Here is a 55584-nt window from a genome sequence, read left to right on the forward strand (position 1 = left end):
GGGGGCGACGGGGGCGGGCGGGGCGGCTATGGTAGGCGCCGAGACGGAGGGGAGGAACCAGATGCGACCGCAGGCGACGCCGGTAACCCATATCGAGGATGACCGCTTCCGCGTGACCGAATGGCGGTTCGAGCCGGGCGCCGAGACCGGCTGGCACCGCCATGGCCACGACTACGTCATCGTGCCGCTGACCGACGGCGAGCTGCTGCTGGAGGAGCCGGGGGGCGCCGCCCGGCGGGCGCCGCTCGCGCGGCACGCGCCCTATTCCCGCCGCGAGGGCGTCGAGCACAACGTGGTGAACGGGGGCGCCGGGCCGCTCGCCTTCCTCGAGGTGGAGGTGGTGGACGACGCGCTCGCCGCCGCCCGCCATGCGACGCTGGAGCGCTTCATCGACGCCTGGAACGCGCGGGACGTCGACGGGCTGATGGCCTGCATGGCCGCGGACTGCGCCTTCCAGGCCTTCGCCGGACCGGACGCCGAGGGCCGCCGCCATGAGGGGCGCGACGCCGTGCGCGCCGCCTACGCGGCGGTGTTCGAGGCCTGGCCCGAGGCGGCCTGGCGGGACGGAACCCATCACGTGGACGGGGACGCCGGCGTCTCGGCCTGGCGCTTCACCGGGGTGGATCGCGAGGGGCGGCGCGCCGACGTGCGCGGCTGCGACCTCTTCGCCTTCGAGGGCGAGCTGATCGCGCTCAAGGACAGCTACCGCAAGGTGCGCTCCGGCTGAGCGCGGCCCGGGTATCCGTTCGCGTCCTGCGGCGGCGGGGGAGGGGGCGCCGGGCGCCCCGCGGCGCGGGCGGGGGCCGATTTGCGGGCTCGCTTCCCGGGCCCCGGCCGGCGCCGCTTTACAACGGCGGGGCCGCCGTTGCAGGGTTGGGCGCAACCGGGGCGACAGAGCCCGGGCGAGCGCGCTCGGCGGGGAGGGGCGGCATGGCGACGATCAACTGCGACATGGGCGAGGGCTTCGGCCTCTACCAGATCGGCGACGACGCCGGGCTTATGCCGCTCATCTCCGTCGCGAACTGCGCCTGCGGCTTCCACGGCTCCGACTTCAACCACATGCAGAAGACCGTCCGCCTCGCCAAGGCGAACGGCGTCAAGGTCGGCGCCCACCCCTCGCTCCCCGATCTGCAGGGCTTCGGGCGGCGCGAGATGAAGATCGGCCGCGAGGAGCTGGCGGCCTGCCTGATCTACCAGATCGGCGCGCTGACCGGCTTCCTGAAGGCCGAGGGCATGGCGCTCAACCACATCAAGCCGCATGGCGCGCTCTACGGCATGGCGGCGCGCGACGCCGAGGTGGCGAACGCCTGCGCCGACGCGGCCGACGTCTTCGGCGTGCCGCTGATGGGGCTGGCCGGCACGCTGCACGAGACGGTGTGGAAGGACGAGCGCGGGCACGGGTTCCTCGCCGAGTTCTTCGCCGATCTCGACTATTCCGACGAGGGCAAGCTGATCATCACCCGCGAGCACGACGCGAAGGACCCGGCGAAATGCGCCGAGGCGGCGCGGCTGGCGGTGGTCGAGGGCAAGCTCGTCACCGTCGGCGGCAAGACGCTGCCGGTGAGCGCCACCACGGTCTGCGTGCATTCCGACACGCCGAACGCCGTGGCGATCGCCGAGGCGGTGCGCGCGGCGCTCCGCCCGCATCTCGACGCCTGACGCCGGCGCCCGACGCCGCCCCCAGAACACGCCAAGAGGAGGGACCCATGGCCACCGAGATCCTCTCGCCGCTCCCCGGCACGTTCTACCGCCGCTCCTCGCCCGAGGCGGCCGCCTACAAGTCCGAGGGCGACGCCGTCGCGGTCGGCGACGTCATCGGGCTGATCGAGGTGATGAAGAGCTTCCACGAGGTGAAGTCGACCGCCGCCGGCACGCTGAAGCGCTTCCTCGTCGACAACGAGGACGCGGTGATGGCGGGCGACGCCATCGCCGAGCTCGAGTAGCATGGCCGCCCGCGGCAAGCTCCTCGTCGCCAATCGCGGCGAGATCGCCGTCCGGGTGATCCGCGCCGCCCAGGAGCTCGGGCTCGCCACCGTGGCGGTCCATTCCAAGGCCGACGCCGACAGCCTCGCCGTCCGCCTCGCCGACGAGGCGGTGGAGATCGGCCCGGCGATGGCCTCGAAGTCCTACCTCAAGGTCGACGCGATCCTCGACGCCGCGAAGGCGACCGGGGCTACGGCGGTCCACCCCGGCTACGGCTTCCTCGCCGAGAACGCGGGCTTCGCCGACGCGGTAGAGGCGGCCGGCCTCGCCTGGATCGGCCCTTCCGGCGCGGTGATCCGCAAGATGGGCGACAAGGTCGCCGCCCGCGAGGCCGCGGCGCAGGCCGGCGTCCCCACCGTTCCGGGCTCCGAGGGCCTGATCTCCGGCTTGCGCGAGGCGAGGAGCGTCGTCGCCCATACCGGCTTTCCGGTGATGATCAAGGCGGCGGCCGGCGGGGGCGGCCGGGGCATCCGCATCGCCCGCTCCGAAGAGGAGTTCGAGCGGCTGATCCCGCAGGCCTCGGCCGAGGCCCAGGCCGCCTTCGGCGACGGCGGGCTCTATGTCGAGAAGCTGGTCGAGAGGGCGCGCCATGTCGAGGTGCAGATCCTCGGCGACGGCGCGCGCGTCGTCCACCTCTGGGAGCGCGAGTGCTCGCTGCAGCGCCGCCGCCAGAAGGTCTGGGAGGAGGCCCCGTCGCCCTCGCTCGACCAGGAGACCCGCGAGCGGCTCTGCGCCTCGGCGGTCGACCTCGCCGAGGCGGTCGGCTACCGCGGCGCCGGCACGCTCGAATACCTCTACGACGACGCCAGCCACGCCTTCTACTTCATCGAGATGAACACCCGCATCCAGGTCGAGCACCCGGTGACCGAGATGATCACCGGGCTCGACCTCGTGCGCGAGCAGATCCGCGTCTGCCTCGGCGCGCCGCTGCGCTGGCGCCAGGAGGACATCCCGCTCCGCGGCTGCGCCATCGAGGTCCGGCTCAACGCCGAGGACCCGGCCCAGGACTTCCGCCCGCATCCGGGCGCGGTCGAGTCGCTGCGCGTCCCCGGCGGCCCGGGGGTGCGCTTCGACACCATGCTCTATCCGGGCTACGTGGTGCCGCCGTTCTACGACTCGCTCCTCGGCAAGCTGATCGTCCACGACGAGGACCGCCCCGCCGCCATCGCCCGCCTCGCCCGCGCGCTCCGCGAGCTGGAGATCGGCGGGCTGCCGACGACGCGGCCGCTGCACCTCGCGCTCGCCGCCGACCCGGACGTCGCGGCGGGCCGCTTCGACACCACCTGGCTCGAGCGCTGGCTCGAGGCCAACGCCGGCACACTGACCTGAAGGGAGGGGGGATGCGCTATTCCTTTGGCGGCGACGAGCATGTCTTCGTCGAGGTCGACGAGAGCATGTCGCTCGAGGCCTTCTTCAAGGCGCTCTACATCACCAACGCGGTGCGCGAGGCCAACATCGCCGGCGTGACCGAGATCTGCCCGGCCAACGCCTCGTTCCAGGTGAAGTTCGACCCCGACGTGATCGCGCCCGACGCGATGATGGCGGAGCTGAAGCAGCTCGAGGACAAGGCGGCGCATGCGCCCTCGGAGATCGAGACGCGGATCATCGAGCTGCCGGCGTTCTACAACGATCCCTGGACGCACGAGACGCTGATGCGGTTCCGCGACCGGCATCAGGATCCGTCCGGGACCGACCTCGACTACGCGGCGCGGGTCAACGGCAAGGGCTCGGTCGAGGAGTTCGTCGCCGCCCATGCCGGGGCGCCGTGGTTCGTCTCGATGGTCGGCTTCGTCGCCGGCCTGCCGTTCCTCTACCAGATGGTCGAGCGGTCGCGGCAGCTCGAGGCGCCGAAATACGTGCGCCCGCGCACCGACACGCCGGCGCTGACCATCGGCCATGGCGGCTGCTTCACGGCGATCTACTCGGTCCGCGGCGCCGGCGGCTACCAGATGTTCGGGATCATCCCGACGCCGATCTACGACCCCAGGAGCGAGCACAAGTACATCCCGGCGGATACGATGTGCCTGTTCAGGCCGGGCGACATCGTCAAGTTCCGCCCGATCGACCGCCCCGAGTACGAGGCGATCCAGGCCCAGGTCGCGGCAGGCAGGTATGCGCCGAAGATGGTCGACGTGACCTTCTCGCTCGACGCCTTCCACAAGAACCCGGACGAGTACAACGCGAAGCTGATGGGGGCGCTCAATGGCTGACATCGAAGGCGCCATCGAGGTCAAGGCTCCCGGCCTCGCCACCACCGTCCAGGACCTCGGCCGTCCGGGCTACTACCATCTCGGCATCCCGCTCTCGGGGGCGATGGACCAGCTGGCGCTGGTCGCGGCCAACCTGCTCGTCGGCAATCCCGAGGGCGCGGCGGGGCTCGAGGCGGTGTTCCTGGGGCCGGAGCTGGTGTTCCACCGCGACGCGGTGGTGGCGATCTGCGGCGCGGAGATGCCGCCGAAGCTCGACGGGACGCCGGCGCCGCTCTGGGAGAGCTTCGCGGTCAAGGCGGGGCAGACCTTGTCCTTCGACTTCCTCAAGGCGGGGGCGCGGGCCTATATCGCGGTCGCGGGCGGGATCGACGTGCCGGTGGTCCTCGGCAGCCGCTCGACCTATCCGCTCGGCGCGCTGGGCGGGCATGAGGGCCGGGCGCTGAAGGCGGGCGACCGGCTGGCGGTCGGCGCGGGCGGGGGCCGGGCCGGGCGCTCGGTGCCGGCGGAGCTGCGGCGCGGGCCGACGGGGGCGCCGGTGGAGCTCCGGATGCTGCCGGGCCTCTACTGGCACCGGGTGACCGAGCCGTCGCATGCGGCTTTCTTCGAGGACGTCTGGAAGGTGGCCCCGGAGGCCGACCGCATCGGCTACCGCTTCCGCGGCGGAAGGCCGCTCGACTACGTGCCGCGCGAGCCGCCGTTCGGCGCGGGCTCGAATCCGTCGAACATCGTCGACGCCTGCTATCCCTACGGCTCGATCCAGGTGCCGGGGGGCGCCGAGCCGATCATCCTGCACCGCGACGCGGTTTCGGGCGGCGGCTACATGATGGTGGGAACGGTGATCTCGGCGGACATGGACCTGATCGGCCAGCTCCAGCCCAACGTGAAATGCCGCTTCGTCGAGGTGGACATGGAAGGCGCCCTCGCCGCCCGCCACGCCCGCGCCCGGGTCCTCGACGCGATCCGCGCCGCCCTCGCCTGAGCCCCTCCGCCGGTCGCCGGCGGCCTTGCGGCCGCCGCCGCCCGCCGGACCCGCGGCGCCGCGTCGGCGTCGCGAGGGCTCCGCCGTCCCGCCCGCGGCGCGCTGCGGCGGGGCGCGGGTTTCGCCGTCTCCCTGACCCGAGGTCCCACGCGGCGGGGAGCGGGCCGCGGGAGGGTCACAGGCCTGCGCCTTACGTCGCCCCGAGGGCCTGCGCCGCCCGTCGCGATGCTCGGGCGCGCACGATGTCCGGGAAGGGGCCTGGCGAGCCGCCGCAGGCGCGCGGTCCCGGGTCGGGAGGCGGCCTCGTCAGGCCTCCTCGTCCAGATGCCCGCGCAGCAGGCTCGCCTCGCCCGGGCCGAGGCGGTCGGCGATGGCGCGGGCCTGATGCCAGTGGGGGTAGAGGAGGCGCGGCAGGCTCACCTTGTCGAGCCGCGCCCGCTCCTCGGCCGTCAGCCGCAGCTCCGCCGCCCCGAGGTTGCGCGCCAGCTGCGCCTCGGTGCGCGCCCCGAGGATCACCGAGGCGATGCTCGGCCGGCCGAGCAGCCAGGCGAGCGCCACCTCGGCCGCCGAGGCGCCGCGGCCCCCGGCGATCTCCACCAGGACCTCGATCGTGTCGTAGAGCCGGTCCTCGTCGGAGAGCGGCGGCTCGTGCCAGTCGTTGAGGTGCCGCCCGCCCTCCTCGGGCGCCTTGCCGCGGCGGTACTTGCCCGAGAGCAGCCCGCCCGCCAGCGGGCTCCAGACCAGCGTGCCGAGGCCCTGGTCGATCCCCGCCGGGATCAGCTCGTATTCCGCGTCCCGGCTCTCCAGCGAGTAGTAGATCTGCTGGCTGACCGGCGGCACGAACCCGCCGGCCGCCGCCGCGGCGGCCGTCTTGACGATCTGCCAGCCGGCGAAGTTCGACACGCCCCAGTAGCGGACCTTGCCCGAGCGCACGAGCGTGTCGAAGGCCTCCAGCGTCTCCTCGACCGGGGTCAGCCCGTCCCACTGGTGCGCCTGATAGAGGTCGATATGGTCGACGCCGAGCCGCTTCAGGCTCGCCTCGCAGCCGGCGACGATGTGGGAGCGCGACAGGCCGTGGTCGTTCGGCCCCTCGCCCATGCGGAAGCGCACCTTGGTGGCGACGAGCAGCCGCTCCCGCCGGCCCTTGATCGCCGCCCCGAGGATCTCCTCCGAGCGCCCGCGGGAATAGGCGTCGGCGGTGTCGATCAGGTTCACCCCGGCGTCGAGGCAGGCGTCGAGCAGGCGCTTCGCCTCCTCGACGTCGGTCGCCCCCCATTTGCCGAGCGCGCCGACGCCGCCGAAGGTGGCGGTGCCGAAGGCGAGCGAGGAGACCAGAAGGCCGGAGCGGCCGAGCTGGCGGTATTCCATGGACATCCTCCCGAAGCGGTCCTTGCCGGCGATCCTTCCGCCGATCCGCGCGCCGGCGCAACCCGGGGCCGGGCGCTGGCACGCCGGGGTCGACGGGGCGCGCCCCGTCGGACGCCGGTCATCCGGCCGTCCGTCCGCCATCCCTTTGCCGCCCTTTGCCGCCCGTCGTCGGTCGCAGTCAGTCGTCAGGCGCAAGGCGCCACGGGCCGGTCGGCGCCGGTCGCCCCGGTCCCCGGTCGACCGCCGTCGGCGGTCCGCCGCGAACCCGCCGTCAGCGGCGCCCTCAGCCCCCCGTGCGCGCAATCAGCGCCAGCGCCGCGGCGGGGTTCGCCGCCTTGTGCCCGCTGATCACGTAGAGGTAGACGTCCCGCCCCGCCGCCGCCCAGCCCTTCGCCCGCGCCGCCCAGCCGTCGAGCGCCGCCTCGGAATAGCCGGCCTCATGCCCCTCCGTGGTGCCCATGATCCGGGCGTAGACGAAGTCCTCCGTCCCGCCCTCGATCACCGGATACTCGCTGTCCCCGGCCAGCACCACCGCGACGCCGCGCTCGCGCGCCTGCTCGCCGAAGCCGTCGGCGAAGCTCGGATGCCGCGCCTCGACGGCATGGCGCAGCTTGCGCTCGCCCGCCTTCTCCGGCAGCAGGTCGAGGAAGGCCGCCATCTCGTCGCGGTCATATTTCTTGGTGGTCGCCAGCTGCCAGTTGATCGGGCCGAGCCGGTCGCCGAGCTCCGCGATCCCGCTGTCGATGAACCAGCCGACGCTCTCGCCCGCCTCGCCGAGGGCGCTGCGATTGGTGGCGTAGCGCGGCCCCTTCAGCGCGAAGACGAAGCCCTCGGGCGTCTCCGCGCGCCACTTCGCGAAGGTCGCGGGCTTCTGGGTGCGGTAGAACGTGCCGTTGATCTCGATCGACGAGAGCTTGCCGGCCATGTATTCGAGCTCGCGCTTCTGCGGCAGCTTCTCCGGAAAGAACGTCTTCCGCCACGGCTCGAAGGTCCATCCCCCGACTCCGATCCTGATCCTGCCCGCCATGACGTTCTCCCCGGCCGACTCGCGGCCTCGCGGGGGCACTGAACCATCAACCGCGGCCCGGCGAAACCGCCGCGGCTTGCTCTCGAACCTCGGGGGCCGGCGCCGCGCGCCCTGGGCGACGTCGGCGGCGGTTTCCTGCGAGCGGGCGTCGGAACGCCGCGGCGCAATGGCACGCTGCACGACGGCGGCAAGGGTCGACGAGCGGCGCCGTCCTGCCTCGCGACGGCTCCCGCAGGTTGACATGCGCATGTCAACCTGCTCGACGCGGAGCGGTTCGGGCGGGGAGGGCGCCAGTTTCAAGTGAGTCGAGCGGCGCCGCGAAATGCGTCGCTGCCAATGATGCAATGATTTTCACCATTTATATTCAAAATATTTCGAAATATATTTGCGCACAAATTCAGGAATACCTTGACCCGGCGCCGTGATGTTGCTGTGCGCGGTCCGCGGCCCGGCCTCGTCAACGTCAAGACGGTCGGACCTGTCGATCCCGCCAATCAAACGGAGCAGATCAAGCGAGTCCGGTATGACCCCTTCGCGCGCGTGCGAGGTCGGGTCCTCGGTCGCGCCCCACGGGCCGGCCCCCGGCTGGCGTGACGGATCCCCCGAGGGCCGGGGAAACGCCCCCGCCCGGATCGGATCCGGGCGGGGCAGGGGCCTCAGGCCTTGTTCATACGGTTGTCGATCAACTCCTCGACCACCGTGGGATCGGCGAGGGTCGAGGTGTCGCCGAGGGCGCCGTAGTCGTTCTCGGCGATCTTGCGCAGGATGCGGCGCATGATCTTGCCGGAGCGGGTCTTCGGCAGGCCCGGCGCCCACTGGATCAGGTCGGGCGAGGCGATCGGGCCGATCTCCTTTCGCACCCACTGCACCAGCTCCTTGCGCAACTCCTCGGTGTATTCCTCGCCGGCGTTGAGCGTCACATAGGCGTAGATGCCCTGGCCCTTGATCGGGTGCGGATAGCCCACCACGGCCGCCTCGGCGACCTTGGCGTGGGCGACCAGCGCCGATTCGACCTCCGCCGTGCCCATGCGGTGGCCCGAGACGTTGATGACGTCGTCGACCCGCCCGGTGATCCAGTAGTACCCGTCGGCGTCCCGCCGGCAGCCGTCGCCGGAGAAGTAGTAGCCCTTGTACTGGCTGAAATAGGCGTCGACGAAGCGCTCGTGGTCGCCGAAGAGCGTGCGCATCTGCCCGGGCCAGCTGTCGGCCAGCGCCAGCACGCCCTCGCAGGCGGTCTCGCGGATCTCCTCGCCCGAGGTCGCCTCCAGCACCGCCGGCCGCACCCCGAAGAACGGCTTCGTCGCCGAGCCGGGCTTGGTCGGGATCGCGCCGGGCAGCGGCGAGATCAGGATGCCGCCGGTCTCGGTCTGCCACCAGGTGTCGACGATCGGGCACCTGCCCTTGCCCACCACCTCGTCGTACCAGTTCCACGCCTCGGGGTTGATCGGCTCGCCGACCGAGCCGAGGGTGCGCAGGCTCGAGAGGTCGTATTTCTCGACGAACTGCCGGCCCTGGCCCATCAGCGCCCGGATGGCGGTCGGCGCGGTGTAGAAGATGTTGACCTTGTGCTTCTCGCAAACCGCCCAGAACCGGCCGGCGTCGGGGTAGGTCGGCACGCCCTCGAACATCACCGTCGTCGCGCCGTTCGCCAGCGGTCCGTAGACGATGTAGCTGTGGCCCGTCACCCAGCCCACGTCCGCGGTGCACCAGTAGACGTCGCCCTCGTGGTAGTCGAAGACGTACTGGTGCGTCATCGCCGCGTAGACGAGATAGCCGCCGGTGGTGTGCAGCACGCCCTTCGGCTTGCCGGTCGAGCCGGAGGTGTAGAGGATGAAGAGCGGGTCCTCCGCCCCCATCGCCTCGGGCGGGCAGTCGGGATCGACCCGCTCCATCTCCTCGTGCAGCCAGAAATCGCGGCCGGCGAGCCAGGGCACGTCGCCGCCGGTGCGCCGCACCACGAGCTGCCGCACGCCGTCGAGCCCGGCGATCGCCCGGTCGGAATTGGCCTTGAGCGGCGTGTTGCGGCCGCCGCGCGGCGCCTCGTCGGCGGTGACGACGAGCTTCGCGCCGGAATCCTCGACGCGCGAGCGCAGCGCGTCGGCCGAGAACCCGGCGAAGACGATCGAGTGGATCGCCCCGATCCGCGCGCAGGCGAGCATGGCGTAGGCCGCCTGGGGAATCATCGGCAGGTAGAGCACCACCCGGTCGCCGCGCGAGACCCCGAGGGTCTTCAGCACGTTGGCGAAGCGGCAGACCTCGGCATGGAGCTGGCGATAGGTGATGCGCTCGCTGACGTTCGGGTCGTCGCTCTCCCAGATGATCGCGACCTGGTCGCCGCGCTTCGCGAGATGGCGGTCGACGCAATTGGCCGAGACGTTGAGCTCGCCGTCCTCGAACCACTTGATCGACACGTTGTGGAAGTCGAACGAGGTGTTCTTCACCTTCGAATAGGGCTTCGTCCAGTCGAGACGCTTGCCGTGCTCGCCCCAGAACCTGGCCGGATCGTCCATCGACGCCGCATACATGCCGGCGTAGCCGGCCGCGTCGACCCAGGCCCGCTTGACGGCCTCTGCCGGCGGCTGGTGCATCTCCTCGCTCATGGGCAGCTCCTTCCCGATTGTCTCCGACGCGGCGCTGCGGCCGCTTTCGCGCAGGTTTATAAGGTCTCGACGTGGCCTTGTAAAACATCATGTCTGCTGCACTGCACCATGAGCTGGATCAAGGCGCCGCCCGTTCCCGTCTTGAAGAATGGCCGCCCGGGCGCCTATCCTCGCCGCCGGACCGGGGGGACGCCGATGCCGGACAGCGACCAGCAGGAGCCCGAGCGCGCCGAGGCGGCGCTGGCGCGGGCGGCCCGGCTGCGCCGCCGGCGCCGCGACGCGGCGCTCGCCCTGCCGCTCCTCGCCGCGTTCCTGTTCCTCTCGCCCCTCATCGACGCCTTCGCCGGCGGCGGCCGCCTGCTCGGCGTGCCGCTCGGCCTCGCCTATGTCTTCGCCGCCTGGATCGGCCTGATCGTGGCGACGGCGCGGCTCGCGCGCGGGCTCGGCGACGACGACGGCGGCGCGTGATGGCCCCCGCGATGATCGGCGGCAACCTCCTCGTCGCGGTCTGCCTCGGCTACGTCGCCTGCCTCTTCGCCGTCGCCGCCTGGGCCGAGCGCCGCGCCGCGCAGGGCCGCTTCGGCTGGCTGAGGGCGCCCCTCGTCTACACGCTGTCGCTCTCGGTCTACTGCACCGCCTGGACGTTCTACGGCGCGGTCGGCGCGGCGGCGCGCGGCGGGCTCGACTACCTGCCGATCTACCTCGGGCCGACGATCGTCTTCGTCGGCTGGTTCTTCCTGCTGCGGAAGCTCGTGCGCGTCGGCCACGTCCAGCGCATCACCTCGATCGCCGACATGATCTCCTCGCGCTACGGCAAGTCGCCCGCGCTCGGCGTCGCGGTGACGATCATCGCCGTGGTCGGCTCCACCCCCTACATCGCCCTCCAGCTCAAGTCCGTCACCCTGAGCTTCGCGGCCTTCGCGGCGCACGACCCGGCCGGCGCCGCGGCGCGGCCGGCCTGGACGGGGCTCTGGGTCGCGGCCGGTCTCGCCGTCTTCACCATCCTCTTCGGCACCCGCAGCGTCGACGCCAACGAGCGCCATCACGGCGTGGTCTCCGCCATCGCCGTCGAGGCGGTGGTCAAGCTCCTCGCCCTCGTCTGCCTCGGCGTCTACGTGACCTGGGGCCTGTTCCGCGGGCCCTCCGGGGTCTTCGACGCCATGCCCCCGGCCCTGATGGCCGAGCACGTCCTCACCCCGCGCTGGGTCACCCAGGTCTTCCTCGCCGGCTGCGCGGTCGTCTGCCTGCCGCGGATGTTCCAGGTCCTCGTCGTCGAGAACGTCGACGAGCGCCAGCTCGCCACCGCCGGCTGGGCCTTCCCGCTCTACCTCGCGCTGATCTCCGCCTTCGTCGTGCCGATCGCCGTCGCCGGCCTCGCCACCGCGCCGGAGGGGGCGAACCCCGACCTCTTCGTGCTGACCGTCCCGCTCGCCGCCGGCCGCGACGACCTCGCGCTCCTCGCCTTCCTCGGCGGCTTCTCGGCGGCGACCTCGATGGTGATCGTCGCGGCGATCGCGCTCTCGACCATGGTGTCGAACCACATCGTCATCCCGCTCTGGCTGCGCTGGCGGCGGGGGCGCGAGGGCGACCTGCGCCGGGTGCTGCTGCTCGCCCGCCGGCTCTCGATCGCCGGGGTGCTGGCGCTCGGCTACGTCTATTTCCTCGTCTCCGCCCCGAGCGCGCTCGCCGCGATCGGGCTCATCTCCTTCGCCGGCGCGGCGCAGGTCGCGCCCGCGCTCGCCGGCGCGCTCTACTGGCGCGGCGCGACGCGGGCGGGCGCGCTCGCCGGCATCGCCGCGGGCTTCGCCGTCTGGGCCTACACGCTCTTCCTGCCGAGCTTCGAGGGCGCGTTCCTGATGTCGGCCGCCGCCATCGCCGACGGCCCGTTCGGGCTCGACTTCCTGCGGCCGCGCGCGCTCTTCGGGCTCGGCGGCTGGGATCCGCTGGTCCATGCGGTGTTCTGGAGCATGACCGCCAACGTCGGCGCCTTCGTCGCGGTGTCGCTCGCCACCACGCCGCGGCCGCTGGAGCAGTTCCAGGCGGCGCTCTTCGTCGACGTGTTCCGCCAGTCCGCCGCCGCCCCGGGGGTGGTGTCGCGCTCGGCCACCTCCGAGGACCTGCTCGGCCTCGCGGCGCGGCTGCTCGGGCCCGGGGCCGCGCAGGCGCTCTTCGCCGGCGAGGCGCGCGCGCAGGGCAAGGCCGAGGGGCTGCCGGCGCCGACGGATCGCTTCATCGACCGGTTGGAGCGCGAGCTCGCCGGCACCGTCGGGGCCGCCTCGGCGCACGAGCTCGTCAACCAGACCGCCGGCCGCGGCGCCGTCTCGGTCGACGGGCTGATGCGGATGGCCGACGAGACGCTCCAGCTCATCGACGCCAAGCGGCGGCTGGAGAACCAGTCGCGCGAGCTCGAGGAGGCGGCGCGCCAGCTTCGCCACGCCAACGACCAGCTGAAGCGGATGGACGCCGCCAAGGACGCCTTCCTCAGCCAGGTCAGCCACGAGCTGCGCACGCCGATGACCTCGATCCGCTCCTTCGCCGAGATCCTCGGCGACGCCGAGGGGCTCGACGAGGCGACGACGCGGCGCTTCCTCGGGATCATCCGCGACGAGAGCGTGCGGCTGACCCGGCTCCTCGACGAGATCCTCGACCTCTCCTTCCTCGAGTCGGGGCGGGTCAGCTTCCACGTCGCGCCGGTCCGCGTCGGCGAGGTGATCGACCGGGCGCTGGCGGCGACGGAGGGGCTGCGCGCCTCGTCCGGCGTCCCGGTCGAGCGCGGGGCAGGGGGGGACGACATCGTCGTCGACGCCGATTTCGACCGGTTGACGCAGGTGGTGGTCAACCTCGTCTCGAACGCCATCAAGTATGGCCGGAGCGACGCCCCGCGCGTGACCATCTCGGCCGGCGCGACGGGCGAGGACGTCTACATCGACGTCGCCGACCGCGGCCCCGGCATCCCTCCGGAGCGCCGCGACGAGGTGTTCCAGAAGTTCCAGCGCCTCGGCGAGGCGAACCTCGCCGGCTCCGCCGGGCTCGGCCTGCCGATCAGCCGCGAGATCATGCGCAACCTCGGCGGCGACCTCGTGGTCCTGCCGAACGCCCCCGGCGCGGTGTTCCGCGTGCGCCTGCCGCGACAGGCCCGCCCGGCCTCGGCGGCGGAGTAGCGGGCGGGCGCGCGAGGGGGCATGTGTCCCCGTGTCATTATCACATGGCATCCGGCTATTCTCCCGACGTCTCCGGCCCCGGGCGGCGAGGTCGGTCCCGCGACTTCGCCCGCCGGGAGACATGCGCATGTCTCCCAGCTCGACGCGGAGCGGCAGGGGCAGAGACGGCGGGACCTCGAATGAGTCGAACGGCGCCGCGAAATGCGGCGCTGATCACACTACACGACACCTGTCTCCTCTGCCGGATCCACGGGGCGCGCGCGCCGAGCGACCGAAGCGGGCTTGCCCGCGAGGCCCGGCGCGACAGGCGAAAGCCCGGCTTTCGCCGCGCCGACGGCTGGAGCGCGGTTGCGCGCGGAAGCCGTGGGGGGGCCAGATTTCCCCGTAGCGCGCCATCCGTCCGTGATCGCCCCGGCGAGCGCGGAATCGCGCTCGCCCCCCGCAGGGGCGATCGCGGACGGATTTGCCACGGATCAAATCCGTCTGGCGTCGGCGTCGCGGCCAGCCTCGGGCCGGGCTTCCTCTCCACTGTCGTGCAGTGGGGCGAGTCCGGTGTCACGCACCGGCTCGCGCCGCAGCAACCCGAGCGGAGCCGTTCGATCCATGCGAACTCCCCCAAGCCGCCGCCTCGCGTGCGTTGCCGCGACTCGGCGGCGGGCGTAACCTGCCGGGCTGCGGAGCGGGCGCAAGGCGGCCGGGCTGGTCCGGCCACCCAGCGAAGCCCGCCCGAGGGGAGGGGACATGCGTATCCTTGCAGCCGGCGCGCTCGCCTTCGCGGGCGCCGTCGGGATGGCGGCGGCCGAGACCCCGGTCGAGCGTGGCGAGTATCTGGTGCGCGGCCCGATGGGCTGCGGCAACTGCCACACGCCGCAGGGCCCGGACGGCCCGGACATGGCGAAGGAGCTCGCCGGCGGGCAGACGGTGATCGACGACCAGATGATGACGGCGGTGTCGGCCAACATCACCCCGGCCTCGGAGGTGGGCTCGTGGAGCGACGCCGAGCTCGCCCGCGCGATCCGCGAGGGCATACGGCCGGACGGCACGCTGATCGGCCCGCCGATGCCCTTCACCTTCTACCGCCAGCTCGGCGACGAGGACCTCGCCGCCATCGTGGCGTTCCTGCGCACTGTGCCGCCGGTCGAGAACACGCCGGCGAAGTCGGCCTACCACATCCCGTTGCCTCCGGCCTACGGGCCGCCCGTCGACCACGTCACGGCGCCGCCGCGCGGGCCGACGGCGGAATACGGCGCCTACATGGCCGGGCCGGTCGCGCATTGCCTCGAATGCCACACGCCGCTGGGGCCGCAGGGGCCGTTCCTCGACCGGCTCGGCCAGGGCGGCTTCGAGTTCCCCGGCCCCTGGGGCGTCTCGGTCGCGCCGAACATCACCTCGAGCAAGGACGGGCTCGCCGGCTACACCGACGACCAGATCAAGGCGATGGTCACGCAAGGCAAGCGCCCGGACGGCCGCGCCATGCTGCCGCCGATGCCCTACCCCTACCTCGCGCGCATGACGCCGGACGACCTCGAGGCGGTGGTGCGCTACCTCCGCACCCTCCCGCCGCTCCCGGACGCGGGCTGACCCGCCTTTGCCCCGCGCCGTCAACCTTCCTGAACAGAGGGTTGACGGCTCGGAGGTTATGCTGTGATTACAGTCGCTTGGTCTTCCTGTCACGCGTGTTAGCCGCGTGCAGGGGACGCGCCGTTCCATCGGCGCGGCCTGAACCCGCTCAGTTGCTCCGGCCGTCGTGGAAATGCGTCGGCAGCGCCAGGGGGTCGACGTCGTCGAGGCAGTTGACGTTGATCGCCACCATCTCCCGGCCGTCCGGCGCCGTGCCGAAGGCGAAGGGCTCGATCCCGCAGGTGGCGCAGAACTGGTGGCGGATGGCGTGCCGGTTGAAGGTGTATTCCGTCAGCGCCCCCTCGCCGCGCAGGAGCATGAACCCCTCCGGCGCGGTGAAGGCGAGCCGCGAGCCGAGCCGGCGGCAGCGCGAGCAGTTGCAGACGACGGGCCGCGACACGTCGACCTCCGCCTCGAAGGCGACGGCCCCGCACTGGCAGGATCCGGCATGGCGGGTCATCGCGGCGAGCGCCCGGCGGGACGGGGCGCGGCAGGGGCAGGCTGGGTCATCGGGTTTCTCCGGCTCAGTTCTCCAGGAACTGCTGGAGATCGACGATACGGGCCCGCGTCAGCCGCTCAAGACACGAGGCGTTGATCATCGGCGCGATCGAGCCGCCCTGGTACTGCCCCGACTCGGCCGCGCAGGCGAGGTCGCGATAGCCGATCCACGCCCGCTGGGCGTCGCGCAGGGTCTGCGCCCACGGCCGCCCCTTCGCGCTCCCCCAGACCTGCCCCCAGATCCGGTTCAGCTCCGCATCCGCCGCATCCGCCCCCGCCCCGGCGCAGTCGGTGGCGGCAAGCTGCGTGGCCGCCGCCGAGCAGTCCGTCTGCGCCGCCGCCGGCGCCGCCATCGCGGCGAGGACGAGCACCGAGGCGCCCCGGCCCAGCGCCGTCACCCGAGCGCCAGCGCCAAGCCCGCGGCGGCGGTCACCCGGCGCCGCCATCGCGGCGAGGACGAGCAGCGCGACGCCCCGGCCCATCCCCGTCACCCGAACGCCAGCGCCAGACCCGCCGCCGCCGTCGCCGCGCCGAGCGCCCGCGCGACGACCGGCAGCCGCGCGCCGGCGCCGAGCCCGACCGCGACGCCCGCGAGGTGCAGCGCCGCCGTCGCCCCGACGAAGCCGGCCCCGTAGGCCATCCCCCCGAGCGCCGGCCCCTCCAGCCCGTGCGCGTAGCCGTGCGCGACCCCGAAGAGCCCGATCACCGCGCAGGCCACCCCCAGCGGCGGCCGCAGCGCCAACGCGACGGCGACCCCCAGCACGACGACCGAGGCGAGGATGGCCGGCTCGACGAGCGGCAGCGGCACGCCCCGATAGCCGAGCGCCCCGCCGAGGATCATCGCGCCGACGAAGCTCGCCGGCCATGCCCAGACCGCGCGCGCCCCGGCGAGGCCGGCGAGGAGGCCGACCGCGACCATGGCGAGCAGGTGGTCCGCCCCGAGCAGCGGATGCAGCAGCCCCGAGACGAACGGCGCGCCATGGGCGCCGGCCCCGGCATGGGCGAAGGCCGCCGCCGGAAGCAGCGCGGAGAGCAGGAGCGCGGGCAGCAGGCGGCGCATGGCAGGTCCTTTCAGCGGGGAACGCCCTTCGATCTCCCGGCGAGTTAGGCCCAGCCGCAGCCCGCACGCAACGCCGCGGCGTCCTTCCGCCGCCGCCAGCCCGCTCCGGGCCGCTTCCGTCGGCGCCGGCGCCCATTCGTTGGGCGCCGCCCCGGCCGCGCCGCCGCCGGTGATTTTACCGTTTGATAAAAGAATCGCGCTGTGAGAGCGTCTGAGGAAGGCTCGTCACGGAGAGGTCCATGAAACCCAGCCTTGCGGGCGACGGCCCGCGCACACCCGGCATCGTGGCGGGGCGGCTGCCGCCGGCGGCGATCGCGGCGAACTTCTCCGACATCGCCCCGCGGCTCGACGACCACGAGGCGACGGTCGCGGCGGACCGCTGCTACTTCTGCCACGACGCGCCTTGCGTGACGGCCTGCCCGACCTCGATCGACATCCCGATGTTCATCCGCGAGATCGCCACCGGCGCGCCGGAGGCAGCGGCGCGGACGATCTTCAGCCAGAACATCCTCGGCGGCATGTGCGCGCGCGTCTGCCCGACCGAGACGCTCTGCGAGGAGGCCTGCGTCCGCGAGGCGGCCGAGGGCAGGCCGGTCGAGATCGGCCGATTGCAGCGCTACGCCACCGACGCGCTGATGGCCCGCGGCGGCCATCCCTTCGCCCGGGCGGCGTCGAGCGGCAAGCGGGTGGCGGTCGTCGGCGCCGGCCCCTCGGGCCTCGCCTGCGCGCACCGGCTCGCCATGCTCGGCCACGCCGTGACGCTCTACGACGCCAGGCCCAAGGCGGGCGGGCTGAACGAGTACGGCATCGCCGCCTACAAGGCCCCGGGCGGCTTCGCCCAGGCCGAGCTCGACTGGCTGCTCGGGATCGGCGGGATCGAGGTCCGCCCCGGCGCGGCGCTCGGGCGCGACGTGACGCTGGACGCGCTCCGCGAGGGCCACGACGCGGTGTTCCTCGGGATCGGCCTCGCCGGCGTCAACGCGCTCGGCGTCGAGGGCGAGGACAAGGCCGGCGTCCGCCCGGCGGTGGAGTTCATCGCCGAGCTGCGCCAGGCCTCGGATCTGGAGGCGCTGCCGGTGGGGCGCCGCGTGGTGGTGGTCGGCGGCGGCATGACGGCGATCGACGCGGCGGTGCAGGCGAAGCTCCTCGGGGCCGAGGAGGTGACCATCGTCTACCGCCGCGGCCGCGACCGCATGGGCGCGAGCCTCTACGAGCAGGATCTGGCGCTGAGCCGGGGCGTGCGCATCGTCACCGGGGCGGTCCCGATCCGCGCCATCGGCAACGGCGCGGTGGCCGAGGTCGAGTTCGCCTATGTGCGCGAAGGCGCGGCCGGGCTCGAGCCGACGGGCGAGACCTTCCGCCTCGCCGCCGACCAGCTCTTCAAGGCGATCGGCCAGCGGCTCGGCGCGGCTCCGGAGGGGCTGGCGCTCGCGGGCGGCAAGATCGCCGTCGCAGGCCCGGGCCGCACCGGCCTGCCCGGGGTCTGGGCCGGCGGCGACTGCGCCGCGGGCGGCGACGACCTGACCGTCACCGCCGTCGCCGAGGGCCGGGACGCGGCGATGGACATCCACGCCGCGCTCTCCGCGTGACGCCCGGGGCGCCATGCGCGGAAACCCTTCTCCGCCGCCGGCCTTGCGCGGCCGCCGCGCGGGGTCTAGGCGGGTGCGCGAGTGACGAGTCGGGGAGAGGGTATGCACGCGGCGCTGGAGCGGGTGCTGGACTTCGTGCGGGACAACGCGGCCTGGGCGCCCTACATCGCCTTCGCCTTCGCGCTCGCCGAGACGGTGGCCTTCATCTCGATCCTGATCCCCTCGACGGCGATCCTGGTCGGCGTCGGCGGGCTGGTCGCGACCGGCGCGCTGCAGATGTTCCCGCTCTGGCTCGGGGCCTCGCTGGGGGCGCTGACCGGCTCGACGCTCTCCTGGTGGCTCGGCCGCCGCTACGGGCCGGCCATCCTCAGCGCCGGGCCGCTGCGCAGCCAGCAGCCGACGGTCGAGCGCGGCAAGGGCCTCTTCGCCCGCTTCGGCCCGGCGGCCGTGCTGATCGGGCATTTCTTCGGCCCGCTCCGGGCGGTCGCCTTCGTCCTGGCCGGCGCCGCGGCGATGGCCTTCCTGCGCTTCCAGCTCGCCAACGTCCCGGGCTCGCTGGCCTGGGCCTACGTGATCCCGAAGTCGGGCGAGATCGGCGGCGACGTCATCGGCCATATCTGGCGCAGCCTGACCGGGGGCTGACCCCGCTCGCCCACGCCCCGACCTGCGCGCGCCCCGGCGGGGCGCGCCGTCCCGTCCTGCGTCTTGCGCCGGAGGGAGCCCCCGGTCGCGGTCTCTTCATCAATCTTGAGGAAGGGTTGATGGGAATGAAAAGCACACGCTATTTCAATAGCTTGATCTCTCTATCACGCGTGTTAGCCCCTGCAGCCGCCCGGTTTTCCCCGCGCCGGGCGACCTTGTGCGGGGATCCCTCGGAAAGGTAGAACGCCATGGCCGACCTGCGCTGCGATTTCGTCGGGATCCGCTCGCCGAACCCGTTCTGGCTCGCCTCCGCGCCGCCGACGGACAAGGAGTACAACGTCCGCCGCGCCTTCGAGGCCGGCTGGGGCGGGGTGGTCTGGAAAACGCTCGGGCTCGACCCGCACATCGTCAACGTCAACGGCCCGCGCTACGGCGCGGTCTGGGGCGCCGACCGGCGGCTCCTCGGCCTCAACAACATCGAGCTGATCACCGACCGCCCGCTCCACGTGAACCTCCGCGAGATCAAGGCGGTCAAGCGCGACTGGCCCGACCGGGCGATGGTGGTGAGCCTGATGGTGCCCTGCGACGAGGCGAGCTGGAAATCCATCCTGCCGCTCGTCGAGGAGACTGGGGCCGACGGCGTCGAGCTGAACTTCGGCTGCCCCCACGGCATGAGCGAGCGCGGCATGGGCTCGGCGGTCGGGCAGGTGCCGGAATACATCGAGATGGTGGCGCGCTGGTGCAAGGCGAACACCCGGATGCCGGTGATCGTCAAGCTCACGCCCAACATCACCGACATCCGCTATCCCGCCCGCGCCGCCTTCCGCGGCGGGGCGGACGCGGTGAGCCTGATCAACACCGTCAGCTCGATCACCTCCGTCAACCTCGACAGCTTCAGCCCCGAGCCCTCGATCGACGGCAAGGGGTCGCACGGCGGCTATTGCGGCCCGGCGGTGAAGCCGATCGCGCTCAACATGGTGGCCGAGATCGCCCGCGATCCGGAGACCAACGGCAAGCCGATCTCCGGCATCGGCGGGATCACCACCTGGCGCGACGCCGCCGAGTTCCTCGCGCTCGGCGCCGGCAGCGTGCAGGTCTGCACCGCGGCGATGACCTACGGCTTCCGCGTGGTGCAGGAGATGATCGCCGGCCTCGACCTCTGGATGGAGCAGAAGGGCCACGCCCGCCTTTCGGACGTCGTCGGCCGCGCGGTCCCGAACGTCACCGACTGGCAGAAGCTCAACCTCAACTACGTCGCCAAGGCGCGCATCGACCAGGAGCTCTGCATCAAGTGCGGCCGCTGCTTCGCCGCCTGCGAGGACACCTCGCACCAGGCGATCGCCATGCTTCCGGGCCGGGTCTTCGAGGTGAAGGACGACGAATGCGTCGCCTGCAACCTCTGCGTCAACGTCTGCCCGGTCGAGGGCTGCATCACCATGGAACGCCTCGCCCCCGGCGCGACGGACCCCCGCACCGGCCGCGTCGTCCCGGCGGAATACGCCAACTGGACGACTCATCCCAACAACCCGATGGCGCAGGCAGCGGAGTAGCCGCGGTCCCGGCACGGGGCGCCCGCACCGGGCCGGCGGGCTCTCCCGGCCGCCGCCGCCGGGACGGCGGAATAGTCCCGATACTCCGTCGGCGCGGGGCGTGCGCGCCGACGGGCGGGCTTTTTTTACCTGCGGCCGCGGCCGTCGGGGCGGCGGGGGGGATGGGCGGCGGCGGCGCGGCGCATGAGGGCGGCGACGGCGCCGGCGCAGTCGCGGGCGGCGGGGGTGCCGGCGAAGGCGGGCTGGGCGGCGCGGAGCGCGCGCGAGCGCGCCTGCACGGCGGCGACGGAGACGCCGCCCTCGAGCATTCGCGCCGCAAGCTCGACCGCCATGGCGAGCTCGAGCGGGCCGGCGGTCCGGCCGCGCAGCGCGCTCTCGAAGGGGGCGTCGAGGACGTGGTCGAGGATCAGCCGCTCGAAGGCCGCCGGCGTCGCCACCGGCCAGCCGCGCCGCCGCGCCGCCGCGGGCAGCGCCTCGCCGACCAGCGCGCCGAAGGCCCGGCGCAGGTCGCGCTCGATCTCGCATTTCCGGGACCTGTCGCCCATCCTCCGGCCGCCCGCCGACGCAGCTTCGTTCGCGCCGCCAGATAGCGCATCGCGATCGGCTGCAAAGGGCGGAACGCGCCGGCGCGGGCGCGTCAGCGCGGGAGGCTCTGGCAGCGCGCGCGGAGCTGGAAAGGGTCGGTCGCTCGCCGCCGCGGGCGCGTCAGCGCGACGCGGGCGAGAGGTTCTGGCGGCACGACCTGAACGGCAAAGGGCCGGGCGCGCGCGCCGGAACTCGCGTCAGCGCGACAGGCCCCAGAGGTTCTGGCAGCGCGAGCCGGAGCGGCAATAGGCGAAGACCGGGCCGGGCAGCGCGGCCAGCGCGGCGCGGAAGGAGGCGACGTCGGCCTCGGTGATCCGCCCGGAGACGACGGGCACATGGGCGACCGCCAGCCCGGCCGCCGCGGCGGCCTCGGCGATCTCGGCGAAGGCGACCTGGCCCGGCTCCTCGCCGTCGGGGCGGTTGCACATCACCGAGCGGAAGCCCTGCGCGGCGATCTCCGCCACGTCCCCGGGCGCGATCTGCGGCGAGGCGGCGAAGTCGGGGGAGATGCGGTTGGCTCTCATGTCTCGGGCTCCGGCGAAGGCTGCGGGCGAGCGGCCTTAGCACGCGACGCGGCGGGGGGCGAGAGCCGGGGCGCTACCGAAGCGGCAGCGCCGTGGTGTTCTTGATCTCCTCCATGGAGAGCGTCGAGGTGACGTTGAAGATCGACACCTCCTTGATTAGCGCCCGGTAGAAGGCGTCGTAGGCGCGGGCGTTCTCGACGCGGACCTTGAGGATGTAGTCGATGTCGCCGGCGAGGCGGTGGGCCTCCAGCACCTCGGGGCGCTCCTGCACCGCCTTGAGGAAGCGCGCCAGCCAGTCGGCGTCGTGCTGCGAGGTGCGGATCAGCACGAAGAAGCACGACTCGAAGCCGAGCGCCTCGGGATCGAGGATCGCGACCTCCGCCTTGATGACGCCGGCGGCCTTCATCTTGCGGATCCGGTTCCACACCGGGGTCTTCGAGGCGCCCACCCGACGGGCGATCTCGTCGAGCGGCAGGCTGCAATCCTCCTGCAGGATCGCGAGGATGTTCCGGTCGAGATCGTCCAGCGCGGCCGCCATTCCCCAACCCTCGGAAACGCGGGAACTCGTTCCCCTTCGCTGCGATCATGCCGCGATCCTTTCCTTATTTCCAGCGTCTCATTGAGAATCCGAGGGAAAATCTCCTATGTTCACGGGGAGATTCCGCTGCAGGGACGTCATGCGCCACTACCCCGTCTTCCTCGATCTGCGCGACCGCCGCGTCGTCGTCGCCGGCGCGGGCGAGGTGGCCGTGGCGAAGCTGCGCCTGCTGCTCAAGACCGAGGCGGCGATCGAGGTCTACGGGAACGCGCCGGCGCGGGAAATCCTCGACTGGGCGGCCGAGGGGCGCATCGCGCTGGTCGCGCGCGAGATCGCGGCGGGCGACGCCGACGGGGCGGCGCTGGTCTACGGCGCGGCGGGCGATGCGGCGGCGGATGCGCGGGCGGCCGGGATCGGTCGGGCGGCCGGCGCCCTCATCAACATCGTCGACGACCTCGACGGCAGCGACTTCATCACCCCCGCCATCGTCGACCGCGACCCGGTGACGGTGGCGATCGGCACCGAGGGCGCGGCCCCGGTGCTGGCCCGCAAGATCAAGGCCGAGGTCGAGGCGCTGCTGCCGGCGCGGCTCGGCGCGCTGACCCGCATCGGCCAGGCCTTCCGCTCGCGGGTCGAGACGTTGGACGGCAAGGCGCGGCGCAGCTTCTGGACGCGGTTCTACTTCGAGCGCGGGCCGCGGGCGATCGAGGCCGGCGAGGCGGCGGCGCGCGAGGCGCTGGAGCGGCTGCTCGCCGCGGGCGCCGAGGCGCGCGAGGGCTTCGTGCATTTCGTCGGCGCCGGCCCGGGCGACCCGGAGCTCCTGACGCTCAAGGCGCGCAAGCTCCTCCACGAGGCCGATGTGGTCATCCACGACCGGCTGGTGCCGCAGGCGATCCTCGAGCTCGCCCGGCGCGAGGCGACGATCCTCGGCGTCGGCAAGCAGGGCTACGGCCCCTCGTGGAAGCAGGCGGACATCAACGTGCTCATCGTCGAGCGCGCGCGGCGCGGCGAGACCGTGGTGCGGCTCAAGGGCGGCGACCCGGCGGTGTTCGGCCGGCTCGACGAGGAGATCGAGGCGGTCGAGGCGGCCGGCATCGGCTATTCCGTGGTCCCGGGCGTGACCTCGGCCAGCGCCGGCGCGGCGGCGATCGGCCAGTCGCTGACCCGGCGCGGCCGCAACTCCTCGTTCCGCGTGCTGACCGGGCACGACGTCGACGGCTTCGCCGACCAGGAGTGGCGCGAGCTCGCCCGTCCCGGCGCGACGGCCGCGATCTACATGGGCGTGCGCGCCTCCAGCTTCCTCCGCGGCCGGCTGCTGATGCACGGCGCGCGGGCCGACACGCCGGTCACCGCCGTCGAGAACGCGAGCCGCCCCGGGCAGCGCGTGATCGCGACGACGCTGGTCGAGCTTCCGAACGCGCTGGCCGCTGCGGACCCGCAAGGTCCGGTGATGCTGCTGCTTGGTCTCGAACCCCGTGCCGCCGCGGCCAGCGCGGCCGAGCTGAAGGAGGCGCTCTGACATGGCGCGCAAGTTCCACCCCCAGATGGCGACCGGCAACGACCTGCTCGAGGGGGATGTGGTCTATTTCACCTCCGAGGGCGACTGGTCGCGCGAGATCGGCGAGGCGGCGCTCGCCGTGAACCCCGAGGCGGCCGACGACCTCCTGGCCCGCGCCTCGAAGTTTCCGAACCAGGTGGTCGGCGTCTATCTGGTCGAGGCCGACATCGACGAGTGTGGACGCGCCGCGCCGGCGCATTTCCGCGAGGTGTTCCGCACCCGCGGCCCCTCCAACTATCCCCAGCATGGCCGCCAGGCGGAGCGTTCCTGATGTATCGCTACGATGATTTCGACCGGGACTACGTGAACGCTCGCGTGGCCGAGTTCCGCGAGCAGGTGGAGCGGCGCATCGCCGGCGGCCTGACCGAGGCGGAGTTCCTGCCGCTCAGGCTCCGGAACGGCCTCTATCTCCAGCTGCACGCCTACATGTACCGGATCGCCATCCCCTACGGCACGCTCAACTCGCGCAAGCTCCGCCAGCTCGCGATGATCGCCGACCGCTGGGACCGCGGCTACGGGCACATCACCACGCGGACCAACATCCAGTTCAACTGGCCGAAGCTGCGCGACGTGCCGGACATGATGCAGGCGCTGGCCGACGTCGAGATGCACTCGATCCAGACCTCGGGCAACTGCGTGCGCAACGTCACCGCCGACCACCTCGCCGGGGCGACGCCGGAGGAGATCGAGGATCCGCGCGCGACCGCCGAGCTGCTCCGGCAGTGGTCGACGGACCATCCCGAGTTCAACTGGCTGCCGCGCAAGTTCAAGATCGGCGTCACCGCCGCGCCGCACGACCGCGCCGCCACCAAGACCCACGACATCGGGCTGATCATGCGCCGCGACGAGACCGGCGCCGTCGGCTACGAGGTCAGCATCGGCGGCGGGCTCGGGCGGACCCCGCTGGTCGCCAAGGTGGTGCGCGAGTTCCTGCCCAAGGCGGACCTGCTGCCCTACATCGAGGCGATCCTCGAGGTCTATAACCTCGCCGGCCGCCGCGACAACAAGCACAAGGCCCGGCTGAAGATCCTCGTCCACGAGGTCGGGCTCGACACGCTGCGCGCGCGCATCGAGGCGGCCTTCGTCCACCGCAAGGCGGCGTTCCGCGGCGTGAGCCCGGCGCTCCTCGCCGAGATCGAGGCCGCCTTCGCGCCGCCCGCCTTCGTCGCCCTGCCGACCGACGGCTTCGAGCGCGCCTATGCGGTGGACCCGGGCTTCCGCTCCTGGGTCGACGTCAACGTCGAGGCGCACCGCCGCGACGACTACGCGATCGCGACGATCTCGCTGAAGCCGCTGGGCGGCACGCCGGGCGACATCACCTCGGACCAGATGCGGCTGGTGGCCGACCTCGCCGAGACTTTCGCCCACGACGAGCTGCGCACCACGCACGAGCAGAACCTCGTCCTGCCGCACCTGCCGAAGGCGCACCTGCCGACGGTCTACGCCGCGCTCAAGGCCGCGAAGCTCGCCACCGCGAACGCCGGGCTCGTCTCCGACATCATCGCCTGCCCGGGCATGGACTACTGCTCGCTCGCCACGGCGCGCTCGATCCCGGTGGCGCAGGGCATCGCCGAGGTCTTCGCCGACCTCGACCAGCAGCGCGACATCGGCCCGCTGAAGATCAAGATCTCCGGCTGCATCAACGCCTGCGGCCACCACCATGTCGGCCATATCGGCATCCTCGGCCTCGACCGCGCGGGGGTGGAGAACTACCAGATCACCCTCGGCGGCGACGCGACCGAGACCGCCGCCATCGGCGAGAAGATGGGGCCGGGCTTCGCCTACGACGAGATCGTGCCGGCGGTGGAGCGGCTGATCGAGGCCTATCTCGAGCTGCGGCTCGAGCCGGGCGAGACGTTCCTCGAGGCGTACCGCCGGCTCGGCGTCGAGCCGTTCAAGGCCGCCCTCTACCAGGCGGAGGCCCGCTCCGATGCGGCTTGAACGTGCAGGCGCGCTGGAAGGCGCGGCCGTCGACCGGGCGCTCGCGCTCAACCTCGCCTACGACGGCGCGCATCCCCGCGCCGTTTTCGAGGGCGCGCTCGCCGAGTTCCCCGGCGAGGTGGCGCTGGTCTCCTCCTTCGGGGCCGACTCGGTCGTGCTCCTCCACATGGCCTCGCAGATCGACCGGCACATGCCGATCCTGATGATCGACACGCTGATGCTGTTCCAGGAGACCATCGCCTACCAGGCCGAGGTCGCCGAGCGGCTCGGCCTGACCGGGGTGATCCGCCTGACCCCGGCGGCGGCGGACCTCGCCGCCGGCGATCCCGACGGCACGCTCAACCGGCGCGACCCCGACGCCTGCTGCGACCTGCGCAAGGTCCGGCCGCTGGAGCGGGTCGAGGGCCGCTGGCCGGTGACGGTGACGGGCCGCAAGCGCTTCCAGGGCGCCACCCGCGCCACGCTCGACCACTTCGAGCCGGAGGCGGGCCGGGTGAAGGTCAACCCGCTCGCCCACTGGTCCGGGACCGAGGTGCGCGCCTACATGGAGCTCCACGACCTGCCGCGGCATCCGCTGGTCGCCCGGGGCTTCCGCTCGATCGGCTGCGCCCCCTGCACCACGCCGGTCGCCGAGGGCGAGGACGAGCGCGCCGGGCGCTGGCGCGGCACCGACAAGGTCGAGTGCGGCATCCATTTCGGCCCCGACGGCCGCATCCGCCGCGCGAGCTGAGGGAGACGCCCATGCCGCTGCTCAACCGCGACGGGCCGACGCCCGAGACCTGGACCGGCGACCTGCTGCCGCCCGAGGCCCTCGCCGACGAGGCGTCTCCGCCCCCGGCCGGCCCCCTTGCCCTCGACTGGCCGAGCGACCGCGATCCCGCCGGCCTTGCGCCCTGGCTCGACCGGCTGGCGCTCGTCTGCGTGCGCTTCCCCGCGATGAGCGACGGCCGCGGCTTCTCCATCGCGCGCCGGCTGCGCGCGATGGGCTACGCCGGGCGACTGCGCGCGTCCGGCCCGCTGATCGCCGACCAGGCGGCCGCCGCCTGGGCCGTCGGCTTCGACGAGCTCGAGATCCCCGAGAGCGTCATGGCCCGCCAGCCCGAGGCGATCTGGTCGCAGGGCGCCCGGCCCTCGCGGCCGTCCTACCAGCACAAGCTCGGACTGCGCTGATCGCGCCACGCCCGCGCGCTGGCGCGCGCGCGGGGCTTTTGCAGCCGCTGGCCGCCGTGCTAGCGGCTGCCCCGTGGCCCGCGCTGCGCGGAGAAAGCCGATTCGCCTCGTTCGCCCCCTTCTGGCCGGGCTCGCCCTGGCCCTCGTCGCCTGCGGCGCGTGTGCGGCCGAGGAGGGCGGGTCGTGGTACGAGCTCTACCCCTTCACCGGGCCCTGCGCCGGCAACTGCGCGACGGCGATCTACGCCGGCTGGTACGTCGACAACTCGATGGGCCAGGTGCTGGTCACCAGTCCCGAGACGCCGTTCACCTGGGACTACGAGGGCGACTACCTCGTCGCCACCACGATCTCGCGGCGCATCGCCACCCTCTGGAAGCATGTCGACGTCGAGCCGGAGATCGGCGTCGGCCAGCGGTGGAAGAAGCAGGACGAGACCGAGGTCTGGGGCGCCTTCTTCTTCCGCTGGCGCGGCTTCCCCTGGGACGACCGCATCGTGACGACGGCGGCCGTCTCGACCGGGTTCAACTACGCGACCGACATCTCCGACAAGGAGAAGGCGCGCGCCAAGGACGGCGAGGGATCGCGGCTCATGCACTTCTTCGCGCCGGAGATCACCTTCGCGCTGCCGAGCCACCCGGAATACGAGCTCATGTTCCGCTTCCACCACCGCTCGGGCGTCTTCGGCCTCGTCAGCGACGCCTGGGGCGGCGCCCAGTACGGCACCATCGGCCTCCGCGTCCGGTTCTGAAGTCGGCCGGGCGGGCGCGCGACGTCCCCCCTCGGCTCGCGGCGGACGCCCGCTTACCCCGGAAACCGCCCGATCGTCTCCGCGAACAGCCCGCGCTCGACGTTGCCCCCAGAGGCCACCGCGACCACGTCGTCCCCCGCCAGCGCGTCGCCGTGGAACAGGGCCGCCGCCAGCGCCACCGCGCCGCCGGGCTCCAGCACGATGCGCAGATGCGCAAAGGCGAGGGCCATGGCGCGCAGCGCCTCCTCGTCGGTGACGACGAGGCCGGGGCCGGCGCGCTCGCGCAGGATCGGCAGGGTCAGCTCGCCCGGCCGCGGCGTCAGGATCGCGTCGCAGATCGAGCCGGTCAGCGCGGCGTTGCCCACCACCTCGCCCGAGGCGAGCGAGCGGGCCATGTCGTCGAAGCCCGCGGGCTCGGCGGTGCGCACCCGAAAGCCCGGCGCCTCGGCCTCCAGCGCCAGCGCGATTCCCGCGGCGAGTCCGCCGCCGCCGCAGCAGACCAGCACCTCGGCCGCGGCGATCCCCGCCTCGGCGGCGTCGGCGGCGATCTCGAGCCCGGTGGTGCCCTGGCCGGCGATCACCTCCGGGTGGTCGAAGGGCGGGATCAGCGTCAGTCCGCGCTCCGCGCGCAGCGCCTCGGCGAGCGCGGCGCGGTCCCCTTTCTGCCGGTCGTAGAGCACGACCTCGGCCCCAAGCGCGCGCGTGCCGTCGATCTTCACCGCCGGCGCGTCCGACGGCATCAGGATCACCGCCGGCGCGCCATGGGCGGCGGCGGCCCAGGCGACGCCCTGCGCGTGGTTGCCGGAGGAGAAGGCCAGCACTCCGCGGGCCCGCGTCGCCGGGTCGAGCGCCGAGACGGCGGCCCAGGCCCCGCGCGCCTTGAACGAGCCGGTCACCTGCAGGCACTCCGCCTTGACCCAGACCCGCCGCCCGGCGCGGGCGTCGAGCCCGGGCGAGGAGAGCAGCGGCGTGCGGCGCACATGCCCGCGGGCGCGGGCGGCGGCGGCGCGGATGCGGCCGATGTCGCTCACGCCCCGCCGGTCGCCCCGCCCGTCGTCCCGCCATCCTCGACCCGCGTCACCAGCGCCTCCAGCGCGGCGAGCGCCTCCGGCTCGTCGAGGAAGGGGACGTGGCCGCGGTCGGGAACCTCGGCGACGATCATGTCGGGCAGGCGGGCGCGCATCCGCGCCACCGTCTCCCGGCTGAGGAGGTCGGAGTTCGCGCCATGGACCAGCGCGACCGGCAGCCCCGCCAGCGCCTCGAAGAGCGGCCAGAGGTCGACGGGCGGATGGTCCGCCGTCGCCTCGAAGGCGTCGCGGATGCGCGGGTCATAGTTGAGCGCCAGCCCGTCCGGGGTCGCGTCGAACCAGCGGCCGGCGAGCGACAGCCACTTCTCCCGCGACAGCCCGGGGAAGCGCGCCCCCATGCGCCGCGCCAGCGCGTCGGCGCCCTCGTCGAGCGTCTTCGCCCGCGGCGCGATCCCGAGATAGGTCATGATCGCCCCGAGGCCCTCGGGGTCGAGCTCCGGCCCGATGTCGTTGAGGAGCGCCCCCGCCAGCCGCGCCTTCGCCGTCGCCGCGAGGAACATCGCGACGATCGCCCCGCGCGAGGTGCCGACGATGGTCACCTTCTCGAGGCCGAGATGGTCGAGGAAGGCGACCACGTCGGCCGCCTCGACCGGGACGGAGTAGCGCGACCAGTCGGGGTCGCGGTCCGAGGCGCCGCGGCCGCGGAAGGTCAGCCGGATCAGCCGATGCCGGCCGCCGAGCGCGGCGGCCAGCTCGTCGAAGTCCGAGCCGTTGCGGGTGAGCCCGGGCAGGCACAGGAGCGGCAGCCCCGCGCCCTCCTCCTCCCAGGCGAGCCCCAGCCCGTCCGGGGTGACGAAGCGGTTCATCCGGCCTCCGCGCAGCCGCCGGCCGTTAACCGGCGGTGAAAAAGTGGCAAGCCGGATTCCAGCCGGATTCCAGCCGCGTTCCAGCCCGGATTTTCCGGGCCGTTCCAGAGGGTTGACGCCCTTCCCACGGAAGGGGCCGAAAATCCCCTCACAGGTTCTCCGCCTGCGCCATGCCGATGGCGTGATAGCCGCCGTCGACGAAGATGATCTCCCCCGTCGTGCAGGCCCCGAGGTCGGACAACAGGTAAACCGCCGTCCCCCCCACCGCCTCGAGCGTCGCGTTCGCCCGCAGCGGCGCATTCATCTCCGCCGCCCGATACACCTTGCGCGCCCCGGCGATCGCCGCCCCGGCGAGCGTCCGCATCGGCCCCGGGCTGATCGCGTTGACCCGGATCCCCTGCGGCCCGAGGTCGTTCGCCAGATACCGCACGCTCGCCTCCAGCGCCGCCTTGGCCACGCCCATGACGTTGTAGTTCGGCGTCACCCGCTGCGAGCCGATATAGGTCAGCGTCACGATCGACCCGCCCTCGGTCATCAGGGCCGCGGCCCGCCGGGTCAGGTCGACGAGGCTGTAGCAGGAAATGTCGAGCGAGTTCAGGAAGTTCGACCTGCTCGTATCCAGGAACCGCCCGTCGAGCTCCGCCTTGTCGGAATAGGCGACGGCGTGGACCAGGAAGTCGAGCCGCCCCCATTCCTCCGCGAGCCGCCCGAAGGCCGCATCGAGGCTCTCCGGGTCGAGCACGTCCGCCGGCATGACCAGATGCGCGCCGAGGCTCTCGACCAGCGGGATCACCCGCCGCCCGAAGCCCTCGCCCTGGTAGGTGAACGCCATCTCCGCCCCCTGCGCGGCGAGCGCGCGGGCGATGCCCCAGGCGATGGAATGGTCGTTCGCGACCCCGAGCACGAGTCCCCGCTTGCCAGTCATCAGACCGGCGCTACCCATGGAAACGGCTCATGGCGAGCGTCGCGTTGGTGCCGCCGAACCCGAACGAGTTCGAGATCACCGTGTCGAGCCCGGCATTGTCGATCCGCTCCGTCACGATCTCGCCCGGCCGCAACGCCGGGTCGAGCTCGGTGATGTTGGCCGAGGCGGTCACGAAGTCGTCCCGCAGCATCAGGAGGCAATAGATCGCCTCCTGCACGCCCGTCGCCCCAAGAGAATGGCCGGTCAGGCTCTTGGTCGAGCTGATCTTCGGCATGTGCTCTTCACCGAACACCCGCCGGATCGCCTCGACCTCGGCGATGTCGCCCACCGGCGTCGAGGTGCCGTGGCTGTTGATGTAGCCGACCTTGCGGTTGCCGAGCGTCGACAGCGCCAGCCGCATCGACCGCTCGCCGCCCTCGCCGCTCGGCGCCACCATGTCGTACCCGTCCGAGGTCGCGCCGTAGCCCGTCACCTCGGCATAGATCTTCGCCCCCCGCGCCAGCGCGTGCTCGAGCTCCTCCAGCACCACCACGCCGCCGCCCCCGGCGATCACGAACCCGTCCCGCGTCGCGTCGTAGGCCCGGCTCGCCGTCTGCGGCGTGTCGTTGTACTTCGAGCTCATCGCCCCCATCGCGTCGAAGAGGCACGACAAGGTCCAGTCGAGCTCCTCGCCCCCCCCGGCGAAGACGATGTCCTGCTTGCCGAACTGGATCTGCTCCACGCCGTTGCCGATGCAATGTGCGGAAGTCGAGCAGGCCGAGGTGATCGAGTAATTCACCCCCTTGATCTTGAATGGCGTCGCCAGCGTCGCAGAGTTGGTCGAGGACATGCAGCGGGTGACCATGAACGGCCCCATCCGCTTCGGGCTGCCCTTCTCCACGGTGATCTTGTGCGCCTCGAACAGGTTCATCGTCGAGGGACCGCCGGAGCCCATGATGAGGCCCGTCCGCTCGTTCGACACGTCCGACGGCTCGAGGCCGCTGTCCGCGATCGCCTGCTCCATGGCGATGTAGTTGAACGCCGCGCCGTCGCCCATGAAGCGCATCTGGCGCTTGTCGATATGCTCGGCGGGCACCAGCTTCGGGCGCCCATGGACCTGGCTGCGGAAGCCGTGCTCGGCGTAGTCCGGCGCGAAGCTGATCCCCGAGCGGCCCGCCTTCAGCGAGGCGGCGACCTCCTCGGCGTTGTCGCCGATGGACGAGACGATGCCGAGGCCGGTGACGACGACACGGCGCATGGGCGCCTCCCTCTTATTCCTGGAACAGGCCGACCTTCATCTCGGTCGTCGTGTAGATGAGCTCGCCGTCGGCCCGCATCTCGCCGTCGGCCATGCCGAGCTTGAGCTTGCGGTCGATGACGCGCGTGAAGTTCACCCGGTACTCGACGAGCTTCACCTTCGGCGTGACCATGCCGGTGAACTTGACCTCGCCGACGCCGAGCGCCCGGCCGCGGCCCTGCATGCCGCGCCAGCCGAGGTTGAACCCGGTCAGCTGCCACAGCGCGTCGAGCCCGAGGCAGCCCGGCATCACCGGATCGCCGATGAAATGGCAGGCGAAGAACCACAGCGACGGGTCGATGTCGAACTCGGCCACCACGTGGCCCTTGCCGCTCGGCCCGCCGTCCGCGGAGATCTCGGTGACCCGGTCCATCATCAGCATCGGCGGCATCGGCAATTGCGGATTGCCCGGGCCGAACATCTCGCCCCGCGCGCAGGCGAGAAGCCCTTCGCGGTCAATGCTCGTCGGCCTATCCGTCATGCCCCGGGCCCCCCTTCGCCGGCCCTCCCGGCGTCGCTTTCGGCCGGCTCTAGCATCGCAGGCCGGCCGCGCGCAAGCATCAGCCTCCCCCGCGCCGCCCTTGCGCGCGAGGTGGATACGCGGCCCGGTTGCGGTTACCCTCCCCGGCGAGGGTGAGCAGGAGGCTCCGGCGATGTTCTCACGACAGGCGGCTTTCGCGGGGGCGCTCGTCCTCCTCTCCATCGCCCCGGGCGACGCGGCGCGCGCCGCCGTCATGCGGATGACGCTGACCGGCTCGGTCTCCGCCACGAGCGGCTTCGACGGCGCGGATTTCTTCGCCCCGGTCGCGACCGGCACGCGCACCCGGCTCTCCGTCGTCTACGACACCGACCTCGGCTACAAGTGGTCGGACTGGCAGATCGACGGCGGCCCCGGGATCAACTACGGGCACGACAAGTCCTCGCCCGGCCTCGGCGTCGATCTGCGCTTCGGCGACCGCCGGGTGGACTACGTCCCCGAATACATCGGCGCGTTCAGCAACGGCGCGGTGACGGGCGGCATGTCGATGTTCCACATCTATTCCACCCAATCCTGGAAGACCTCGGGGAAAACCTATGCGGTCGACGGCTTCAACTGGCTGACCGCGCGCACGCCCGTCGTCGACCTCGCGACCGCCTACGACACCGACGAGCTGATGGAGCGCGGGCTGAACTTCACCTTCTACCCGGACGAAGGCCCCTACGAGGAGCGGTCGCTCGACATCGACGTCGACCGCATCCGCGTCTCCCCCGTCCCGCTCCCGCCCGCATTGGCCCTTCTCGCCACGGGCCTGCTCGGGTCGGGCGGGGTGCTCGGGCTGCGCCGACGACGCGCCCGCGGCTGAGGCTCCCCGCGCCCGGCGCAACCCCGGGCGCTATGGGGCGCCATGCGGCTTGCTTGCGAAGACCGATTCGGTTACGTTGATCGTATTAGGCGTGCGCTATTGGCGCGCTGATTTTTAAGATCTCGCCGTATTCTGCGGCGGCCCCAAGTCAAAGGCGTCTGGACCATGCTTCAACGGCATGCGGATGTGCACGCGCTTCGCGTCGTGACGGGCCTCGCCCCCGACGCCGCCTTCGGGCGGGCCTGCGCGCACCTGATGACCCGCCCGGCCTTCGCCCGCGCGCCCTTCGGCCATATCGCCCGCGCGCTCGCCGGCCAGGTGAACCGCGGCCACTACGCCTTCGCGCTCCGCGGCGCTGCCACGGTCGGCTTCGCCGGCTGGGCGCTGGTCGCCGAGCCGGTGGCGGAGGCCTGGCTCGCCGGCGCCGGCGGCTTCGCCGACGCGGCGGCGGGGCAGGGCGACTGCCTCGTCCTCAACTTCTGGCAGGCAGACGCGCCCGAGGTCTCGCGCGCGCTCGTCGAGCACATGGCGGCCGCCCTGCCGGGCGTGCGCCGCCTCTACGCCAAGCGCCACTACCCGGACGGCCGCACGCGCCCGGTCCGGCTCGGCCTCGAACGACGGGAGAGAGCATAGACGGGGGACCGCCCCGCGACGACGCGACGCCTGCCGAGTGCCTGTTCGTAACCAGTGAGGCAAACGCCATGACCATCGTGAACGCGTCCGCGGCCACCGAGGCCGTCTTCATCACCCTCGCCAGCAACCAGTTCACCTTCGCCGGCCGCGACCCCGGCGGGAACAACATCGGCGCCACCGACTATTCCTACCTGACCACCGGCGGCGACGACGTGCAGGTGACCGGGACCGGGATAAACACCGCCGGCAACCCGGCGACCTCGGGCCTCGCCACGCTGATCGAGGTCGACCTCTCCAACAACAACTTCGCGGCCCCCGACGTCGTCATCTCGGGCATCACCCGGCCGAACGCCTTCGGCGCGCCCTTCGCCAACGCCCGCATGTCGGTGATCACCTCGACGGCGCAGAACTTCTTCAACGAGGTCCTCGCGCTCGACGACACCATGACCGGCAGCGCCTTCGACGACACCTTCAAGGCCGGCGGCGGCGCCGACACGCTGAACATGGGCGCGGGCGACGACACCGCCTATGGCGGCGACGGCGACGACCTCCTCAACGGCTCCTCCGGCGATGACGCGCTCTACGGCGAGGCCGGGGACGACGAGCTGAACGGCAGCTCGGGCGCCGACCGGCTGAGCGGCGGGACCGGCGCCGACGACATGGACGGCGGCACCGGCAACGACGTCTACATCGTCGACAACGCCGGCGACAGCGCGAGCGAATCCTCGATCGCGCTCTTCGGCGGCGGGATCGACCGCGTCGAGGCGAGCGTCACCCACACGCTCAGCGCCAACATGGAGAACCTGACGCTGACCGGAGCCAATCCGATCAGCGGCACCGGCAACGCCCGCGCCAACGTCATGATCGGCAACGGCGGCAACAACTCGCTCTTCGGCCTCGCCGGGGCGGACAACCTGAGCGCCGGGCTCGGCAACGACTTCCTCGACGGCGGGACCGGCGGCGACGTCATGAACGGCGGGACGGGCAACGACAGCTACGTCGTCGACGACGCCGGCGACGTGGTGATCGACGCCGGCGGCGTCGATACGGTGCGCAGCTCGATCAGCTACGGCCTCGGCGCCACGATCGAGAACCTGACGCTGACCGGCGCCGCCCCGATCAACGGCACCGGCAACGCGCTCGGCAACGTCATCACCGGCAACGGCGCCGCGAACATCCTGCTCGGCCTCGGCGGCGTGGACGTCATCCGCGGCGGCGGCGGCGCGGACACGATGAGCGGCGACGCCGGAGGGGACGTCTTCGACTTCGACCTCGTGACCGACAGCGGCCCGGCGGCGGCGGCGCGCGACGTCATCATGGGCTTCGACGGCCCGGGCGGCGCGGCCGGCGACACCATCAACCTCGCGACGATCGACGCCAACCAACTCGCCGCCGCCCCCGGCAACCAGGCCTTCGCCTTCCTCGGCTGGATCCAGGCGCCGAACCCCCCGGCGACCGCGGCCGGCTCGATCTGGCTCCGCAACGAGGGCGGCGAGACCGTGGTCTACGCCAACGTCGATGGCGACAACGCGCCCGAGATGGCGATCCGCATCGCCGACGGCGCGACGACCGCCGCGATGTACAACGTCACCGACTTCGTGCTGTAGCCTTGCGTCCCCGCGCCGGTCCGCCAGGGCCGGCGCGGCCGCCTCAGAAGCTGTAGCCGACCCGCAGCCCCAGCGCGAGGATCGTGCCGTCGCGGAACTTGGTGTCGAGCAGGTTGGTCGCGTCCCCGAGCCAGCCGTAGCTGACGCCCCCCGCGATGTTGACCTTGCCCACGTCGTAGCTCAGCCCCGCCCCGAAGGTGGTGCGCCCGTCCACCGGCCCGAGCGTCGTCATCACCTCGTCCACCTGCGGCTCGTAGGTGAACGAGAACGTGCCCGCGAGATCGTCGGTCAGCTGCCGCGCCACGCCGATGTTGTAGGTCCACCAGTCCTTCTCGTAGTCGACAAGCGCCCGCCGCTCCTGCAACGCCAGCGCGGTGATGTCGCCGTACATCTGCGGCGCGATGGCGAACTCCGACCAGTCCACCCAGCGGATCGAGCCGAAGACCAGCGTCTTCTCGTTCACCCCGGTCTGCGCCTCCAGCGTCACCGCCTGCGGCGTGTCCACGCTGGTCGTGTCGCGCTCCCGCCCGAACAAGTCCGACCGCTCCGTCGTCGAGAGATCGTAGCTGATCTTCGACGCATAGGTCAGCGCGACGCGGAGCCCGATCTCCGGCCGGGCATAGGCGGCGCCCACGAACCCGCCCCAGCCCCATTCGGCGTCGGCGTCGATGCTGTAGCCGGACAGGAACGGAATGGCGGCATTGGCCTCCAGCCGCTGCGCCCGCACGCCGCCGTAGATCTTGATCCGGTCCGTCGCGTCGAACGCGAGCCCCGTCGAGATCTGCCAGGTGTCGAGATCGGCGTCGGTGCCGCCGTAGTTGAACGTCGTGGGGAAGCTCCCCCGCGAGTAATAGGTGTTGGCGACATAGGGCTGGTCGATCAGCACGATCCACGACAGCTGCTCGTTGATGTCGCCCTTGAGCGCGCCGGAGAACTTCCAGTCGCTGCGCAGGAGGTTGCCGGTGTTGCCGGAGAGGGGGCGACCGCCAAGGCTCGGGGGCAGGACGCCGTTCTTGCCCTCCAGATCGGGGTGCGTGTAGACGGCGCCGATCTCGCCGTAGGTGCCGTCCTCGTAGAGGATTCGCACGGTGGCCGGCACGGCGCGCTCCAGCGCGGCGGCGAAGGCGGTCGCCGGAAGGGCGCAGCCGCAGGCAAGCAATACGGCGCCGTGGCGCAAGACGGGTGCGCTCATCGTTTCCTCCGATGTCTCGTCCTGGGGACTTCTTGAAATAATAGTGCGGGAATCGGTCGCGTTCCGGCAAGTCCTTACCGAACGTCAACCAGCGTGCAAGCGCGGGCTCTACAGGCCCAGCCGCCGCATGTTGTTGAAAAAGATCGAAGAACGAGTGATCGCCACAGCGCGCGGGTGGCAGATCGGCCACAGCTGCGCCGTCCCGTCCGGAGCCCCGGGAACCGACCGGGTCCCTTTCGCGTAGCCGCCGACGTTGCGGCGTTGGCGAGTCCGGGGGGGTATCTTGTCGGCGTTCATGGAACGATCCGGCTGGGACGTCGCGTCCTCCCGCCGCCGCCGTCTCTATGCGCCGAGGAAACCGTTAAGTCGGCCTCACAAATCTTGTCCTTGAGTTCTTCTGACCGTCGGTTTGTAGACTGCGACGGCGCCTAAATATAGCCCGCAGACTAGCAGAATTGCGCTGAACAGCGGGCTCTCGATAAACTTGGCCGCCACCACAAGCGCCGCGGCGATCGCGATTCTCAAAAAGACGCTGGACCACTTGCGTGGAGCCAGCACCACTTCATGTCCTGTAGCCATCGGATCCCCCGCAGCTCTACCTCGGCGCCGATACTATGAATCGGACGCCCTTCAGGGAATCTGTCAAGCAGGCTTCCTGCGGCGCCCAGGGATCTGGAAAGCGTCCGCCGCTCCTAGGTCGGGGCGGCGGTCAGGTCAGCCCTTCTTCACCGCTTCGAGCGAGGCCTCGAGGATCGAGATCGCCTCGGCCTTGTCGCCCCAGCCGATGACCTTCACCCACTTGCCCGCCTCGAGATCCTTGTAGTGCTCGAAGAAGTGCTTGATCCGCTCGCGGGTCTTCGGGGCCACGTCCTCGAGGTCCTGGATATGGGCCTGGAACGGATCGACCTTCTCGACGGGCACGGCGATCAGCTTGTCGTCCATGCCGCCGTCGTCCTCCATCTTCAGGACGCCGACCGGGCGGCAGCGGATCACCACGCCCGGCTGCAGCGGGAAGTCGCACAGCACGAGCACGTCGGTCGGGTCGCCGTCGGCGTGCAGCGTGTTCGGCACGAAGCCGTAGTTGCACGGGTAGAACATCGGCGTGTTGACGACGCGGTCGACGAAGACGGCGCCGCTCTCCTTGTCGAGCTCGTACTTCACCGGCGCGCCGCCGGCGGCCCCGCCGGTGATCTCGATCACCACGTTGACGTCATGCGGCGGGTTCTTGCCGGCAGGGATCTTGTCGATGTTCATCACGTGTCTCCTCGGTACACGACAGGCCGTTTTGCCGGCCCGCCTATCACGCGGGCCGCCGTAGCGAAAGGCCCCGCGCCCGCGAATTCCCCTGCCGACGGCAAGCTGCGCCTCCGCGACTACGGGGCGCGACGCGACGCACCACCCCTTCGCGCGTATGCGAAGTTGCGGGGTCGGGCCCGGTTCAGGCCGCCCCGCGCCGGGCGGCGCGGATGCCGACGAGGTTCCCCACGACGATGACCGCCGCCCCGACGAAGACCGAGAGCCGCAGCGGCTCGTGATAGACGATCATCCCCAGCGTCGCGACGACCGGCAGGCGCAGGAACTCCATCGGCGCGACCACGCTCGCCGGGGCGTTGGCGAGCGCCGAGGTCAGGCAGTAGTGCGCGGTCAGGCCGGTCAGCCCGACCACGGCCAGCCAGGGCGCGACCGCCGCCGAGGGAACCGGCACCCCGCCGGGCAGCGACAGCACGAGGCTCGCGAGGCCCTGCGACAGCGTCATCCAGAAGAGGACGCACAGCACCGGGTCGAAGGCCATGATCCGGCGGGTGTAGATCGTGTTGAACGCGAAGGCGAGCCCGGCCCCCAGCGCCGCCGCCTGCCCGCTCCCGAACGGTCCGGCGCCCGGCTGGGCGACGATCAGCACCCCGGCGAAGCCGAGCGCCGCGGCGACCAGCCGGGCAGGGGTCATCGTCTCGGCGAGGAAGAACGGCGCGAGCAGGACCACCCAGATCGGGTTGGTGAACTCGAGCGCCGCGAGCTGCCCGAGCGGCACCAGCGTCACCGCGTAGAACCACAGGTTCTGCCCGAGGTAGTGCGCCGCGTTGCGGCGGACGTGCAGCCAGGGGTGGCGGGTGGCGACGATCTCCCCCGGCCGCCGCGAGGCGAGCACGATCGCCGCGATCACCGCGAAGCCGATGGCCGAGCGGTAGAGCATCAGCTCGAAGGTGTTCATCTCCACCTGGATCTCGCGCCCCGCCACCGCCATCGCGGCGAAGGAGGCGATGGCCCCGAGCATCCAGGCGAAGGCCTTGAGCGGCCGCGAGGGGCGGGCCGCCGGGGCGGCCGCGGAGGGAGCGGGAGATTCGGGCATGGCCCGGCCATATCGCCCGCCGCGGCCGCCGAAGCAACGCGGGACGACGGGGGCTTGCCGGCGCCGCCGCCCCCCGTGCTAGGGTCGCGCGATGAACAGGCCGCTTCCCTCCGGCGGGATCGCCGACTGGACCGCGCGGGAGCTCTCCCGCGCCATCCACGCCCGCGAGGTCTCCTGCGCCGAGGCGATGGCGGCCTTCCTCGACCGGATCGAGCGGCTGAACCCGGTGGTGAACGCCATCGTGGCGATGAAGCCCCGCGAGGCGGCGATGGCCGAGGCGGCGGAGGCCGACGCCGAACTCGCCGCCGGCCGGTCGCGCGGCTGGCTGCACGGGCTGCCGCAGGCCCCGAAGGACCTGACGGCGACGGCCGACATCGTCACCGCGATGGGCTCGCCGATCCTCGCCGGCAAGCCGGCGCCGGCCGACTCGATCCTCGTCGAGCGGCTGCGCGGGGCCGGCGCGATCCTGATCGGCAAGACCAACGTCCCGGAGTTCGGCCTCGGCTCGCACACCTACAACCCGGTCTACGGGCCCACCCTCAACGCCTGGGACCAGACCCGCAGCGCCGGCGGCAGCAGCGGCGGCGCGGCGGTGGCGCTGGCGCTGGGGATGCTGCCGGTGGCCGACGGCAGCGACATGATGGGCTCGCTCCGGAACCCCGCCGGCTGGAACGGCGTCTACGGCTTCCGGCCGACGCCGGGGCGGATTCCGGCCGGGCCGGGGCCGGAGATCTGGCTCCAGCAGCTCTCGACCGACGGGCCGATGGGCCGCGACGTCGCCGACCTCGCGGCGCTCCTCGCGACGCTGGCGGGCTGGGACCCGCGCGCGCCGCTGTCGCTCGACGGCGACGGCGCGGCGTTCGCCGGCTCCCTCGACGCCCCGACCGCAGGACTCCGCATCGGCTGGCTCGGCGACCTCGGCGGCCGGCTGGCGATGGAGCCCGGGGTGATCGCGACCTGCGAGGCGGCGCTGCGGCTCTTCGCCGACCTCGGGGTGGAGGTCGAGCCGGTCCTGCCGGACTTCGACCTCGACGCGCTCTTCGAGGCCTGGACGACGCTGCGCTCCTTCCTCGTCGCCGGCGCGCTCGGCCCCCACTACGACGCTCCCGCGAGCCGGGCGCTCTTGAAGCCCGCGGCGGTCTGGGAGGTCGAGCGCGGCCGCGCCCTCTCCGCCCCGGCGGTGTTCCGCGCCTCGGCGACCCGCTCGGCCTGGCTCGGCGAGGCGCTGCGCCTGCACGGCCGGTTCGACTTCCTCGCCATCCCCACGGCGCAGCTCTTTCCCTTCGAGCTCGGGCAGGACTGGCCGCAGGCGATCGCCGGGCGGGAGATGGACAGCTACCTGCGCTGGATGGAGGGGATGATCGTCGCCAGCATGACCGGCGGCCCGGCGCTCGCCGTCCCCGCCGGCTTCGGCCCCGCCGGCCTGCCCATCGGCCTCCAGCTGATCGGCCCGCCCCGCGCCGACCTCGCCGTCCTCCGCCTCGGCCACGCCTACGACCGTCTCCAGCCCTTCACCGCGAGGCGCAGCCCCCTGCTGGAATGAGCCGTGTTCACGCGTGAATATTCGATAAGTCATTGATTCTACGTGGGTGGGTTCTTCTTGAGCCGTGGATGCCCACACTGCACGACACCTGCCTGCTGGATCCGCGGCGCGCGCGCCGACCGACCGAAGCGGGCTTGCCCGCGAGGCCCGGCGCGACAAGCGAAAGCATTGCTTTCGCCGCGCCGACGGCTGGAGCGCGGTTGCGCGCGGAAGCCGTGAGGGGTGAAGATTTCTCCGTAGCGCGCCATCCGTCCGTGATCGCCCCGGCGAGCGCGGAATCGCGCTCGCCCCCCGCAGGGGCGATCGCGGACGGATTTGCCACGGGTCAAATCCGTCTGTCGTCCCCGTCGCGACCTGTTTCCGGCCGGGCTTCCGCTCCACTGTCGTGCAGTGTGCGTGGATGTCCACACTGCACGACACCAAGGCCGCCGGACCGCGCGAGCCTCGATGCCTAGTCCCGGCGCATCGACGCGATGCGGACGAGGAGGCGCTCGGCGAGGGCGAGGCCGGGGGCGGGCTTGCTGGAGCGCAGCGTCAGGTCGGCGTCGGTGATGAGCGCCAGCGCCTCCTCGAGCCGCTGGCGGCCGAGGCGGCGGACCTGCGCGGCCATGCGCGAGCGGCGCGGCCCGAACACCGGCGGCCGGGCGCGGGCCAGCGCCGCCTCCGGGTCGTCGGCGGCGCAGGCGGCGGCGTGGAGCGCGCGGAAATGCCGGCCGGCGGCGATGACGAGGCCGGTCGCCGCCGAGGAGCCGCCGGCGAGGCTCGCCATGGCGCGCGCCAGCGCGTCGGCGCGGCCGTCGGCGGCGAGGTGGAGGATCTCCTCGATCTCGGCCTCGGGGGGGGCAGGGGCGACCGCCTCGAGGTCGGCGCAGGTCGGCGGGGTCGGGTCGCCGAGCTTGTAGAGCGCGAGCTTCTCCAGCGTCTGCGCGAAATCGCCGGGGTCGAGGACCTGCGCCAGCGCCTCGAGGTCGGCGAAGGCCTCGCGCTCGGGGCGGGGCAGGCCGGCGCGCGCCAGCGCCGCCTCGATCTCGGCGCGGCCGGGCGGGTCGGCGTGGATGGCGATGGCGACGGCGCGCCTCGCCGCCTCGAAGCCCTTGCGGAGCGCGTTCGCCGGCTTGAGCTCGCCGGCGGCGACGACAAGCGTCGCGTCGCCGGCGCGCCAGTCGTCGACGGCGGCGAGCAGCGCTGCGGCGGCCGTCTCGGTGGCGTCCTCGACCAGCACGGCGCGCGGGCCGGGGAAGAAGCCCGTGGCGCGCATCGCGTCCTGCACGGCGGCGGGGTCGCGACGCAGCTCGGCGGCGGGGAGGCGGGTGAGACGCATCTCGGCCGCTCCCTCCGGGCCGATCAGCGCGAGCACGAGCTCCTGCCGGCGGAGCGCGGTGCGCATGGCGTCGGGTCCGTGGAGGAGCGCCGCCGCGACGGCCGGGTCCGGGCGCGCGAGGAAGCGCGCGGCCTCCTGGGTGGAGAGCTTCACGGCGCCGGGCGGGCGGCGGCCGGGGTCGCCGCTTTCGCCGCGGCCCAGTCGTCGGCCGCCACGGCGACGCGCTGAGCCACCCGGTCGGCCAGCGTCTCGGCCAGCCGCTTCTCGGCGTCGCGCTGCGCCGACAGGATCGCGAAGGCCGAGGAGGTCTCGGAGGTGGGCGCGCTGTAGCCGGTGACGGCGGTCTCGGTCCCGGAGAGCGCCGCGCCGCCGCCGGAGAGCGAGGCCAGCTTCCACTCGGCCGTGCCGGTGACGTCGAAGCGCGAGGTGACGTCCTTCTCGGTGATGGCGACGCCGCTCTTCTCGAAGGCGAGGTCGACGTCGAGGCGGTGGGTGACGCCGGCCGGCTCGCCGAGCCGGGCGACAAGCCGCTCGCGCATGGCGAAGCCGGCGATGCCGTCGATCACCCCGACCTCGACCCGCCCCGCGGACGCGGCGGCGGGGCCGGCGGGGGCGTAGAGCGGCTCGAAGCCGCAGGCCGCCACGAGGGCGAGCGCGGCGAGAGCGGCCGCCGCGCGGGCCTGCGCACGTGCAGGAGCGCTCAAGGCGTTGAAGAGACGGCGCGGTTCAAAGCGGTTCATCTCGCGCTCACCTTCCCCGGAAGGTTCGGACCGACGTGGCCTGCGTGGGAGGCAGGTCGCTCAGACGACCACATTCACGATCCGGTCGGGGACGACGATGAGCTTGCGCGGGCTCGCGCCGGCCAGCGCCCGCTGCACGGCGGGGTCGGCGAGGACAAGCGCCTCGACCGCGGCGGCGTCGAGCCCGGCGGGGGCGCGGATCTCGGCGCGGCGCTTGCCGTTGACCTGCACCGGCAGGATCACCTCGTCGGCGACGAGCATCGCCGGGTCGGCCTCCGGCCAGGGCGCGGCGACGACGAGGCCCGCGCCGCCGAGCAGCGACCACATCTCCTCCGCGAGGTGCGGGGTCATCGGGGCCATGAGCTGGGCCAGCGTCGCCACGCCGAAGCGGCGGGCGGCGAGGAGGTCGGGGGCGTCGCCCGTCGCGCGGCCGAGGACGTTGGCGAACTCGTAGAGCTTGGCGATGGCGCGGTTGAAGGCGAAGGCCTCGATGCCCTCGGAGACGTCGCGGATGCAGCGATGCGCGGCGCGGAGCAGCGCCAGCGCCTCCGGGCCGGGGGCGGCGGGGACCGCGCGGGGGGCCTCGGCCGGCAGCGCCTCGGCGAGCCGCCAGACGCGGGCGAGGTGGCGGGCGGCCGCCTCGGCGCCGGCGGCGGTCCATTCGACGTCGCGCTCGGGCGGGCTGTCGGACATCACGAACCAGCGCGCGGCGTCGGCGCCGTATTTCGCGACGATCTCGTCGGGGTCGACGACGTTCTTCTTCGACTTCGACATCTTGGTCGAGGGGCCGATCTCGACCGGCGTGCCGTCGGCGAGGCGGGCGCCGGCGTCGTCGCGGACCACCTCCGCCGGCTCGCGCCAGACCGGGCGGCCGTCGGCGCCGGCGGTGGCGTAGGTCTCGTGGGTGACCATGCCTTGCGTGAACAGCGCGTCGAAGGGCTCGATGGCCTTCCGCGGCAGGTGGCCGGTGATCGCCATCGCGCGGGCGAAGAAGCGCGAGTAGAGCAGGTGCAGGATCGCGTGCTCGACGCCGCCGATGTACTGGTCGACGTTCATCCAGTACTCCGCCTCGGCCATCACCGTCGGCGTCGCGGCGCGGGGCGCGGTGAAGCGGGCGAAGTACCAGGACGAATCGACGAAGGTGTCCATCGTGTCCGTCTCGCGGCGGGCGGGGCCGCCGCAGGACGGGCAGGTCGTCTGCGCCCAGGTCGGGTGGCGCTCCAGCGGGTTGCCGTGGCCGTCGAAGGTCACGTCGTCGGGGAGGCGCACGGGGAGGTTCTCGCGCCTCTCGGGGACGACGCCGCAGGCGGGGCAGTGGATCACCGGGATCGGGCAGCCCCAGTAGCGCTGGCGGCTGACGCCCCAGTCGCGCAGGCGGAAGCGGGTGACGCCCTCGCCCCAGCCCCCGGCCTCGGCGCGGGCGATCACCTCGGCCTTGGCCGCCTCGACCTCCATGCCGTCGAGGAAGCGGGAGTTCACGAGGCGCCCCGCGTCGGTGAAGGCCTCGTCGCCGACGGCGAAGTCGGGGCCCGAGGGGCTGACCACGGTGGGGACGGCCAGGCCGTACTTGCGGGCGAAGTCGAGGTCGCGCTGGTCGTGGGCGGGGCAGCCGAAGATCGCGCCCGTGCCGTAGTCCATCAGGACGAAGTTCGCGACGTAGACCGGGAGCACGATCTCCGGGTCGAAGGGGTGGACGACGCCGACCGGGGTGGCGATCCCGCGCTTCTCGGCGGTCTCGATCGCCTCCTCGGAGGTGCCGGCGCGGCGGCACTCGGCGTTGAAGGCGGCGATCTCCGGCGAGCTCGCCTCCAGCGCGCGGGCGAGCGGGTGGTCGGGCGAGACGGCGGCGAAGGACGCGCCGAAGATGGTGTCGGGGCGGGTGGTGAAGACCTCGAGCGTCTCGAAGCCGGCGGGGGCGCCGAGCGTGTCGAAGCGGAATTGCAGGCCGCGGCTCCTGCCGATCCAGTTCTTCTGCATCAGCCGGACCTTCTCCGGCCAGGCGTCGAGGCCGTCGAGGGCGGCGAGGAGCTCGTCGGAGAAGTCGGAGATGCGGAAGAACCACTGGACGAGCTCGCGGCGCTCCACGGGCGCGCCGGAGCGCCAGCCGCGGCCGTCGATGACCTGCTCATTGGCGAGGACGGTCATGTCGACCGGGTCCCAGTTCACCACGGCGGCCTTGCGGGCGACGAGGTCGGCGTCGAGCATGTCGAGGAACAGCCGCTGCTGCTGGCCGTAGTATTCCGGGTCGCAGGTGGCGAACTCGCGGGACCAGTCGATCGAGAAGCCGAAGGGCTTCATCTGGGCGCGCATCTGGTCGATGTTCTGCCAGGTCCAGGCGCCGGGATGGACGCCGCGCTCGATGGCGGCGTTCTCGGCGGGCATCCCGAAGGCGTCCCAGCCCATCGGGTGCAGCACGTTGAAGCCCTGCGCGCGGCGGTGGCGGGCGACGACGTCGCCCATGGTGTAGTTGCGCACGTGGCCCATGTGGATGCGCCCCGAGGGATAGGGGAACATCTCCAGCACGTAGTATTTCGGCCGGACGGGGTCGTGCTCGGCGCGGAAGGCCTGCGCCGCGTCCCAGACGGCCTGCCACTTCGCCTCGACGGCGCGGGGGTCGTAGCGCGACATGGCCTCAGCGGCGCTCTGACGAGGCGATGCGCAGCTGGCGGGCCCGGGTGAGGATGGCGTCCTCCAGCCGGCGGTTGTCGGCGGCGGAGACGGGGACGGGCCGGCCGCCGGCCTGGCGGAAGGCGGCGACGCGCAGCGAGCGGGCGTCGAGCGCGGCCTCGGAGATCAGCACGGTCACGCGGAACGGGGTCGGGTCGCCCGCGACGCGGCCCCAGTCGGTGACGATGACGCCGGAGAACGGGTCCGCGCCGTCGAGCGGCAGGAACGACAGCACGTCGAGCGAGGCGGTCCAGAGGTACTTGTTCACCCCGATCTGCCGCGCCGGCTCGCCGCGGCCGGGGCCGAACAGGTCGAGGATGCCGCCGGTGCCGAGCGCGGGGTCGTACTGGTTGGGGCTGCGGTTGCCCATGGCGTTCTGCATGGTCTGCTCGCGCGCCCGCGCCGCGTTCGCGTCGGCCTGCGCCGCGCGCTGCTCCGGATCGCCGCCTGTGCAGGCGGCGAGCGCCGCCAGCGCGGCCGCCATCGCGAAGAACCGATCTCTAAGGGCCACGCGCGGTTCGCCGTCCCGTTTTCGCCTCGGGGTCTCGTAAAGCCTGCGCGGGGCGGCGGCAAGTCCCCAGCGGCGGCGAGGCTGGCGATCCGGTCGAAGGCCCGCGCGGCGGGCGCGCCCGCCCTCGCCCTCTTCTTCCTCCGCCCCGCCTGTCGGGCGCCCCGCGGGCGCTTGCGCGCGCAAGAAGCGACCTCGGAGCACAAGGTCGCTTCGTCCATCTCCCGGGACCAACCTCAAGCCTTCAGGCGATTGCCCTCGGGCGACGGGGGCTCGCAGGGGGCCCGGCGGGGGCAGTGTGGCGCTCCTGCATCATTCCGTGACACAAGCGTCCCGCCTTCCGCCATTCGCTTGACCCTGACCGGCCCCCTGAGTGATGACAACATCCATCTGGTCCGGGCAGCCGGATTTCGAGATGGCCTTGAACTAAAAAACCGAGGAAAGCGATGAAAAAGATTCTGTTCGCGTCGTCCGCTCTCGCCGCTCTTGCGGTCGGCGGCGCGGCGTCGGCCGAGATCGCGCTGTTCGGCAGCGCCCGGCTTGGTATCGGCTACAACATCAACAACGAGGGCGGCGTCGATCTCGAGGCTGTCGAGGGCACGAACGCCGACGGCGTCACGATCATCGACCGCTACGAGGGCACCGAGGACCTTCGCGCCGTGTCGCGTATCCGCTTCGGCGTCACCATGACCGGCGAGTCGGATTCGGGCATCACCTTCGGCGCCACGATCCGCGCCGACAACGCCTCTTCGGGCGGCACGGACGCCTCGGCGGCCACCGGCCAGACGGCGGGCGAGGTCTTCGTGTCCGGCTCCTGGGGCACGCTGACCTACGGCGACACGAACGGCGCGGACGAGCAGAACGTCGGCGACGCGATCGGCAACGTCGCGCTGACCGGCCTCGGCGACCTCAACGAGACCCCGTACTTCTCGAACGGCGGCGGCTTCGGCGACGACTCGATCCAGTTCGCCAACAACCCCGAGACTCGTCCGACGGTTCGTTACGACTACAACTTCATGGGCGTGCAGGTTTCGGCCTCGACCAACCGCTCCCTGAACGACGTGGGCGTCGGCGCGAGCTACACCTACGAGTTCGACGAGGGCTCGGTCACCGGCGGCGTCGGCTACTACGACTTCCAGGAGTTCACGACCACCGTCACGGGCATCCCGGGTCTGGTCGACGTGAAGGGCGGCGAGCAGTGGTCGGTCGGCGCGACCGGCACGTTCGGCGGCTTCTCGGGGGGCATCGTCTACACCGCCTCCAGCATGGACAGCGACAACGACCTCGTGTCGGGCGACCTCGACGTGATCATCGGCGGCCTCGGCTACACCTGGGACGCGTGGACGATCAACGCCTACTACGCCAACGTCCTGACCGGCAACGGCTCGTTCGAGTACTATGACGGCAACGACAGCTACGGCGCGTCGGTGCAGTACGACCTCGGCGGCGGCGCCTCGGTCAACATGGGCGTCGCCCAGACCTACGGCCGCGCCCAGATCGGCGATCGCGACGACCTCGCGAACTACTATGCTCCGGAAGTCGAGGACGCCACCGTCGCCGACTTCGGCATCAAGATGGCGTTCTGATCCAGTCCGGATCGAATGCAGGGAAAAGGCGGGCATTGCCCGCCTTTTTCTTTAAGGCGACAGCATCGTCCCCAGTCCGGTCGCCTCGTGCCCGCCTGGTCCGACGGGCGCGCGGGCCCCGGCACAAGCCGGAGGGCAATCAATGCGGCGTCTCGTCCTTCTCCTCTCCACGGCCGTCCTGCCGGCGGCGACCGCTTCCGCGGAGGTCACGCTCAGCGGCACCGCGCGGCTCGGCATCGGCTACGGCGTCCTCAACAACGGCGACCCGTGGCTCGAGCCCACCCGCACCGAGACGGTCGACCGGGGCGGCGCGCCCGTCGCCGTCGACACCCGCCTCGGCGCGCCCGACGACGAGCTGCGCGCCCTGAGCCGGGTGCGCTTCGTCTTCACCGGCGTCGGCGAGAGCGACAGCGGCATCACCTTCGGCGCCTCCATCCGCGCCGACAACGCTCCCTCGGGCGGGACGGGCCCCACGGCGGCCAGCGGCCAGACCGCCGGCAGCGCCTTCGTCGCCGGCGCCTGGGGCACGCTGACCTATGGCGACGTCGACGGCGCCGACTACCAGCGCGTCGGCGACCCGATCCGCAACGTCACCCTGACCGGGCTCGGCGACTTCAACGAGCTGCCCTTCCTGTCGAACGGCGGCGGCACCGACAACGACGAGCTGCAGTTCCTCGCCGACCCCGACGTCCGGCCGACGGTGCGCTACGACTACGACATCGCCGGCTTCGGCCTCTCGGTCTCCACCGACCGCGACCTCGACGCCGTCGGCGTCGGCGCCGGCTACACGCTGGAGCTGGGCGACGGCTCGGTCACCTTCGGGGCCGGCTACTACGATTTCAGCGGCTTCGAGGGCGAGATCGGCTACTACGGCGAGGTCGACGTGCCCGACGGCGAGGAGTGGTCCGCGAGCCTGCGCGGCACGTTCGGCGCGTTCCAGGCCGGGATCGGCTTTGCGGCGATCAGCGCGGGCGACCTCGGCGAGCTCGACGTCCTGACCGGCGGGGCAGGCTTTGCGCACGAGGCCTGGTCGGTCTACGCCTATTACTCCGCGGTGGTCGACGGCAACGCGCTGTTCGGCGAGGCGCTCGACGGCCGGGACAGCTACGGGATGTCGGTGCAGTACGACCTCGGCGGCGGCGCGACGGTGAACATGGGCGTGGCGCGCAGCTATGGCGCCGACGCCGTGGGCGCGCCCGAGGACGCGCAGTTCGCGCCGGAGGTCGAGGCGACGACGCTCGCCGACTTCGGCATCAGCATGGCGTTCTGAGGTGACGCTCGCCGCCATCGAGGCGCGGCTCGCGGCCGCCTGCGCCGCCGCCGGCCGGCCGCGCGCGGCGGTGACGCTCGTCGCGGTGTCGAAGGAGCAGCCGGAGGAGCGGGTGGCGGCGGCGATCGCCGAGGGCGCCCGGGTCTTCGGCGAGAACCGGGTGCAGGAGGCCGAGGGGCGCTGGGCGGCGCGGCGCGGGGCGCTGCCGGGGCTGGAGCTTCATCTGGTCGGGCCGCTCCAGACCAACAAGCTGGCGCGGGCGCTCGATCTCTTCGACGCCATCCACAGCCTCGACCGCGACGGCCTGGCGACGAAGCTCGCGCGCGCCGTGCAGGCGCGGGGAAGCTGTCCGCTCCTGTTCGCGCAGGTCAACGTCGGCGACGAGCCGCAGAAGGCCGGCGTCGCCGAGGGGGCGCTCGACGGCTTCCTCGCGCGCTGCCGCGGGATCTGGGACCTGCCGGTCTTCGGGCTGATGTGCATCCCGCCGGTCGACGACGACCCGGCCCCGCATTTCGCCCGGCTGGCGGAGATGGCGCGCCGGAACGGCCTCGCCGGGCTCTCCATGGGGATGAGCGACGACTTCGAGGTCGCCATCGCCCACGGCGCGACCCATGTCCGGGTCGGCTCCGCGATCTTCGGCGCGCGCCGGCCGGCGGGCTGAGGGAATTGCAACCCTCGACCCCCGCTGCACGACGGCGGCGGCGGCAAGGGTCCGTCCAGCGGCGACGTCTCGCCCCGCGACGGCTCCCGCAGGGTGACATGCGCATGTCAACCTGCTCGACGCGGAGCGGTCGGGGCAGGAAGGGCGCAAGCCTCAAGTGAGTCGAAGGGCGCCAGCCGGTAGTCGTTAAGTCACGCGCAAATAAACATGGTCGAGATGTGGCCCGTTCGTATCTGATCGAGCTCGCCCGACAGCCTCGCGGGCGATTGGCCGTGAGGACGCCCGGCCCCCTGTGGGACAAGGCAAGAGTCGTGTAGCGCGCCCTTGCCGTCGGCGCCTGCCTTGCCCCGCGGGCGACCGCCGGGGCAGGGCCGGGGGGCGTCCCCGCGGGCGGGCGTCCGAGGCCGCGGGGTCAGACGGCGACCGGGGTCCGCTGGCGGAGGGGCTTGCCGAGCTTCTCCGCGAGCAGGGCGGCGATCTTCGGGGGCACGAAGGTGCTCACGTCGCCGCCGAGCCGGGCGATCTCCTTGACGAGGCGCGAGGCGATGGCCTGGTGGTGGGCGTCGGCCATGAGGAACACCGTCTCGACCGTGTCGTTCATCGCGCGGTTCATGCCGACCATCTGGAACTCGTACTCGAAGTCCGAGACGGCGCGCAGGCCGCGGATGATCACCGTCGCGCCCACGTCCTCGGCGCAGTGGATCAGCAGGTTCTCGAAGGGATGCGCCACGATCTCGACCCCGCCGGCGCGGCCGAGCGGGCCGGCATGCTCCTCGACCATGGCGACCCGCTCGTCGAGGGTGAAGAGCGGCCCCTTGTCGCGGTTGATGGCGATGCCGATCACCAGCCGGTCGACCAGCTTGCAGGCCCGCCGGATGATGTCGGCATGGCCGAGCGTGACCGGGTCGAACGTGCCCGGATAGAGCCCTACGCGCATCTCGTCTCCCGCAGGCTTTGCGCCACGGGCGCGAGGCGGCGGGGGCGCGCCTCCGCTTCCGGGCAGGACATGGCGGCGCCGCCGGCCCGGGCGGTCACCAGGAGTTCGCGATCATCCCGGTCAGGGCGGTGTTCTCGCTCTCGATCTCGGCGAGCCGGGCCTTGACCACGTCGCCGATGGAGATCACCCCGATCATGCGGCCCTGCTCGACGACCGGCATGTGGCGGAAGCGGCCCTCGGTCATCCGCTCCATCACCGAATGCGCGGTGTCGTCGGGGTGGCAGGCGATGACCGTGCGGGTCATCAGGTCCTCGGCCTTCAGCGCCATGCATTCGACGCCGGTGGTGCCGAGGGCGCGGACGATGTCGCGCTCGGAGAGGATCCCGTCGACGATCGATCCGTCGCGGCTGACGACCACGGCGCCGATGCGGTGCTTCGCGAGGAGCTCCGCCGCGGCCTTCACCAGGTCGCCCGGCTTGATGGTGATCGTCTGCTGGAGCTTCTTCTGAGCGATGATCGAATTGACGTGCATCCGCGCCTTCTCCCCCGCGGCCCGGCGCCCGGGCGGCGCCGCGCAAGGAAGTGTCGCCCGCGCGGCGGCCGCGAGTCAAGCGACCCGCGGCGCCGCGAGGGGAATCGGGCGAGGTCAAGGCGGGCCGGCCTCAGTCGAGGAAGCGCTCCAGCCGGGCGCGCATCGCCGGGTCGTCGGCGAAGAGCTCGGCGACGAGGCGGGCGTAGAGCTCCGGGCGGCCGGGCTTGTGCTCGGAGCGCGGCGCGATCTCCACCGCTCCGGGCGCGTCGGCGAGCCAGGCCGGGTCGGCCGGCAGCCGGGCGAAGGCGGCGAAGCGGGCGAAGAAGTCGCCGCCGAGCTCCGCCTCGGTGAAGCTCCAGAACCGCTCCGGGTCGGCGCGCTCGCGCGCCCGGAACCAGCGCAGGCTCTCCAGCACCCGGCGGAGCGTGGCGTCGAAGGTGCGCTGGTCCTCCGGCAGCAGGTGGCGGACATGGCCGGTGGCGAGGTTCGAGCGGGCGCAGTCCATCGGGTTGCGCACCGGGAACAGGAACACCGTCTCCGGCACGGCGGCGAGGAACGCCTCGACCGATGGCCGCCCGGCCTCGAAGCGGTTCTGGAAGCGCATCGAGTCCTTCCAGAACAGCGTCGTCGCCTCCGGCTTCGCCAGCACGTCGCCGAACCGCGCCCGATAGGCCGCCTCGATCGGCCGGCCGCGGAAGGCGTGCGACAGGAGCACGTTGCCGCCGTAGCTCGACTTGCGCCCGTGGCGCAGCAGCCGCAGCGCCACCGCCTTGAACGCCCGCCACCGCTCCGGGCCTGGCGCGTCGAACGGGTCGTGGCGCGAGGCGAAGACCCGGTCGGCGGCGTGGTTCAGCACCACCGCCTGCGGGTGCAGCGCGAAGAGCGCCGCGGTCATCGTGGTGAGGTTGCGGTAGGGCCCGAGCGGCAGCACCGCCGTGGTGATGCGGTCGGCGGCGGCCAGCTCCTCCGGACGGAGCGGCCGCGCAAAATCCGCGAGGCTGCCGAAATACGTCGCCACCTTGTCGGGCGCCGAGCGCACCCAGTGCGCGAACGTGTCCTCGGCGCTGCGGGCCTCGCGCTTCATCTCAGAGCTGGGCCATGACCTCGTCGGAGATCTCGAAGTTCGCGGTGACCGACTGCACGTCGTCGTCGTCCTCCAGCGCCTCGATCAGCTTCATCAGCGACTGCGCCGCCTCGAGGTCGAGCTCGGTCGTCGTCTGCGGCTTCCAGACGAGCTTGGTCGATTCCGCCTCGCCGAGCGCCGCCTCGAGCGCGGTCGAGACGTCGTTGAGGTCCTCGACCGCGCACCAGACCACGTGCCCGTCCTCGCCGCTCTCGACGTCCTCGGCGCCGGCCTCGATCGCCGCCTCCATCACGCGGTCGGCGTCGAGCCCCGCGCCGTAGACGATCTGGCCCTTGCGGTCGAACATGAAGCTGACCGAGCCGGTCTCGCCGAGGTTGCCGCCGCGCTTGGTGAAGGTCGAGCGCACGTTCGAGGCGGTGCGGTTGCGGTTGTCGGTCATCGCCTCGACGATGATGGCGACGCCGCTCGGCCCGTAGCCCTCGTAGCGGATCTCCTCGTAGCTCTCCATGTCGCCGGCGATCGACTTCTTGATCGCCCGGTCGATGTTGTCCTTGGGCATGGAGACGGCCTTGGCCTCCTTGACCGCGAGGCGCAGGCGCGGGTTCTTGTCGGGGTCCGGGTCGCCCATCTTGGCGGCGACGGTGATCTCCTTCGAGAGCTTGGAGAACAGCTTCGCGCGCACCGCGTCCTGGCGGCCCTTGCGATGCTGGATGTTGGCCCACTTGGAATGGCCGGCCATGGGTCTCTCCCGGGTCTTTCGAGGATGGCGCGCCTTATAGGCGAGCCCCCGCGCAGGCGGCAAGCCCCCCTCTCGCGGCGCGGCGGGGCAGGGGCCTCAGGCCAGCCGCACGATGTGGTTGTCGAAGGCGAGCCCCGAGAACGCCCGCCGCCCGCCGGCCACCGCCGCGTCGAGGAACAGGCCCTCGCCGGTGGTGCAGACGAAGCGCCCCTGCGCCGCCGCCACCCCGCAGAGGTCGGGCGAGTCGAGCTCCGTCGCAGCGCCGGTCGCGAGGTCGAAGACCAGCATCATCCCCCCGCGCGGGCAGGTGATCGCCGCCTGGCGCGCGTCGTCGGAGATCGCCGCGCTGCCGGCGTAGTTGCGGGTCCGCCGCTGCGTCTCCGGCGCCGCCGAGAGAAACTCCAGCGCCGCCGCCCCCGGCCGATGCACCGCGAGGAGCGGCGGGTTCATCAGCTCGTCCCCCTCCCATTGCAGCGCCGCCGCCAGCGTGCCGTCGCGCGCGATGGCGATGTGGCGGATCGAGTTCAGCCGCAGCTCGTCCGGCGTCTCCAGCGTCTCCAGCACCCGTCCGGTGGCGACGTCGAGATAGCTGAGGTTCGCGTGCATCGTCGCGAGGTTCAGCGGCGAGCGCACGTCGGTGTCGGTCGCGATCCCGCCGTTCGCCACCGCGAGCCGGGCCCCGTCCCGGGTCAGCAGGATCTCGTGCGGCCCGATCCCCCCCGAGGAGACCTCGCCGATCCGGGCATAGCCCGATGCCGCGTCCCACACCCCGAGGAGCCCGCGTCCCTCCTCCGCCGTCTCGGTGGTGAAGAGCGTCGCCCCGTCGCGCGAGAAGGCGCCGTGGCCCTGGAAGGCGCGGCCCGCCGGCGCGCTCAGCTCGGCGACCACCCGCCCGTCGGCGCAGTCGAGCACCAGCGCGTAGCGCCCCGGCCGCCGGCCGAAGGCCACCGCCTCGGCGAGCCGCGGCCGCGCCGCCGCGGCATGGCCGCGCGCCGGCAGGTCGATGCGGAACCGCTCCGCTCCGTCCTCGCCGAGGCCGAGCAGCACGAAGCGGCCGTCCGGCAGCCCGGCGGCGGCGAGATAGGCGGGGGAGCCCACGTCCGCCCAGGTGGCCCGCGGCGCGAGCCCGACGGCGGCGAAGGCGGCGAGAAGCCCGCGGCGCGATGTCCTCATCTCAGTCTCCGTCCATGGAGTTGAAGCCCGCGGCGATGCCGAGCGACCCGCCGACCTCGACCACGAGATCCGTGCGCAGCCGCCGGATCGCCTGCTGCGCCGATTCGACCCGGATCCGGGTCCCCGGCTTGGTCACGGCGACCGCGACGTCGCCCATGCCCGCGGCCGCCTGCTCGGCCTCGACGAACGCCGCCTCCAGCCCCGCCTGCGCCTTCGCCGACAGCTCCGGCGCGAAGGCGGTCTCGTAGAGGCTGCGCGCCGCCGCCACCGACAGGATCACGTCGCGCTGCGGCCGCCCGGTCCGCCAGGCCTCGGCCCGCCGCGGCTGCGGCTTCTCGAAGGTGCCGAGCGGCCGGCCCAGCCGGTGGTCCGCCGTCACCTCGAGCCCGCCGGCGAGCGCGGTGAAGATGGCGCGCGAGCCCTCCTCCGGCGTCAGGTAGAGCGGGTTGCCCGGCGCGCCCGCCGTCGCGAGATACCCCGCGAAGGGATCCCGCCAGCGGTCGCGCGCCTTGGCCGCGGTCGCCGCGAGATCGACCGCCACGGCGGTGACCAGCCGGCATTCGTAGCTCCCCGCCGCCGGCGGCCCCTCGGCGAGCAGCGCGTCGAGCGCGAAGAGCCCGCGCGCCGCGACCGAGAGCTGCGCGAAGCGTGCGGGGTCGTCGACCACCGGGTCCTGGTCCGCCTCGAGCTTCGCCAGCGCCCGCGGCGTCGCGCTGCGCTCGTCCGGCCAGAAGGCGATGGCGAAGCCGGTGTCGCCCTCCTCCAGCGGGCCGAAGCGCAGATGCGCCACCCCCATCCAGGCGTCGAAGGCGGCATTGTAGGCCGCCATCAGGTCCTCCGGCCCGCCGGCGCAATGCCCCTGCGCCGCGGTCGCCAGCGCCGCCGTGTCCGCGGCGAGGGTGTCGAAGCGCGGCAGGATATGCCCCTCCAGCGCCCGTTTCGCGACGGCGGCATGATCGAGCGCCCCCGCCGGCCCGGCGAGCAGCCCGAGCGCTGCCGCAACCGCCGCGAACGCCCGCGCCGACCGGCCCCCACGGCCTCCGGTCGGTCCCTGCCTCCAACCGGCGCGAGCGGCGCATTGCGTCGCGCCGCTCGCCGCCCGGGAGAGGCGAGAAGCGCCGGGCGGAACCGTCGGCCGGCAATCCCCGTCGTGAATGCGGCGACGTCGCGGCGAGGACATCAGGCTCCACACTGCACGACAGTGGAGAGAAACCTCGGTCGGGAGAGTGCGGGACGGTGAAGCCAGACGGATTTGACCCGTGGCAACTCCGTCCGCGATCGCCCCTGCGGGGGGCGAGCGCGTCGCCGCGCTCGCCGGGGCGATCACGGCCGGATTGCGCGCGACGGGGAAATCTTCACCCCCCACGGCCTCCGCGCCAACGCGCTCCGGCCGTCGGCGCGGCGAAAGCCGGGCTTTCGCTTGTCGGGCCGCAGCCTCGCGGGCAGAGCCCGCTTCGGTCGGGGCGAGCGCCGCAGCCTCGGGCGGCAACCGGCTCCTGTCGCGTAGTGTAACCAGGCTCCGCACCACTCGAAATATATCAGTAATAACAACACCTTGCCCGCATATCACGCGTGATAGCACCGTCCGCATCCCCTAAAGGCTCCCCAGGAAGCGCAGCAGCGCCGCCCGCTCCTCCGGCGTCATCTCCACCACCCGGTCGCGGGCGGCCTGCGCCTCGCCGCCGTGCCAGAGCACCGCCTCGAGCAGGCTCCGCGCCCGCCCGTCGTGCAGGAAGCTCTCCTGCCCGGTCACCGTCCCGGTCAGCCCGATCCCCCAGAGCGGCGCAGTCCGCCATTCCCGCCCCTCGGCCCGGCCCTCGGGGCGGTTGTCGGCCAGCCCCTCGCCCATGTCGTGCAGCAGGAAGTCCGAATAGGGCCAGATCAGCTGGAAGCTCTGCTCCGGCCGGTCGGTCAGGCGGTGGGTCACGAACTTCGGCGCGTGGCAGGCGGCGCAGCCCGTCGCATAGAACAGCTCCTTGCCGCGCAGCACCTCCGGATCCCCCGGATCCCGCCGCGCCGGAACCGCGAGATTGCGGCTGTAGAAGGTCACGAGGTCGAGCGCGGCGTCCTCCGCCTCGGGATCGCCGCCGTGCGGCGCCGCGCGACAGGCCGCCTGCGCCGCGGTGCAGTCGCCCCAGCCGTCGGGATGCAGGCGCGTCGAGATGCCGATGTCGCCGGCGAAGGCGGCGGCGGTCTGCTCGCGGATCGTCGGCATCCCGGCCTTGTAGCCGAAGCGCCCGAGCATCGGCTGCCCG

53 protein-coding genes (1 of these 53 only partly in view) are annotated in these 55584 nt (G+C 72.5%); 25 read left to right on the forward strand and 28 right to left on the reverse strand.

Annotated features, from left to right (window positions below; translation table 11 throughout):
* The 6 genes from KBB57_RS06935 to KBB57_RS06960 form a co-directional block, all read left to right on the forward strand.
* On the forward strand, positions 1-727 hold a 727-nt coding region (locus KBB57_RS06935), incomplete at its 5' end, for a nuclear transport factor 2 family protein (protein WP_290747963.1).
* A 203-nt stretch (positions 728-930) separates the two neighbouring features.
* Entirely contained in the window at positions 931-1659 is a 729-nt protein-coding gene (locus tag KBB57_RS06940) for a LamB/YcsF family protein (protein WP_290747966.1), read from the forward strand.
* A 47-nt stretch (positions 1660-1706) separates the two neighbouring features.
* Entirely contained in the window at positions 1707-1943 is a 237-nt protein-coding gene (locus tag KBB57_RS06945) for an acetyl-CoA carboxylase (RefSeq protein WP_290747968.1), read from the forward strand.
* A 1-nt stretch (position 1944) separates the two neighbouring features.
* Positions 1945-3312 carry an acetyl-CoA carboxylase biotin carboxylase subunit gene (locus KBB57_RS06950; protein ID WP_290747970.1) on the forward strand — a complete coding sequence of 456 codons (1368 nt, stop codon included), beginning with the start codon at positions 1945-1947 and terminating at the stop codon, positions 3310-3312.
* Positions 3313-3323: 11 nt separating this feature from the next.
* On the forward strand, positions 3324-4193 hold the full coding sequence (locus tag KBB57_RS06955) for a carboxyltransferase domain-containing protein (RefSeq protein WP_290747973.1): 870 nt from the start codon (positions 3324-3326) through the stop codon (positions 4191-4193).
* Positions 4186-5172, forward strand: coding sequence for a biotin-dependent carboxyltransferase family protein (locus KBB57_RS06960; protein WP_290747975.1), 987 nt, complete (start codon positions 4186-4188; stop codon positions 5170-5172). The genes KBB57_RS06955 and KBB57_RS06960 overlap by 8 nt, the downstream gene beginning before the upstream one ends.
* 306 nt (positions 5173-5478) lie before the next feature.
* On the opposite strand, the gene KBB57_RS06965 is transcribed toward KBB57_RS06960, so the two are convergent.
* The 3 genes from KBB57_RS06965 to acs form a co-directional block, all read right to left on the reverse strand.
* On the reverse strand, positions 5479-6540 hold the full coding sequence (locus tag KBB57_RS06965; protein WP_290747977.1) for an aldo/keto reductase: 1062 nt from the start codon (positions 6538-6540) through the stop codon (positions 5479-5481).
* A gap of 283 nt (positions 6541-6823) precedes the next feature.
* The gene (locus KBB57_RS06970; RefSeq protein WP_290747979.1) at positions 6824-7567 is read right to left on the reverse strand and encodes a DUF72 domain-containing protein; all 744 of its coding nucleotides are present in this window, start codon (positions 7565-7567) and stop codon (positions 6824-6826) included.
* 656 nt (positions 7568-8223) lie between these two features.
* Positions 8224-10167 carry an acetate--CoA ligase gene (gene acs, locus KBB57_RS06975; RefSeq protein ID WP_290747982.1) on the reverse strand — a complete coding sequence of 648 codons (1944 nt, stop codon included), beginning with the start codon at positions 10165-10167 and terminating at the stop codon, positions 8224-8226.
* 195 nt (positions 10168-10362) lie between these two features.
* Between acs and KBB57_RS06980 the strand changes: the two genes are divergently transcribed.
* The 3 genes from KBB57_RS06980 to KBB57_RS06990 all read left to right on the forward strand — a co-directional run bounded on the left by KBB57_RS06980 (position 10363) and on the right by KBB57_RS06990 (position 14909).
* Positions 10363-10635 (forward strand): hypothetical protein, encoded by a 273-nt coding sequence (locus tag KBB57_RS06980; RefSeq protein WP_290747984.1) that lies wholly within the window; start codon positions 10363-10365, stop codon positions 10633-10635.
* On the forward strand, positions 10635-13328 hold the full coding sequence (locus KBB57_RS06985; RefSeq protein WP_290747987.1) for a sensor histidine kinase: 2694 nt from the start codon (positions 10635-10637) through the stop codon (positions 13326-13328). The genes KBB57_RS06980 and KBB57_RS06985 overlap by 1 nt, the downstream gene beginning before the upstream one ends.
* A gap of 741 nt (positions 13329-14069) precedes the next feature.
* Positions 14070-14909: a c-type cytochrome gene (locus KBB57_RS06990; RefSeq protein WP_290747989.1), complete on the forward strand. Its 840-nt coding sequence runs from the start codon at positions 14070-14072 to the stop codon at positions 14907-14909.
* A gap of 148 nt (positions 14910-15057) precedes the next feature.
* Here the strand turns inward: KBB57_RS06990 and KBB57_RS06995 are convergent, their stop codons facing one another.
* The 3 genes from KBB57_RS06995 to KBB57_RS07005 all read right to left on the reverse strand — a co-directional run bounded on the left by KBB57_RS06995 (position 15058) and on the right by KBB57_RS07005 (position 16506).
* Positions 15058-15408 carry a GFA family protein gene (locus KBB57_RS06995; RefSeq protein ID WP_290747991.1) on the reverse strand — a complete coding sequence of 117 codons (351 nt, stop codon included), beginning with the start codon at positions 15406-15408 and terminating at the stop codon, positions 15058-15060.
* A 64-nt stretch (positions 15409-15472) separates the two neighbouring features.
* Positions 15473-15928, reverse strand: a complete 456-nt coding sequence (locus KBB57_RS07000; protein WP_290747993.1) for a lysozyme inhibitor LprI family protein — start codon at positions 15926-15928, stop codon at positions 15473-15475.
* 5 nt (positions 15929-15933) lie between these two features.
* The gene (locus KBB57_RS07005) at positions 15934-16506 is read right to left on the reverse strand and encodes a HupE/UreJ family protein (RefSeq protein ID WP_290747995.1); all 573 of its coding nucleotides are present in this window, start codon (positions 16504-16506) and stop codon (positions 15934-15936) included.
* A gap of 239 nt (positions 16507-16745) precedes the next feature.
* Here KBB57_RS07005 and KBB57_RS07010 point away from each other — a divergent pair, with 239 nt between their 5' ends.
* From KBB57_RS07010 to preA, 3 genes are all read left to right on the forward strand, one after another.
* Positions 16746-18095, forward strand: coding sequence for an NAD(P)-dependent oxidoreductase (locus KBB57_RS07010; RefSeq protein WP_290747996.1), 1350 nt, complete (start codon positions 16746-16748; stop codon positions 18093-18095).
* Between the two features lie 102 nt (positions 18096-18197).
* Positions 18198-18737 carry a DedA family protein gene (locus KBB57_RS07015; protein WP_290747997.1) on the forward strand — a complete coding sequence of 180 codons (540 nt, stop codon included), beginning with the start codon at positions 18198-18200 and terminating at the stop codon, positions 18735-18737.
* Between the two features lie 248 nt (positions 18738-18985).
* Complete coding sequence (gene preA / locus KBB57_RS07020; RefSeq protein WP_290748000.1) at positions 18986-20287, forward strand: NAD-dependent dihydropyrimidine dehydrogenase subunit PreA; 1302 nt, start codon at positions 18986-18988, stop codon at positions 20285-20287.
* 125 nt (positions 20288-20412) lie between these two features.
* Here the strand turns inward: preA and KBB57_RS07025 are convergent, their stop codons facing one another.
* The 3 genes from KBB57_RS07025 to KBB57_RS07035 form a co-directional block, all read right to left on the reverse strand.
* Positions 20413-20832, reverse strand: coding sequence for a hypothetical protein (locus tag KBB57_RS07025; protein WP_290748002.1), 420 nt, complete (start codon positions 20830-20832; stop codon positions 20413-20415).
* 237 nt (positions 20833-21069) lie between these two features.
* On the reverse strand, positions 21070-21396 hold the full coding sequence (locus KBB57_RS07030) for a TIGR01244 family sulfur transferase (protein ID WP_290748004.1): 327 nt from the start codon (positions 21394-21396) through the stop codon (positions 21070-21072).
* Between the two features lie 73 nt (positions 21397-21469).
* Complete coding sequence (locus KBB57_RS07035; protein WP_290748005.1) at positions 21470-21934, reverse strand: Lrp/AsnC family transcriptional regulator; 465 nt, start codon at positions 21932-21934, stop codon at positions 21470-21472.
* Positions 21935-22073: 139 nt separating this feature from the next.
* Between KBB57_RS07035 and cysG the strand changes: the two genes are divergently transcribed.
* The 6 genes from cysG to KBB57_RS07065 all read left to right on the forward strand — a co-directional run bounded on the left by cysG (position 22074) and on the right by KBB57_RS07065 (position 27351).
* Positions 22074-23453, forward strand: coding sequence for a siroheme synthase CysG (cysG, locus tag KBB57_RS07040; RefSeq protein WP_290748007.1), 1380 nt, complete (start codon positions 22074-22076; stop codon positions 23451-23453).
* 1 nt (position 23454) lies between these two features.
* Complete coding sequence (locus tag KBB57_RS07045) at positions 23455-23763, forward strand: DUF2849 domain-containing protein (RefSeq protein WP_290748009.1); 309 nt, start codon at positions 23455-23457, stop codon at positions 23761-23763.
* Positions 23763-25433, forward strand: coding sequence for a nitrite/sulfite reductase (locus KBB57_RS07050; RefSeq protein ID WP_290748012.1), 1671 nt, complete (start codon positions 23763-23765; stop codon positions 25431-25433). Before KBB57_RS07045 ends, KBB57_RS07050 begins: the two co-directional genes overlap by 1 nt.
* On the forward strand, positions 25423-26163 hold the full coding sequence (locus KBB57_RS07055) for a phosphoadenylyl-sulfate reductase (RefSeq protein WP_290748015.1): 741 nt from the start codon (positions 25423-25425) through the stop codon (positions 26161-26163). The genes KBB57_RS07050 and KBB57_RS07055 overlap by 11 nt, the downstream gene beginning before the upstream one ends.
* An 11-nt stretch (positions 26164-26174) precedes the next feature.
* Entirely contained in the window at positions 26175-26603 is a 429-nt protein-coding gene (locus KBB57_RS07060; RefSeq protein ID WP_290748017.1) for a DUF934 domain-containing protein, read from the forward strand.
* A 73-nt stretch (positions 26604-26676) separates the two neighbouring features.
* Positions 26677-27351 (forward strand): hypothetical protein, encoded by a 675-nt coding sequence (locus KBB57_RS07065; protein ID WP_290748019.1) that lies wholly within the window; start codon positions 26677-26679, stop codon positions 27349-27351.
* A 53-nt stretch (positions 27352-27404) separates the two neighbouring features.
* On the opposite strand, the gene KBB57_RS07070 is transcribed toward KBB57_RS07065, so the two are convergent.
* The 5 genes from KBB57_RS07070 to fabA form a co-directional block, all read right to left on the reverse strand.
* On the reverse strand, positions 27405-28382 hold the full coding sequence (locus KBB57_RS07070) for a threonine/serine dehydratase (protein ID WP_290748022.1): 978 nt from the start codon (positions 28380-28382) through the stop codon (positions 27405-27407).
* Positions 28379-29245: an alpha/beta hydrolase gene (locus KBB57_RS07075; protein WP_290748026.1), complete on the reverse strand. Its 867-nt coding sequence runs from the start codon at positions 29243-29245 to the stop codon at positions 28379-28381. Before KBB57_RS07075 ends, KBB57_RS07070 begins: the two co-directional genes overlap by 4 nt.
* Before the next feature lie 148 nt (positions 29246-29393).
* On the reverse strand, positions 29394-30188 hold the full coding sequence (locus KBB57_RS07080) for an SDR family oxidoreductase (RefSeq protein ID WP_290748028.1): 795 nt from the start codon (positions 30186-30188) through the stop codon (positions 29394-29396).
* Entirely contained in the window at positions 30181-31407 is a 1227-nt protein-coding gene (gene fabB, locus KBB57_RS07085) for a beta-ketoacyl-ACP synthase I (protein ID WP_290748030.1), read from the reverse strand. The genes KBB57_RS07080 and fabB overlap by 8 nt, the downstream gene beginning before the upstream one ends.
* 13 nt (positions 31408-31420) lie before the next feature.
* Positions 31421-31927: a 3-hydroxyacyl-[acyl-carrier-protein] dehydratase FabA gene (gene fabA / locus KBB57_RS07090; RefSeq protein WP_290748032.1), complete on the reverse strand. Its 507-nt coding sequence runs from the start codon at positions 31925-31927 to the stop codon at positions 31421-31423.
* 172 nt (positions 31928-32099) lie between these two features.
* Between fabA and KBB57_RS07095 the strand changes: the two genes are divergently transcribed.
* From KBB57_RS07095 to KBB57_RS07105, 3 genes are all read left to right on the forward strand, one after another.
* Positions 32100-32789 carry a hypothetical protein gene (locus KBB57_RS07095; protein ID WP_290748034.1) on the forward strand — a complete coding sequence of 230 codons (690 nt, stop codon included), beginning with the start codon at positions 32100-32102 and terminating at the stop codon, positions 32787-32789.
* Positions 32790-32975: 186 nt separating this feature from the next.
* Positions 32976-33422, forward strand: coding sequence for a hypothetical protein (locus KBB57_RS07100; RefSeq protein WP_290748036.1), 447 nt, complete (start codon positions 32976-32978; stop codon positions 33420-33422).
* A gap of 68 nt (positions 33423-33490) precedes the next feature.
* Positions 33491-35029 (forward strand): calcium-binding protein, encoded by a 1539-nt coding sequence (locus tag KBB57_RS07105; protein WP_290748038.1) that lies wholly within the window; start codon positions 33491-33493, stop codon positions 35027-35029.
* Positions 35030-35072: 43 nt separating this feature from the next.
* Here the strand turns inward: KBB57_RS07105 and KBB57_RS07110 are convergent, their stop codons facing one another.
* The 3 genes from KBB57_RS07110 to KBB57_RS07120 all read right to left on the reverse strand — a co-directional run bounded on the left by KBB57_RS07110 (position 35073) and on the right by KBB57_RS07120 (position 38568).
* Positions 35073-36221 (reverse strand): OmpP1/FadL family transporter, encoded by a 1149-nt coding sequence (locus KBB57_RS07110; protein ID WP_290748040.1) that lies wholly within the window; start codon positions 36219-36221, stop codon positions 35073-35075.
* A 714-nt stretch (positions 36222-36935) separates the two neighbouring features.
* The gene (ppa, locus tag KBB57_RS07115; RefSeq protein WP_290748043.1) at positions 36936-37475 is read right to left on the reverse strand and encodes an inorganic diphosphatase; all 540 of its coding nucleotides are present in this window, start codon (positions 37473-37475) and stop codon (positions 36936-36938) included.
* A 184-nt stretch (positions 37476-37659) separates the two neighbouring features.
* Complete coding sequence (locus KBB57_RS07120) at positions 37660-38568, reverse strand: DMT family transporter (protein ID WP_290748046.1); 909 nt, start codon at positions 38566-38568, stop codon at positions 37660-37662.
* A gap of 91 nt (positions 38569-38659) precedes the next feature.
* Here KBB57_RS07120 and KBB57_RS07125 point away from each other — a divergent pair, with 91 nt between their 5' ends.
* The gene (locus tag KBB57_RS07125; protein WP_290748048.1) at positions 38660-40111 is read left to right on the forward strand and encodes an amidase; all 1452 of its coding nucleotides are present in this window, start codon (positions 38660-38662) and stop codon (positions 40109-40111) included.
* A 451-nt stretch (positions 40112-40562) separates the two neighbouring features.
* On the opposite strand, the gene KBB57_RS07130 is transcribed toward KBB57_RS07125, so the two are convergent.
* Genes KBB57_RS07130 through KBB57_RS07145 form a run of 4 tightly spaced genes read right to left on the reverse strand, consistent with a single transcriptional unit; the run spans position 40563 to position 45350 of the window.
* A complete protein-coding gene (locus KBB57_RS07130; RefSeq protein ID WP_290748050.1) occupies positions 40563-41585 on the reverse strand; it encodes a DNA polymerase III subunit delta in 1023 nt (340 codons plus the stop codon).
* Positions 41582-42172, reverse strand: a complete 591-nt coding sequence (gene lptE / locus KBB57_RS07135; RefSeq protein WP_290748052.1) for an LPS assembly lipoprotein LptE — start codon at positions 42170-42172, stop codon at positions 41582-41584. Before lptE ends, KBB57_RS07130 begins: the two co-directional genes overlap by 4 nt.
* 60 nt (positions 42173-42232) lie before the next feature.
* Positions 42233-44800: a leucine--tRNA ligase gene (gene leuS / locus KBB57_RS07140; RefSeq protein ID WP_290748053.1), complete on the reverse strand. Its 2568-nt coding sequence runs from the start codon at positions 44798-44800 to the stop codon at positions 42233-42235.
* Between the two features lie 4 nt (positions 44801-44804).
* Complete coding sequence (locus KBB57_RS07145) at positions 44805-45350, reverse strand: DUF3576 domain-containing protein (RefSeq protein WP_290748056.1); 546 nt, start codon at positions 45348-45350, stop codon at positions 44805-44807.
* Between the two features lie 443 nt (positions 45351-45793).
* Between KBB57_RS07145 and KBB57_RS07150 the strand changes: the two genes are divergently transcribed.
* The 3 genes from KBB57_RS07150 (at position 45794) to KBB57_RS07160 (ending at position 48864) form a co-directional block, all read left to right on the forward strand.
* Entirely contained in the window at positions 45794-46933 is a 1140-nt protein-coding gene (locus KBB57_RS07150) for a porin (protein WP_290748060.1), read from the forward strand.
* A gap of 142 nt (positions 46934-47075) precedes the next feature.
* Positions 47076-48203: a porin gene (locus KBB57_RS07155; RefSeq protein ID WP_290748063.1), complete on the forward strand. Its 1128-nt coding sequence runs from the start codon at positions 47076-47078 to the stop codon at positions 48201-48203.
* Position 48204: 1 nt separating this feature from the next.
* On the forward strand, positions 48205-48864 hold the full coding sequence (locus KBB57_RS07160) for a YggS family pyridoxal phosphate-dependent enzyme (RefSeq protein WP_290748066.1): 660 nt from the start codon (positions 48205-48207) through the stop codon (positions 48862-48864).
* 412 nt (positions 48865-49276) lie between these two features.
* On the opposite strand, the gene coaD is transcribed toward KBB57_RS07160, so the two are convergent.
* From coaD to KBB57_RS07195, 7 genes are all read right to left on the reverse strand, one after another.
* Positions 49277-49801, reverse strand: coding sequence for a pantetheine-phosphate adenylyltransferase (gene coaD, locus KBB57_RS07165; protein WP_290748069.1), 525 nt, complete (start codon positions 49799-49801; stop codon positions 49277-49279).
* Between the two features lie 94 nt (positions 49802-49895).
* Positions 49896-50333, reverse strand: coding sequence for a CBS domain-containing protein (locus tag KBB57_RS07170; protein WP_290748071.1), 438 nt, complete (start codon positions 50331-50333; stop codon positions 49896-49898).
* A 130-nt stretch (positions 50334-50463) separates the two neighbouring features.
* Positions 50464-51417 carry a hypothetical protein gene (locus tag KBB57_RS07175; protein WP_290748073.1) on the reverse strand — a complete coding sequence of 318 codons (954 nt, stop codon included), beginning with the start codon at positions 51415-51417 and terminating at the stop codon, positions 50464-50466.
* 1 nt (position 51418) lies between these two features.
* The gene (locus KBB57_RS07180; protein ID WP_290748075.1) at positions 51419-52156 is read right to left on the reverse strand and encodes a YebC/PmpR family DNA-binding transcriptional regulator; all 738 of its coding nucleotides are present in this window, start codon (positions 52154-52156) and stop codon (positions 51419-51421) included.
* Positions 52157-52252: 96 nt separating this feature from the next.
* Positions 52253-53329 carry a DUF1513 domain-containing protein gene (locus KBB57_RS07185; RefSeq protein ID WP_290748077.1) on the reverse strand — a complete coding sequence of 359 codons (1077 nt, stop codon included), beginning with the start codon at positions 53327-53329 and terminating at the stop codon, positions 52253-52255.
* Position 53330: 1 nt separating this feature from the next.
* A complete protein-coding gene (locus KBB57_RS07190; protein WP_367272662.1) occupies positions 53331-54920 on the reverse strand; it encodes an imelysin family protein in 1590 nt (529 codons plus the stop codon).
* A gap of 3 nt (positions 54921-54923) precedes the next feature.
* Positions 54924-55584: the 3' end of a di-heme oxidoredictase family protein gene (locus KBB57_RS07195; RefSeq protein ID WP_290748083.1), read on the reverse strand. Its footprint extends 839 nt past the window's final position; the window shows 661 of its 1500 coding nt (coding positions 840-1500); its start codon lies beyond the right edge, outside the window — the gene reads right to left on this strand; its stop codon occupies positions 54924-54926.

Origin of the sequence: Amaricoccus sp., from assembly GCF_017993425.1 — a bacterium.
GTDB lineage: Bacteria > Pseudomonadota > Alphaproteobacteria > Rhodobacterales > Rhodobacteraceae > Amaricoccus.

Excerpts from the sequence above, each read along its gene's own strand:
- KBB57_RS06940 (WP_290747966.1), top strand. The coding sequence starts at position 931 with ATGGCGACGATCAACTGCGACATGGGCGAGGGCTTCGGCCTCTACCAG.
- KBB57_RS06945 (WP_290747968.1), top strand. The coding sequence starts at position 1,707 with ATGGCCACCGAGATCCTCTCGCCGCTCCCCGGCACGTTCTACCGCCGC.
- KBB57_RS06950 (WP_290747970.1), top strand. The coding sequence starts at position 1,945 with ATGGCCGCCCGCGGCAAGCTCCTCGTCGCCAATCGCGGCGAGATCGCC.
- KBB57_RS06955 (WP_290747973.1), top strand. The coding sequence starts at position 3,324 with ATGCGCTATTCCTTTGGCGGCGACGAGCATGTCTTCGTCGAGGTCGAC.
- KBB57_RS06960 (WP_290747975.1), top strand. The coding sequence starts at position 4,186 with ATGGCTGACATCGAAGGCGCCATCGAGGTCAAGGCTCCCGGCCTCGCC.
- KBB57_RS06965 (WP_290747977.1), bottom strand. The coding sequence starts at position 6,540 with ATGGAATACCGCCAGCTCGGCCGCTCCGGCCTTCTGGTCTCCTCGCTC.
- KBB57_RS06970 (WP_290747979.1), bottom strand. The coding sequence starts at position 7,567 with ATGGCGGGCAGGATCAGGATCGGAGTCGGGGGATGGACCTTCGAGCCG.
- acs (WP_290747982.1), bottom strand. The coding sequence starts at position 10,167 with ATGAGCGAGGAGATGCACCAGCCGCCGGCAGAGGCCGTCAAGCGGGCC.
- KBB57_RS06980 (WP_290747984.1), top strand. The coding sequence starts at position 10,363 with ATGCCGGACAGCGACCAGCAGGAGCCCGAGCGCGCCGAGGCGGCGCTG.
- KBB57_RS06985 (WP_290747987.1), top strand. The coding sequence starts at position 10,635 with ATGGCCCCCGCGATGATCGGCGGCAACCTCCTCGTCGCGGTCTGCCTC.
- KBB57_RS06990 (WP_290747989.1), top strand. The coding sequence starts at position 14,070 with ATGCGTATCCTTGCAGCCGGCGCGCTCGCCTTCGCGGGCGCCGTCGGG.
- KBB57_RS06995 (WP_290747991.1), bottom strand. The coding sequence starts at position 15,408 with ATGACCCGCCATGCCGGATCCTGCCAGTGCGGGGCCGTCGCCTTCGAG.
- KBB57_RS07000 (WP_290747993.1), bottom strand. The coding sequence starts at position 15,928 with ATGGGCCGGGGCGTCGCGCTGCTCGTCCTCGCCGCGATGGCGGCGCCG.
- KBB57_RS07005 (WP_290747995.1), bottom strand. The coding sequence starts at position 16,506 with ATGCGCCGCCTGCTGCCCGCGCTCCTGCTCTCCGCGCTGCTTCCGGCG.
- KBB57_RS07010 (WP_290747996.1), top strand. The coding sequence starts at position 16,746 with ATGAAACCCAGCCTTGCGGGCGACGGCCCGCGCACACCCGGCATCGTG.
- KBB57_RS07015 (WP_290747997.1), top strand. The coding sequence starts at position 18,198 with ATGCACGCGGCGCTGGAGCGGGTGCTGGACTTCGTGCGGGACAACGCG.
- preA (WP_290748000.1), top strand. The coding sequence starts at position 18,986 with ATGGCCGACCTGCGCTGCGATTTCGTCGGGATCCGCTCGCCGAACCCG.
- KBB57_RS07025 (WP_290748002.1), bottom strand. The coding sequence starts at position 20,832 with ATGGGCGACAGGTCCCGGAAATGCGAGATCGAGCGCGACCTGCGCCGG.
- KBB57_RS07030 (WP_290748004.1), bottom strand. The coding sequence starts at position 21,396 with ATGAGAGCCAACCGCATCTCCCCCGACTTCGCCGCCTCGCCGCAGATC.
- KBB57_RS07035 (WP_290748005.1), bottom strand. The coding sequence starts at position 21,934 with ATGGCGGCCGCGCTGGACGATCTCGACCGGAACATCCTCGCGATCCTG.
- cysG (WP_290748007.1), top strand. The coding sequence starts at position 22,074 with ATGCGCCACTACCCCGTCTTCCTCGATCTGCGCGACCGCCGCGTCGTC.
- KBB57_RS07045 (WP_290748009.1), top strand. The coding sequence starts at position 23,455 with ATGGCGCGCAAGTTCCACCCCCAGATGGCGACCGGCAACGACCTGCTC.
- KBB57_RS07050 (WP_290748012.1), top strand. The coding sequence starts at position 23,763 with ATGTATCGCTACGATGATTTCGACCGGGACTACGTGAACGCTCGCGTG.
- KBB57_RS07055 (WP_290748015.1), top strand. The coding sequence starts at position 25,423 with ATGCGGCTTGAACGTGCAGGCGCGCTGGAAGGCGCGGCCGTCGACCGG.
- KBB57_RS07060 (WP_290748017.1), top strand. The coding sequence starts at position 26,175 with ATGCCGCTGCTCAACCGCGACGGGCCGACGCCCGAGACCTGGACCGGC.
- KBB57_RS07075 (WP_290748026.1), bottom strand. The coding sequence starts at position 29,245 with ATGAACCGCTTCGTCACCCCGGACGGGCTGGGGCTCGCCTGGGAGGAG.
- KBB57_RS07080 (WP_290748028.1), bottom strand. The coding sequence starts at position 30,188 with ATGGGTAGCGCCGGTCTGATGACTGGCAAGCGGGGACTCGTGCTCGGG.
- fabB (WP_290748030.1), bottom strand. The coding sequence starts at position 31,407 with ATGCGCCGTGTCGTCGTCACCGGCCTCGGCATCGTCTCGTCCATCGGC.
- fabA (WP_290748032.1), bottom strand. The coding sequence starts at position 31,927 with ATGACGGATAGGCCGACGAGCATTGACCGCGAAGGGCTTCTCGCCTGC.
- KBB57_RS07095 (WP_290748034.1), top strand. The coding sequence starts at position 32,100 with ATGTTCTCACGACAGGCGGCTTTCGCGGGGGCGCTCGTCCTCCTCTCC.
- KBB57_RS07105 (WP_290748038.1), top strand. The coding sequence starts at position 33,491 with ATGACCATCGTGAACGCGTCCGCGGCCACCGAGGCCGTCTTCATCACC.
- KBB57_RS07110 (WP_290748040.1), bottom strand. The coding sequence starts at position 36,221 with ATGAGCGCACCCGTCTTGCGCCACGGCGCCGTATTGCTTGCCTGCGGC.
- ppa (WP_290748043.1), bottom strand. The coding sequence starts at position 37,475 with ATGAACATCGACAAGATCCCTGCCGGCAAGAACCCGCCGCATGACGTC.
- KBB57_RS07120 (WP_290748046.1), bottom strand. The coding sequence starts at position 38,568 with ATGCCCGAATCTCCCGCTCCCTCCGCGGCCGCCCCGGCGGCCCGCCCC.
- KBB57_RS07125 (WP_290748048.1), top strand. The coding sequence starts at position 38,660 with ATGAACAGGCCGCTTCCCTCCGGCGGGATCGCCGACTGGACCGCGCGG.
- lptE (WP_290748052.1), bottom strand. The coding sequence starts at position 42,172 with ATGAACCGCTTTGAACCGCGCCGTCTCTTCAACGCCTTGAGCGCTCCT.
- leuS (WP_290748053.1), bottom strand. The coding sequence starts at position 44,800 with ATGTCGCGCTACGACCCCCGCGCCGTCGAGGCGAAGTGGCAGGCCGTC.
- KBB57_RS07150 (WP_290748060.1), top strand. The coding sequence starts at position 45,794 with ATGAAAAAGATTCTGTTCGCGTCGTCCGCTCTCGCCGCTCTTGCGGTC.
- KBB57_RS07155 (WP_290748063.1), top strand. The coding sequence starts at position 47,076 with ATGCGGCGTCTCGTCCTTCTCCTCTCCACGGCCGTCCTGCCGGCGGCG.
- coaD (WP_290748069.1), bottom strand. The coding sequence starts at position 49,801 with ATGCGCGTAGGGCTCTATCCGGGCACGTTCGACCCGGTCACGCTCGGC.
- KBB57_RS07170 (WP_290748071.1), bottom strand. The coding sequence starts at position 50,333 with ATGCACGTCAATTCGATCATCGCTCAGAAGAAGCTCCAGCAGACGATC.
- KBB57_RS07175 (WP_290748073.1), bottom strand. The coding sequence starts at position 51,417 with ATGAAGCGCGAGGCCCGCAGCGCCGAGGACACGTTCGCGCACTGGGTG.
- KBB57_RS07180 (WP_290748075.1), bottom strand. The coding sequence starts at position 52,156 with ATGGCCGGCCATTCCAAGTGGGCCAACATCCAGCATCGCAAGGGCCGC.
- KBB57_RS07185 (WP_290748077.1), bottom strand. The coding sequence starts at position 53,329 with ATGAGGACATCGCGCCGCGGGCTTCTCGCCGCCTTCGCCGCCGTCGGG.
- KBB57_RS07190 (WP_367272662.1), bottom strand. The coding sequence starts at position 54,920 with ATGCGGACGGTGCTATCACGCGTGATATGCGGGCAAGGTGTTGTTATT.